We start from the raw sequence: 57,312 nt of genomic DNA on the forward strand, positions 1-57,312 counted from the left end.
CAAAGCCAAGATCAGCCCAGGTCTTGGGCTTGTCGACAAGGGCACCATACTTCTGCTTGGGTGCATACTGCCCAGCTACGTCTGCGTCAGCGACAAGTCGGAGCAACTGCGATGCGCGTGTATGCAGCGATGCTGTGCGGACATCGCGCCACAAACGCTCCAGCGGTGCCGTCTTGAAGAGCGCACGTGTCCCGACCATGTCGAAGACCTTGGTGATCACGTGGATGGCCGTCTCGCGGGCAGTGTGATGGGCGCGCAACGAGGCGAGCGCTGCTTCCCCGAAGCGCTCCTGCTCCCAGAGCGAATTGGCGATCAGGCAGGAGCCCCGGGAAGCCTGGACTTCCCCTGAGAGCTCGCCGAGGGTCATCATCAGCCCTTCCTCGTTCTGCAGGAAGGGCCTTGCCCTCAGCACCTCGAGCACATAGTCGAGCGCACCCTGTGCCGCGCCGAGCAGATGAAAGGCTTGTGACAATTCTAGCGTATACGGGTCCTTCTGAACGAAATCCCCCGGCTCGCCGAGAACATTGTCCCAAGGGATGAAGACGTTGTCCAGTTTGGCGCTCCAGCTCACAGAGCTGCGCAATCCGATGATGTCATCCCAGCCGTGGCGGGAAAACGTGAGGCCGGGGCTGTCTTTGGTGACGATAGAAAGCGTTAGCCCGTCCGTCGCCGCATTGGCGCCTGGCGCGATGCTCCAATAGAGCAAGTAATCGGCTACGGGCGCATTGGAGCAGAAGTGCTTCGAGGCATTGGCGAGGAAGCCACCCTTTACAGGCGCCATCTCGGCCTGGAAGATCAGCTTGCGCGATGCGTCCTTGGCAGCGGTCTGCTCCTGATGGTTCACCTCGCTGCCGAGCGAACCCATGATGGCGCCCTTGTTGACGACATCGCCGAGGATACGGCGCTTCTGCTCTTCGCTACCGAGGCGCGCAACGGCGCCGCACTGATGATAGTGAATGATGAGGTCCCATCCCGTCGCAGCACAGGCGCGCGAGACCTGTTCGGTCACGAGATAGGCTGTCAGATGAGCGTTGCCGGTGGCTGGCCCCTCGCCGCCATACTGCTTGGGCACGGCCAGGTTCAGAAGCCCTGCCTTGCGCAGCAACGCGAATGTCTCGGCAGGAAAGGCGGCCGCTTCATCGTCACGACGCGAAGCCTTCGCGATATCCGGCGCGAGAGAACTGGCGACGTCGACCCAGCGCTTTTGCTCTGCGGTAAGGGTGAAAGCCATGACACATCCTTTTCGATAGCGGCCGGGCGAGCGCGCATTGCCGAGGCGCTGTTATATGGCTCGCCGGTTTACTGCATGCAGAATGCAGCACTTTTGGCTTAAGTCAAATCGGAATTGAATGGATTTTGTGCGAAGCCGGTCGATGGAGCGCCCAAGGAACGGGCGCTCCGCGCGATGTTGAAAGTCATCAGTCTGGTATTGCGTCGCTTTTTCAAGGTCCCTGTTCCGTGCCGGCGCTGGAAGATTGTGCAATGCGATCGAGAATGCGGACGTAGGCCTCCTGCCCGCGCCGAAAGTTATCGAGCCGCAAGAACTCGTTTGGAGCGTGAAAATTTTCGTCCGGCAGGCCAAATCCAAAGATCACGGTGTAGGCGCCGAGTTCCCTCCGAAAAAGATCGAGGATCGGGATCGAGCCGCCGGAGCGCGTGTAATATGGTTCGCGACCGTAGAGCTCGAGAAGGACATCACGCGCCGCCCTGTTGGCGGGATGATCCATTGGGATGAGGTAGGGCCGCGCCGCGTTGGGCAAAATTGTGACAGTAATATCAAGTCCGTCAGGCTGCTGGCGTTCGAGATGCCGCTTGACAGCCATAGCGACAGTTTCCGGCTCCTGGTCCGGCACCAGGCGACAGGTAATGACGGCACGCGCGGAGGCAGGAATGATCGTCTTGATGCCCGGCCCCGTGTAACCACCGGAGATCCCGTTAATTTCGAAGGTCGGCCGCGCGCCGATACGCTCGCGCGCGGTGAAGCCGGGCTCGCCTGCCAGAGCCTCCACGCCGATCGCGCGACGATAACCGACTTCATCAAAGGGGATTGCCGCTAGCTGCTCCTTCTCAGATGCGCTGATTGTTCGAACATCGTCATAAAAACCGGGGATAGTCACACGACCCGACGCATCACGCGTGCTTGCGAGCAAGTTGACGAGGCCCTGAAGCGGATTGGCGACGGCACCCCCATAGAGACCGGCATGGAGGTCCGTCGCCGGGCCCGTTGCCACAACCTCGAGTGCGCAGATGCCACGCAAACCCACGCGAAGATCCGCCTCAGTCGCGCTCCACTGCCACCCATCGGCACTAATCGCCATGTCGCAGGCAAGACGACTTCGGTGGAACGCCACGAATTCAGGTAAATCGGGGCTTAGAATTTCCTCCTGCCCCTCGAACAACACCTTAACGTTCACCGGTAAACACCGGCCGGTTTTCAACAAGGCCTGGAGCGCCAGGATTGGCGCCAACATATTGCCCTTGTCGTCAGAAGCACCGCGCGCATAGATCCGCCCGTCACGAATGGTTGGCGAAAAGGGCGGATCAGTCCAAGCTTCGATGGGATCCACCGGCTGCACATCGAAGTGACCGTAGATCAGCACCGTGGGCTGGCCAGGCGCCCCAAGCCAGTCCCCGTAGACCATCGGATACTGTCCAGCGCGCAGCACATCCACATGGTCAAGGCCAGCCGCCCGGAGGCGGGAGGCGAGCCACTCTGCGGCGTGATCGACATCCGGCAAGTGGGCCGGATCGGCGGAAATGCTTGGAATACGCAGGAAGTGCTTAAGCTCCTCGACAAAAGCTGCCTGGTGCTCATCGAGGTAATGCCGCCAATCCGTCATGTGATGCTCCTCAGGCTGCGTTCTCGAGTTGACGCTGCAGCACCAGACTGTCGCGCAACACCCAACTTTCCTGGATCTGCCCATCGGCAACCCGGTAGATCCCGATGCCCGGCACGGTCACGGCACGACCGGTCGGGGCGCGGCCCTGAAACTCGCCTTGGTGGGTAGCAAGCATTGTATAGCGAACGACCACCTTATCGCCGTCGACAAGGATGTCATCTAGTGTGAACCGCACGTCCGGAAACGCTCCGACGAGCGAATCGTAATTCTTGCGGATGCCCGCCGGGCCAGCGAGCACGCCCCGCGCCCCCGCGTGGTTGAGATACCCCGGCGCGAACAGGCTATCGATGGCCTCCGGCTGACGCTTGTCCCAGACCAGGTCGTAGTACTTGAGAATGACGGAGCGAGGTGTCTGGGTCTCGTTCATGATGATCTCCGAAAGAAAGTGATGATGACAGTTGCGGACGCTTGACAACGGAGCGGCCTCGGCTCCACAGTAAGCCCTCTGCATGCAGCATGCCATAGCCAATCGACCGTAGCAGTTATTGGCGCAGCTGCATAACCGCGACGAAAGTTTTCCCATGACCGAAACGTTTTCGAAGCGCCGCGACCAGGCCCGTCACGCCATGCGGTCCGCTGGTTTCGATCTGCTTCTTCTTGGACCGGGGCCGGGGTTCCGCTATTTCACAGGACTGAACGCGATCGCCACGGAGCGGTTCGTTTCCCTGGCGATCGGAAGCGATGGTCACGACCGCATCTTCACACCTCGTCTGCAGGAGCCCCTTTACGCCGGCATTCCCGATGTGAACACGGTAGTTTGGGACGAGGCGGACAATCCTCTCGCGCAGGTTGCCCATGTGGCGCGAGAAGCCTCCGTCAAGACGATCGCAGTCAATCCCGAGTTCTGGAGCGGGTTCCTCATCACACTGAAGGCTCTTATGCCAGACGTCGCGCTGCATTCAGGCGGCTCCATCATCGACGATCAGCGCTGCATCAAGCACGCTGGGGAGATCGCCGCACTTGAATCGGCGGCCGCGCATATCGATGCGGTGTGGGCGCGATTCTGCGAAGCGACGCCATCCATGGTTGGGCGCACCGAGCTTGAGCTCCGGGCCGATATCGACCGATTGATGCGGCAGGAGGGTTTCAGTGAAGTCAGCTGGGTTGACGTGGGGGCCGGCGCCAATGGCGCCTCGCCGCTGCATCACGGCAGCGATCACATGATCCGCGCCGGCGAGCCGGTGGTCTTCGATTTCGCGGGTTGTTACAATGGCTACTACGGTGACATCTGCCGCGTTGCCATCTCAGGCGAGCCGAGCCCGGATTTTCAGAAGATCTATGAGGTCGTCCAAGAAGCGCAGGAAGCGGCTTTCCAGGCGGTGCGTCCAGGCGTTCGGGCCGAGGAAATCGATGCGATCGCACGGCGCATCATCACCGAGGAAGGCTTCGGGCCGTATTTCACGCATCGATTGGGCCACGGGATCGGACTTGCCGCTCATGAAGAGCCCTATATCGTCGCGGGTAACTCAACGCCACTCGTCGCGGGAATGGTTTTCTCCAACGAGCCCGGTATCTACATTCCCGGACACTGGGGCGTCCGCATCGAAGATATCGTTGTCGTCACAGCCGGCGGTGCACGGCGCCTGACCCATTCTCCCCGCCACCTCGTTCGTCTCGATTGAGCCATCGGAAATATCTCATGTCCACAACCAAGGTCTTCGCCTTTCCGCTGGAGGAATATGCCGCGCGCGTCTCGCTGCTGCGGGCACGGATGGCGGATGTTGGCGCCGATGTCCTGATCATCGATGAATTTGAGCACCTCGCCTATTTCACAGGACATATCCCCACAGCGGCCATGTATCAGTGCTGCTTGATGCCGCGGAGTGGGGAACCCGTAATGATCGTGCGCTCCCTCGACGGGCCAATGCTTGAAGAAATGAGCTGGACCAGCGATCATGTTCTTTTCAACGATGGTGAAGATCCGGTCCAGATCGTCATTGGTGAGTTGAAGCGTCGCGGCTACGGCAAGAGCCGTATTGCCGTCGAGACTGACTCGCATATTCTCCTCCCCAAGCGTCTGGATGCGTTTAAAGCTGCCTTAAACGAGGCAATTTTCGTCGATTTCAGCGGACATATGTGGGAACAACGACTGCGGAAATCGCCGCGTGAGATCGACTATCTTCGACGCTGCGCGAAGATCTGTGACCTTGCGACCCTCGCCGGTGCCGAGGCGTCGCGCGCCGGCGTGCCCGAGCGCGAGGTCGCGGCCGCGATAACGAGCGCTGCATTGAAGGCAGGAGCGGACAACACACGGCTCCTTTTGATGCAGTCTGGGCCGCGTTCCAGCACCCTGCATGGCGGATTAGGCAATCGCATCCTCGCCAACGGCGATATCGTTCACATCGAGATGGTTCCGCATCTGCGGGGTTATACTGCACGCTCCATGCGCCCGGTCTCCGTCGGGGCGCCCAGCGCGCGGCAGCAAGAGGCTGCGCAAGCACTCATCAGCCTGCAAGACGCCCAATTTCAAGCCATGCAGCCGGGTGCGCATGCCGGCGAGGTCGACGCCATCTTGCGGGACGGCGTATTAAAAGCAGGATTGCGCGAGAGCTATACCAATATCACGGGCTACACACTCGGGCTCGTAACCATTCCTCGCACCAGTGATTTCACCCGAGTCTTCTTGCCTAATTCCGAATGGATTCTTGAAGAAGGCATGGTCTTCCACATGTACACTTGGGCGGAAGGGATGGCCTTCAGCGAAACAATGCTGGTAGCCGCTGACGGCGCGGAACGATTGACCCGGATGGAGCGGAAACTTCTCGTTTCCTGCTGACCGAGCCGCGAAGGCGGCCAATGAGCCATGCAGCTGAGGGTGTGGAGCAAAGATATGACCGTCGTTTCTTTCCCCCCGGTCGACAGCGCTAGCTTCCGTCGCGCCCTTGGGCAATATGCAACGGGCGTTGCTGTCATCACGGGCCGCGATGGAAATGGTGAACGGTTTGGTCTAACGGTCAGTTCATTCAATTCGGTGTCGCTCGACCCACCGCTCGTCCTCTTCAGCATCGATCGCGCGGCGCGCAGCCTCCCCTCGCTCTTGGCGTCGGAGGGCTATGCTGTCAACATCCTGTGTCGGCACCAGGACCATCTGTCGAACCGATTTGCGAGATACGGCGCGGACAAATGGGTGTCTGTCGAGCACGCCCTTGGCCACGCACAGGCGCCTCTGTTGCCAGATACGCTTGCGCATTTCGAATGCGCGCATTACGCGCATTACGATGGCGGAGACCATGTTATCTGCGTAGGACGCGTTTTGTCCTTTGCCTGGAACGAAGCAGAACGTCCCCTGATCTTCTTTCGCGGCGCGTATCGCGATCTTCATCTCGACGCCTCATAATCCGCGCCGGGAAAGCATTTCTCCCCGCCCGTGATATAGGCAGCCTCGCCGCCCGTGCGGAATCAAGCCGGCTCCTACGATGCGAACCACGACAGCATGGTTGCATTGCATGCTTGACCCGCCTGTGGACAATCCGCGCACCTGCCAAACGCAAATGAGACAACCGTTTCCCTCCAGGCCGTTAGCAATCAATTTGGCCTGAAATAGATGTCATTTTGCCACGGATTAGACATTTTCGGTGAAGTCGGCTATACAGCGGCAACATCGAGAGGATCAACGATGGGCCTCGTGATGATCTGCAGATCACTATGAGAGGGAATGCACCAATGGACCGCACTCCATTCTGTGTCTCTTCCGATCATTGCAAACATATATTTTCGTAATATTTTCTTGCGATGACAAAATCTGTATCGGGATGCGATGAACTTCATCAGACGCCCCTTATTTCATGGTGCCGATAACCGAATTCCACCGCAACCATGCACAATGACTTGGCATTATTGAGAGACCATAACAAGGAAGGAGACGATCCAGAGCAATGACTCGGGATAACAACGGAAAAATCGTAGAATTTTCAAATTTTTCGCGAATGCACATTGCGGTCATTGGCGGAGGTGCCTGGGGAACGGCACTCGCTATCACTGCTGCCCGCGCAGGTCGGCCAGTTTCACTGTGGATCCGGGAAGCTGATGTTGCCGCATCCACCGCCGATAGCCGGGAGAATAAGGTTTTTCTTCCTGGCCATTCGTTACCTGACTCGATCTGCGTCACGGCGGACTTGGCAGCAGCGGCTAGCGGCGCCAGCATCGCGCTTCTTGCCGTTCCCTCACAGCATCTGCGTGCCGCCGCCACGCGCTTGCGTGGTGTTCTGCCTCTTCAGGCGACGGTCGTAATCTGCTCGAAAGGCGTTGAGCAAGGCTCCGGCGCGCTATTGTCCGCCGTTGTCGAGCAAGAGCTTCCAAACCATCCTCTCGCCGTGCTTTCCGGACCAACATTCGCCTCCGAAGTCGCGGCCGGCATGCCGACCGCCGTGACAATCGCATCCCGTGATGCAGCCCTCGATCCCCCGCGTTCTCAGGCGGTTCGGGTGGCGCGGGCCCTCGGCACCAGCACCTTTCGCCCCTATGTGTCGGATGACGTCATCGGAGCCGAGGTCAGCGGCGCAGTCAAAAATGTCCTCGCCATTGCTTGCGGGATGGCAGCTGGACTTGGCTTTGGCGCTAATACACGAGCAGCGCTGATCAGCAGGGGACTGCACGAGATCCAGAGCCTCTGCGCGGCTCTCGGTGGCCGCCGCGAAACTGTCGCCGGGCTGTCAGGTGTCGGCGATCTCACCTTGAGGTGCTCAAGCGAGCAATCCCGCAACATGCGTTTCGGCCTGGCGCTCGCTACAGGCCGTTCGGCCGCCGATGTCTTCGAAGGCCGCCCCGTGGTTGTGGAAGGCGCCGACAACGCCGTCTCCGTCACGAATCTGGCGCGCAAGCTCGCCGTCGAAATGCCGATCTGCACGGCCGTTCGCGCCATCGTCGTTGATGGTCGTCCGATTCCCGCCATGATGGATGCATTGCTGCGGCGTCCGTTCAAGGGAGAGGTAGCGGATCTCGGTCTATCTATTCCTCAGCATCCGAGCAGGGCGATAGTCAAGCATATGGCCGGGGCCTGACGAATGCGGAGTTCAGACAGACGTCATCTCGTTTTGGCAACGGACCTTGACGGAACGTTTCTGGGTGGTCCTGCCGCAAGTCGTGAGCTGCTCTACGAATGGATCGAGAGCAACAGGTCGGACGTGACGCTCATCTTCGTTACAGGTCGAGATTTGCCTTTCGTGCGCGCACTTGTGCGTGACACACCCGTCCCGCAGCCGGATTTCGTTATCGGCGATGTCGGCACGACCATCGCAGGCGGCCCAACGATCGAACCGATCGATGAATTGGAACGGCCCATCGCCGATCTCTGGGGAAATAGCGGCGCGCGCGTCAGATCGCTCCTCGCTGAGGAGCCTGGCCTGCAGCTTCAGGACACAGCCTTTCGTTACAGGGTCAGCTACTTCTACGATCCGCAGACCCTTTCGCCTGATGCCGCCAAGATTGTGGGCGAGGCGGGCTTCGATTGTCTCTTGTCCGCTGACACTTTCTTCGATGTGCTGCCTCGTGGGGTTTCCAAGGGGCCGACACTCGTTCGCCTCATCAAGCATCTGCGGCTTGATCCAAGAGACGTGTTGGTGGCTGGTGACACGCTGAATGACCTGTCGCTTTTCGAGAGCGGTTTCGCCGGGGTAGCCGTCGGCAATTCCGAACCGGCCCTGCGCGCTCGCATCGCCGATCTCGCTACGGTCTTTTTCAGCAAGGAGGCGGGTGCCGCTGGCATTCTTGATGCGATAGCGCGCCGGACACGCAGCACGGGGGGCGCACCATGAAAAAATCCAATCTCGTCATCGTTTATCACCGTCAACCCTATAACGAGGTGTTTGAGAACGGCAAAACGATCTACCGGGAACATGCCAGTCCGAACGGCATCGTGCCTACCCTGAAGAGTTTCTTCAGCGCAGTCGACTATGCCTCCTGGATAGCCTGGAAGCAGATCGATCCATCGCGGAAGAAGATCTTCGACCGTGTGGTCGAAATCTCCGATTCTTATGGCACTTATACGGTCTCGCGCCTGCCGTTGACGGCGCAGCAGGTCAAGAGCTTCTATCACGTCACCTCGAAGGAAGCGCTGTGGCCCATCCTTCATTCGTTCCCGGAGAAGTATAATTACGACCCGGTGGACTGGGCGACCTTCCGTGAAGTGAACCAATTGTTCGCCGAGGCGGCAGTCACCGAAGCGGCCGAAGGTGCGACCGTCTGGGTGCATGACTACAATCTCTGGCTCGTTCCGCTCTATGTGCGGCAGATGCGCCCGGACCTGCGGATCGCTTTCTTTCACCACACGCCGTTTCCGGCGCCCAGCATGTTCAACATCCTGCCGTGGCGTGAAGAGATCGTCGACAGTCTGCTCGCCTGTGATCTCGTCGGCTTTCACATACCGCGCTATGCGGCGAGTTTTGTCGCGACGGCACGAAGTCTCAAGGATGTCGAGATTCTTGAGGAGACACCTGTTGAGGAGAGCCTCACCCCGCGCGGCGTGGCCCTGTCCGAACCGGTGGTGCCGACCCGCCTGCGCCATGGCGATCGGGAGATCCGGATCGACGCCTTCCCCGTCGGAGCCAACGCCTCCTATATTCGCGAACTCTGTCGGCGTGAGGTCACGCGACAACGCGAGGCGGCCATACGCAACGACCTGGACGGCAAGCGCTTCATCATCTCCATTGGACGCACCGATTACACCAAAGGGACGCGGGATATGCTGCTTGCCTTTGAGCGCCTGCTGGAGCGCCGGCCGGAACTCCAGGGCAGCCTGCAGCTCCTTGTCACCTCCGTCTCATCCAACCCGGGAATGAGTGTTTATCGCAATGTGCAACGCGAGATCGAGCAGATTGCCGGCCGCATCAACGGTCGCTTCGCAACGCTCTCCTGGCAGCCGCTCCTGTTGTTCACGCGTGCCCTGCCTTTCGAGGAACTCGTCGCTTATTATCGGTGCGCAGATGTTTGCTGGATTACGCCGCTGCGCGATGGTCTTAACCTCGTCGCGAAGGAATATGTCGCGGCGAGGCGCGGCATGGGCGGCGCTCTCGTGCTGTCAGAGTTTACCGGCGCGGCGGTCGAACTCTCGAGCGCCGTTCTCACCAATCCCTATTCAACGCGCGCCATGGACGCGGCCATTGATGCCGCGCTCGATATGCCGAAGGACGAGCAGTTGCTGCGGATGGATGCGATGTGGAAGAGCGTCGAGAAATATGACTCGGCCCATTGGGCGAGACACATTGTGAGCCGTTTCGAATTGCCCTGTCGGGCCAACGACACCCGCTGTGTTGCAGCGGAGTAGCGATGCGGCCCCGTTGTCTGCCTCGGTATCTCTTACGTCCATCACATCGGAGTCCGGCACCACGTGCGGGAAACCGTTTCATCGATCAAGCATTTAAGTTGCAGTGGGGAGGTCCGCTGCAATGGCCGGCCCTCGCAGGCCGGCCGCATCACGATGGTTTTCCCGCCTGACGGGACATATTAAAAAGGAGGATGAGCCATGGAGTGGAAACGGCTTCCCTTATGCTTTGCCCTGTTCGCCGGCCTCACCTTTGGCACCGCCGCACGTAGCCAAGCCGCCGATATAGCAATTTCTTGCGGCGCGGTCGGTCAAGAGCTCGAACTCTGCCGCGCCGGCGCGGAGGCCTGGGCAAAGGCAACCGGCAATACGGTCAAGGTAGTTTCGTCGCCGAATTCCGCGACGGAGCGCCTCGCGCTCTATCAGCAGCTTCTGGCCGGCGGCGCTTCCGATATCGATGTATTCCAGCTGGATGTGGTTTGGCCGGGCATCCTGGCAACCCATTTCATCGACCTCAAGCCTTACAGCAAGGGCCAGGAAGCCGAGCATTTCAAGACGATCATCGACAATAACACCGTGGACGGCAAGCTGATCGCGATGCCGCTCTTCACCGATGCAGGCGTCCTCTACTACCGCAAGGATCTTCTCGACAAGCACGGCGTCAAGGTCCCGGAGACATGGGAAGAGATGACCAAGGCGGCGGAGGCAGTCCAGAAGGCGGAGCGCGATGCTGGCAACACTTCTCTCTGGGGTTTCGTGTTCCAGGGGCGTGCCTATGAAGGGCTAACAGTCAATGCCCTTGAGTGGATCGACAGTTTTGGCGGCGGCACGATCGTCGACGCGGAAGGGGGCGTCACGGTCAATAATCCGAAGGCTGAGGCAGCGCTCGCGCTCGCTCAGCAATGGGTCAAGAAGATCGCCCCGGAGGGCGTCCTCAACTATGCGGAGGAGGAAGCGCGCGGCGTTTTCCAGTCAGGCAACGCGGTGTTCATGCGCAACTGGCCCTATGCCTGGGCTCTTGCCAATGGCGAGGATAGTCCGGTGCGCGGCAAGGTTGGTGTGACCGCGCTTCCCCGTGGGAATGATGGCGGCAAGCACACGGGCGTGCTGGGGGGCTGGAACCTGGCAGTCTCGCGCTATTCAAAGCACCCAAAGGAAGCCGCCGATCTTGCTATGTTCCTGACGGGAAAGGACGAGCAGAAGCGGCGAGCGGTGGTGGCTTCGTATAACCCGACGATGCCCGCGCTCTACGAAGACGAGGACGTCGTGAGAGCCAATCCGTTCTTCAAGACCCTTTACTCGACTTTCACGAATGCGGTGGCGCGGCCGTCGCGGGTCACGGGACAGAATTACAACCGCGTTTCCTACGCCTTTTGGGGTGCCGTGCACGAAGTGCTTGCGGGTAAGACTGAGGCGGGACCGGCATTGGCACGGCTGGAAAGCGAGTTGAAGCGCATGAGCCGACGCGGCTGGTAACGATGGCTGACGAGCAGGCAAACCCCTCTTGGCCCGGGGGGATCAGTGGGGCGCCTGCCCCGGTTGTGAAATCATCAGCGCCGCCAGCAGACCCCGACCGCGCTCGTGTGCGGAACGCGTGGGTGTTTCTAGCACCTACGCTGATCGCGCTCGCCATAGTGGCAGGTTGGCCGCTCGCGCGCACCATCTGGTTCAGCTTCACAGACGCGCGACTTGACGACCTCACCCGGTATGGCTTCGTCGGGCTCGACAACTATCTCGCCTACGACGACGGTGAATGGTACGGCGTTCTCGCCGAGGCTGATTGGTGGAACGCCGTCTCGGTCACCTTGTGGTTTACGGTCGTTTCCGTGAGCCTCGAGGTGGTGTTTGGGCTAGCAGTGGCCCTGGCTTTGAACGTACGCTTTCCACTGCGTGGCGTTGTGCGTGCCGCCATTCTCGTTCCCTGGGCAATCCCGACCGTCGTTTCCGCCAAAATGTGGGCCTGGATGCTGAACGACCAGTTCGGCGTCATCAACTATGTGCTCATGGGTCTCGGCATCATCGGCACGCCGATCGCCTGGACGGCGAGCGCCGATACTGCCCTCTGGGCCGTGCTCACCGTCGATGTGTGGAAGTCGACGCCCTTCATGGCGCTGCTGTTTCTCGCCGCCCTGCAAATGCTGCCGCAGGATTGCTACGAGGCGGCCAAGGTCGATGGCATCGGCCCGGTCAGGGCACTCTGGTACATTACGCTACCGCTGTTACGCCCAGCCATTATTACCGCAGTCATTTTCCGCGCGCTCGATGCCTTGCGCATCTTCGATCTGATCTATGTGCTGACCTCGAACGCCCGCAGCACCATGTCGATGTCGATCTACGCGCGCCAGCAGCTCGTCGATTTCCAAGATGTCGGCTATGGCTCGGCGGCCTCGACGCTGCTCTTCCTGATCATTGCCATGATCACCATTTCGGTCATTGCGCTCGGCCGGCTCGACTTCGACAAAGGAGCCACGCGGTGATACCAGCAGCATATAGGAATTATGTCGTGACGCAGCTTCTGGCGAAGATCGCCTTTATGCTCATCGTCGCAGCCATACTGATCGTGGCGTTGTTTCCCTTCTACTATGCTTTTGTCTCGTCGTTTCGCACCGGCACGGAGCTTTTCATTCCTCGACTTTGGCCGGAGCGCTTCGACCTCACGAACTATGCTCAGATCTTTACGCAGCAGGCCTTTGGATTGAACATCCTCAATTCTATGCTGGTGGCGCTCGTCGTCGTGGCGCTGTCCCTCTTTCTCGGCATGACGGCTGCCTATGCCCTGGCGCGGATTCGCTTCCGGGGCCGCGGCCCGATGCTGTTCCTCATTCTCGCCGTCTCGATGTTTCCGCAGATCGCCGTTCTCTCGGGCATGTTCGAGCTGGTGCGCGCGCTCGGTCTCTATGACCGGCTGCCCGGCCTCATGCTCGCCAATCTCGTGCTGACGCTGCCGTTCACGGTCTGGATTCTGACAACCTTCATGCGCGAACTGCCAAAGGAGCTGGAAGAAGCAGCGATCGCCGACGGTGCAACGCCCTGGCAGACGGCGCGCCTCGTTTTCCTGCCGCTCATGCTGCCGGCCATGGTGCCGACGGGCCTGCTTGCCTTCATCCTCGCCTGGAACGAGTTCCTGTTCGCGTTTACCCTGACGCTATCGTCGGAAAGCCGGACGGTGCCCGTTGCAATCGCTCTGCTGAGCGGCGGGAGCCGGCAGGAGCTACCGTGGGGACCTATCATGGCAGCGTCCGTGGTCGTAACGCTGCCGTTGATCATCCTCGTGTTGATTTTCCAACGCAAGATCGTGGCTGGCCTCACCGCCGGCGCCGTCAAGGGCTAGCCACGTCATGCTGGAACGAAGCCGCTGGGACATCCGCAAGAGACGGATTGCCCTGGGAGATCACAGCGGCAGCGACTTCAGCTGGGCGACTGCCGTCATGACGCCGCGCAGCTCGGCCAACCCCTTGAGGCGCCCTACAGCCGAATAGCCGGGGAAGCTGCCCTTTCCGACATCATCGAGCAGTTCGTGGCCGTGGTCCGGGCGGAAAGGCAATCGCCAATGCTGTCTCCCCTCCTCGCGGCGACGTTTTTGCTCGATGAGCAACGCTTCGATGACGCTGACCATATCGGTATCTCCGCCAAGATGGTCTGCCTCCATGAACGACCCGTCCGGCTCCTTGGCAACGTTGCGCAGATGCGCGAAATGGATGCGGCTGGCGAACTGCCGTGCCATCGCTGTGACATCGTTGTGCACGCCGGCACCGAGCGAGCCTGTGCAAAAGGTGATGCCATTGACCTCGGAGTCGACAGCCTTTGTGATGAAGGCAAGGTCCTCGGCGTTGGAGACGATCCGCGGCAGGCCCATCAAGGGGCGCGGCGGATCATCCGGGTGAATAGCCATGCGGATGCCGAGCTCCTCAGCGAGCGGGATAACCTCGCGCAGAAAGCGCGCGAGATTGGCCCGGAGACTATCCCCGTCAATGCCTTTGTAACGGTCCAGCATCTTGCGGAGCGCGGGAATGTCGTAGCGGTCGAAGGCACCGGGCAGACCTGCCATGATGCTTGCGAGCAGCGTTGCCTTGTCCCCCTCGCTCGCGTTGGCGAACCAACTGCGCGCGCGGGTCAGCACATGCTCGGGATGGTCCGCCTCAGCGCCGGGGCGCTCCAGCATGAAACAGTCGAAAGCCGCATATTCATGAGCGTTGAAGCGCAGCGCCCGCCCGCCGCCCGGCAGGGCATGGGCGAGCTCTGTCCGTGTCCAATCCACGACCGGCATGAAATTGTAGCATATTGTTCTGACCCCACAGGCCGCGAGATTGAGCATCGAATGGCGATAGTTGTCGAACAATGATGTGAGATCCCCCTCCCCGAGCTTGATACGCTCGTGAATGGGCAGGCTCTCGACAACATTCCAGTGCAAACCTAGGGACGCGTCAGACCCGATTTCCGCCTGGCGTGCCTCGATAGCCGCGACGCTCCACACCTCGCCATAGGGGATTTGGTGCAGCGCTGTGACGACCCCTGTCGCGCCCGCCTGGCGGATAGCATGCAATGGGACGAGATCCCCAGGACCGAACCAACGCCAGCTTTGTTCCATCTGTCTTCCGTCCTGTGTTCCGTTGCGCAACTCAAGAGGGGTACCTCTCCCGGAGAGCGCTTAGCAAGCCCTGACACACCCGTCATTCTGTCGGCAATATGCCTCAGCGACGCGGCGAGGATGGAGAGCGTTGGCTGGCTGTAGAAGGGCATGCCGCCGCGGCTACGGTCGTGGCAATTCGCTTCTGAACCGCAGCCCAACGTGTCGATCGGCTGCAGGTCCGAACGCACTCATTGAAGCCTCTACAAACTTTTCGTCATGCATGAGTTTTTGGAGGTACCACTCGAGCGATGCAGTCGAATTTGGCCCGGTGTGCGAAGCACATGTCAGGAAACGCCGCAGTTGCATCCGACCGCCTTTACCTCTCGTTAACGTTTAAGGGCGTTTCCTCGTAGCGATTGGGTTTCGCGCCGAGAGAGATTCTCGGTCCGAGGAGGGGAATGGAATGCAACCGTCCGCCCCTCGACACTGAAAGGACGACCGACAGCTTCTGGAGGACGCAATGAGCGACTGGCATTTCGCTACCCCTGTTCGCCTGACATTCGGACCCTCGCAACAGCGCATGATTACGAATGCCTGGGAAGCCGTAGAGGTACTGCTGAGGGATTGGCCGGGACGCCGCGATCACAGATATAAGCTCGCTCTCGTTGCATGTCAGGACGCTCTGGAGGGTTTCCGTTCTGGCCGTCTTGCACGCAAAGCTCTGGTGCGGGCAGCCAAAATGGCGGGCTTTGGCGTGTCCTCGCGGTAGTCGACCTCCGCCCTTGTTCGACCGATCCAAGAGGCCCAGCAAGTGCCTAAGCCATATTCGGCAGCATGGACTTGGTCACCTCGTGGCGCAGCGGATCACCGGCAAGGAAACGCAACGCCTCGTCGACAGCGGTCGCACCCTGCCGCAGATAGGTCTCATGGGTGTGACCCGCCGCATGGGGAGCAAGGACAGCATTGGGGAGAGTTCGCAAGGGACTGTCGTCGGCCAGGGGCTCCTTGTCATAGACGTCGAGCACCGCGGTGAAGCGCCCTTTCCGCAGCTCGGTGATCAGCGCATCCTCGTCAATCAAGGCCCCGCGCGCCGTGTTGATGAAGAGCGCCCCGTCCTTCACCCATGCGAGTTCAGCGGCGCCGATCATGTGGCGTGTTTCTGGAAGTGACGGCACGTGTAGGGAAACAATGTCGCTCGCAGCCAGGAGCTGGTCGAGGCTTGTAAGCTCTACGCCGAGTTCTGCGGCACGAGCGCTATCGAGAAAGGGATCGTGCATGAGGATTCGTGCATTAAACGCCTTGAATTGCCTCACCATCATGCGACCGATGTAGCCTGCCCCAACGAGGCCAACGGTCTGTTCGCCGAGCAAACGACCGAGAAGTCGCGAGCGCAAGGCAAACCATGGCTCCCTGGCACGCATGCCCTCGGCCAGCTCAACCGGATGGCGCAAGAAATTGAAGACATGCGCCATGACGAATTCGGCGACGGCCTCGCCGATATGAAGCGCCGAATGCGTGACACGGATCCTGTCGGTCTCGATAGCGGTGAAGGGCACGAGCTGCCGAATGCTGCCGGCGGCATGGGCCACGAGTTTCAGGTTCTGGCTCCGCGCCAGAACTGTTTCATCCAGCCTGGGCGTACCCCAACCCGTAATGGCGATCGTCGCGCCTTCCAGAAGCCGCGGCAGCGCTTCAGCCGACAGTTCGTCCTCAGCGGGGGCAGTGACAACGACCTGTGTTGACAGCCGCTCCTCGGCTGCGCGTGGAATGAGTTGTCTGCGCATTTGCGGCGTCAGCAAAATGGCGACAACTGGCCTTGTGTGCTCGGACATGGCCCCTCCTCCCTGGTGCGATTGCACGGATCCCGTCAGCCTTCGCTGCGGGCGTCTGTTGTTGCAGCTGGACTAAAAGCCGACACCGCCATTGATCTGCGTAATTTCCCCCGTGATATAGGATGCCCGATCCGATGCCAGGAACAGCACAGCATCAGCAACATCCTGTGGCACGCCTTCGCGCCGCAGGGGCGTCCGCTCGACAGCCGCCGCACGCCCCTGAGGAGTGTTGAATGTGTCATGGAAGCGCGTGCCGATGAGTCCAGGCGCGACCCCATTCACACGGATACCGCTGGGACCGACCTCCTTGGCCAGCGCCCGCACGAAGGTTGCAACGGCCGCCTTGCTTGACGCGTAATGGGATGCGCCTGGCCCGCCGCCATCGAAGGCCGCTAGCGATGACATCATGATGATCGCACCGCGACCGCGTGGCTCCATGGATTTGAGCACGGCCTGCACCACCAGAAAGGTGCTGAAGACATTGACGGAATAAGCCTCCTGCCACAGATCGAGGCTGGACTCGACACAGCGTGCCCGCCGCAGCAGTCCCCCCGCATTGGCGAACAGCACGTCGACAGGCCCTAGCTCCTGTTCGGCTTTTGCAACAACTGCGGCAACCTCATCGGGCTTGCTCATGTCGGCCTGATAGCCGCACGCGACCTGCCCGCGTGCAGCGCATTCCGCTTCGATCGCCTGAGCCTCAATTTCACTGGTGACATAGGTGAACGCGACTTTGGCGCCCGCTTGCGCAAAGGCCCTAGTCGTGGCGCCACCAATTCCCGAAGCACCACCGGTGATCAGAACAACCTTTCCGGAGAAGTCCATGTGTTTGTTCCCTGTCTATGTGGCGACGCACCTCCGCAGTGAGATGCCACGCGCAACTTCATGCTCAACCAGCACCGGGGACGTCTCGGAGACCTTGAACACGGTGAGTCTCAGCGCTGGCTTGGTCCGATATGCAGTTCCGCGACATGCGCTCGGGGTGGCAGGCGCATGATGAACAGGCATGCCGCGGCGACATCCTCCGGCCGTAGGGCGGAGGCGCGCGCCTCCGGTGTGACGGGGGTGGGCCGACGATCAAGAAGCGGGGTGTCTGTCATGCCCGGCAAGATCGCGCTTGCGCGAATGCCGTTCTGCCATTCCTCTTCCATCAGGGCATGCGTCAACGATAGCACGCCGGCTTTCGTGGCTTGATACGCTGCTCCGGACTTGTCGGGTTTGCGCGCAGCCGTGGAGGCGATGTGAATGATCAATCCATTCTTGCGGACGCGCATCTTCGGCAGGAATACCTTCGATAGATTGAACGCCGCGGTGAGATTGCTGTCGATCATCTGTGCCCAGCTATCGGACGTCAGCTGATCGAAGGCGCGCTCGGGAATGTTCGTGCCTACCGAGTTGACCAACGTATCGACCATTGAAAGATCCACGCCGGACACTACCTGCGCCAGCGCAGCCGCGTCCGACGCATCAGCGGCAAGCGTTGCGGCCGCCTTGCAGTTTGGTGCCGCGTCGCGGACCAAGGCCGCGGTCATGTCGAGCGCGGCTTTGTTCCGCCCAAGAAGAATGAGCGCGGCCCCCGCCCGAGCGCAGGCGATCGCGGTCGCGCGTCCCATGCCGCTGCTCGCTCCCGCGATGAAGATCGTACGGCTCTCCAAGTCCCGGCTCATGCCCGCCCCTCCCTGAGCTCGCCAGCCGATTGTTCGCGGCGAGCCGTGATGCGTGCCCGCGCGGTCGACCCGCGAACGATCAATTGCGGCGGCACGTTGATAAAAGCTTCGTCCGCAGAAATCTCATCACCCTCGACGCGTCGGATCAACAATCCGACAATCTGTTCAGCCATCGCCAACACCGGCTGGCGAATAGTCGTAAGGGGGGGATAAACAATCTCCGCCATCGCAATATCGTCAAAGCCAACGATGGAGATGTCGTCCGGCACACGATAGCCGAGATCACGAGCCCCAGCATATGCACCAAGCGCATACATATCGTTACCGCAGATCACCGCCGTTGGCGGCAATTCGCGACTGAGAAGCTCCCTGATGCCAATCCGGCCGAGCTCGGAGCCTTCCATATCGCCAAAGCCGATGACGCCGCCGCCCTGCCAACGCAGCTCGTCCGGAAGCTCCAGCCCAGCGCGCGCCAGCGCGGCACGCACGCCGCTGACGCGATCGATGCGGCTGTTGGTCTTGATTGGGCCAGTTACGACACCGATCCGCTTGTGTCCAAGCCCCATCAGATGCTGCGCGGCAAGCATGCCGCTCAGCTCCTGGTCGACACTTATGCCGCAGGTGACACACTTCTGATCGTCGCCGCCGATGCGTTGATCAAAGGCAGCTATCTTTAGCCCCCGTCCGACGAGATCGCGTAGGTGGTCGAAATTGAGCGGGGAGGACCCCAGAATGACGCCGGTAACGCCTGAGCCAAGCAGCGCCTCCGCATAACGGGCTTCAACCTCGCGATCGCGCTCCGCGTTACAGATCAGCAAACGGTAGCCATGGTTGCGCGCCGCGCGCTCGACATGGTGTGCGACCGCGCCCCAGAAAGGATTGGCTGCGGACGGAATGATGAGCCCGAGGGACATATTCAGTCCAGACTTGAGCTGACGCGCCGCGCTGTTGGGCGTATACTTAAGCCCCTCAATGGCATCCAGAACACGCTGGCGCGTTTCGGGGCGCATCTTGTTACCCCGCCCATTGATAACATTCGACACGGTGCTGGCCGACACTCCCGCGACCTTTGCCACATCATGAATTCCCGGCATTTCCCCACCGCACTGAACACCCGTATCTGTTTACTGCAACGATTTACCGATACGGTCGATCCAACAACTTGTCAAATGCCATAACCACTAAAAAAGTCGAGCCAGCTCGGTCAAGAAACGAGGAAATCGGCAGGTTGACGCCCCGCTCATTTTGGTGTTTCGTTGCACTAAGACGACCGGCTACAGGTCCGTATAACGGGGAGGAAACCCATGTCGGTGGAAATGAACCGGCGCGCCCTGCTGCGCCAAGGTGCGAGCCTGATTGGCGCAGCCGCCGCCTCCAGCTTACCGCTTGCTTCCAGTTTCTCTCAGGAAAAAGTCCGCGTACGCTTCGCCGGCTATGTTGAATCCCAGGAGCAGCTGACCCAAACCCTGGCGGCACTCAAACTTTATACGCAAAAGAATCCCAACGTCGAAATCATCCCGGAGTTTACCAGTTTCGGTGCATTCACGGACAAGATTGCCACGGAAACAGCGGGTGGAAATTCACCTGATATGTTTAGCGTCAACGTTGATCTTTTAGCTGAATACGCGCGACGTGGAGTAACCACGCCGCTCGACAGCTATATACCAAATCCGATAAATTTGTCCGATTACCTCCAGAGTGCCGTCAATGCCGCGAAGTTCGACGGCAAGCAGTACGCCATCCCGAACGACGCTATTGGCCCTGCCATCATAACCAACGCGTCTGCCTTCGAAAAAGCTGGGGTCAAGATTCCAGCGGACATGTGGACCTGGGAGGAACTGGCCGAGACAGCAAGTGCTTTGAACAAGGCCCTTGGACCGCGGTTCTGGGGCGTCGAAGACGCGGGCGGGAATTATATTCCCTGCGATATCTTTCTGCGTTCGCGCGGAAAATCAATGTTCACGCAGGATCACCGCCTAGGTTTCGAGCTTGAGGACATGGAGGCTTGGTACGCCTATTGGCAGAAGCTGCGCGATACGCGGGCGACTCCACCCGGCGACGTACAGGCCCTCGCAGGCAATGACGACCCCAGCACCTCGGGTGTCGTCGCCGGCCGGGCAGCAATGAATATTACGCTGACTGACAGTTTTGCCGGCTTCCAGGCCCTTACGCAGGATAACCTTATTCTCCATATGATGCCCAACGGCTTCCGTGGCGGAGAGATGAAGCAGAGGCATTACTGCTACGCCGGCAACTCCACGACTGTCTCCGCTAAATCCGCAAACCAGAAGCAGGTCATTGATATTATCCGCTTCATGCATTTGGACCCCGACGGCGCAAAGACCTACTATGTCGGCAGCGGCATGATCCCCTGTTCAAAAGCCGCTCGTGACGCCTTTGCGGCGACCGGTTCGGAGGCCGATCGCAAGATCATCGCTTATCTGGACGTCCTGCAGAAGGAGCCGGCCGCGCCCCGCTATCCTGGCGTTCCCGGCATGACGGGCATGCTGACGCGCGCCAATGAGGGCGTCGCCTTCGGCAAGCTCACGCCAAAACAGGCAGCGGAGCAATTCGTCAGAGAGGTCAGCGCGCGACTGAAAAAATAGCTGCACAGCCGTCGCGCCTCTTTGCCCTGGCAGCTTCAGGCTTCTAGTCAAACGCCTTGGAAGTTCGAGCCGAATACCGCAAGGGCCGTCTAACGGCCCTTGCATCGATCCCCACATGGATGAGTAGCCATGAGCTTGATCGTGCAGGAGAAACTCCCTGCCACCGCAATAACGGCACATCCCGTCCACCGCGGGCGCGCAAAAGTCGGCATGGACGCCAACAACAATGTTGCAGCCTTTGTTTTTTTATCCCCATGGCTGCTGGGCATGATCTGTCTTACGCTCGGACCAATCCTGGCGTCGTTCTATCTCTCTTTGACAAGCTATGACATGTTTTCCGCGCCGAAATGGATCGGCTTCGACAACTATATCAAAATGGCTTTTGAGGACGGGCGATACTATCAATCGCTTAAAGTCACTTTCTCCTACGTTCTCCTGTCCGTCCCGCTCAAGCTAGCCTTCGCTCTCGGAATTGCGATGCTCCTCAACCGCGGCCTGCGCGGGCTGGGCTTCTACCGCTCTGTTTTCTATCTTCCTTCCCTGCTCGGCGGCAGCGTGGCCGTCGCCATCATGTGGCGGCAGGTCTTTTCCTACGACGGCATCATCAACCAGATCTTGATGAAATTCGGCATTGATGGCCCCAGCTGGATCACCAGCACGGACTATGCGCTTTATACATTGGTCGCGCTCGCCGTCTGGCAGTTCGGATCACCGATGGTGATTTTCCTCGCTGGCCTAAAGCAAATTCCGCAAGATATTTACGACGCGGCGGAAGTCGACGGCGCCGGCCCGGTCCGCAAGTTCATGAGCATTACGATTCCTATGCTGACTCCTATCATTTTCTTCAACTTCGTTATGCAGATCATTGGCGCGTTCCAGGCCTTCACCCCGGCTTATATCATCAGCGGTGGCAAAGGGGGGCCAGCCGACGCGACGCTATTTTACACCCTCTATCTCTACGAGCAGGCTTTTACCAATTTTCAGATGGGCTATGCCTCGGCCATGGCCTGGGTGCTGGTCGGCATCATCGGAACTGCCACCGCCGCATCCTTTCTGTCGGCGCGCTACTGGGTGCATTATGGCGACGAACGTTGAGGCAAGGGAGACGATGGATGACCGATGCCACCGCGATATCGGGCGCAAGCCGGCACAGCCTTATAAACTGGCGGGGACTGGCCATTCACGCGGGCCTTATCGCGGCCGCCCTCGTGATGATCTATCCGCTACTCTGGCTAGCGAGCAGCTCTGTAAAGCCGTCCAACCTCATCTTCTCTGATCTCAGCTTATGGCCCACCCGGTTTAGGCTTCAGAACTACGTCGACGGCTGGCGCGGCGCGGCACTGCCCTTCAGCACATTCTTTCTCAATTCATTTATAATTGCTGGCCTTGCTGTGGTGGGTAATGTCTTCGCCTGCAGCATGGTCGCCTATGCGTTCGCGCGCCTCAATTTCGCATTCAAAAAAACGTTGTTCGCGTTGATGATGCTAACCATCATGATCCCGCTCCACGCCACGCTCATTCCGCAGTATGCGCTCTTTTACAGCCTGGGGTGGGTCAATACCTTTCTTCCTCTCGTCGCGCCCAAATTTCTCGCCGTTGACGCTTTCTTTATTTTTCTCATGGTGCAGTTCATTCGTGGGATTCCGCGAGAACTCGACGAAGCGGCGACCGTCGATGGCGCCGGACCAATACGTATTTACTGGTCGATTATCCTGCCGTTACTCACACCGGCCTTGGTCACAACAGCGGTTTTTTCCTTCATCTGGACCTACGAGGATTTTCTGTCGCCGCTGGTCTATCTCACGTCGATGGATAAGTATACCGTTCCGCAGGGATTGAATCTCCTGATGTCGTCCAAGGGGGCGTCTTCGTGGGGACCGCTACTTGCCATGTCTCTGCTGTCCCTCGTGCCGCTCTTCGTCGTTTTCTTCATCTTCCAGCGGCGGTTGATTGAGGGTATCGCGGCGACGGGACTGAAGGGTTAGGGAGATCATCTATGTGCGCGGTGCCCATTACGGTCTTCACCAAACCCTGGCTTTCCGAGAGTTTGCCTGAACTCGCCGACAAGCTCGCGGCCATCGGCCTTGATGGCGTTGAGCTCGCGGTGCGTCCGGGCTACCAGGTAACCCCCGAGACTGCAGCCGCCGGCCTGCAGGACGCGTCGAGGATATTCGCAGCGCGTGGCCTGACGATTGCAAGCATTGCGAGCGCCGCGGATGTGGCGATGATTGCAGCTTGCGGCGACGCGGGCATACCACTGATCCGCGTGATGGCGCCGATCGACATGCAGATTGGCTATCGCCAAGCTCTGGAGAACCATCAGCGAAGCTTTGACGCGCTTTTGCCAGCGCTTGACAGGCACAATGTTACCATCGGCGTCCAAAATCACTACGGCTTCTTCATCGGGAGCAGTACCGGGCTCCTTCATCTGCTTGGACGATATGAGCCTCGCCATGTCTGTGCAGTCCTCGATATGGCCCATTGCGCGCTGGATGGCGAGCCTGTCTCTCTGGCGGTCGACATCATCAAGGATCATCTTTACGGTCTGGTAAACTTCAAAAGTGCCTACCGGACCCGCGTCAATGGTCCGGAGGACGAGGCTTTATTCAAGGTCAGATGGACCACGCATCGCCACGGCGCCTATTCCTGGGGCGAATTTGCCGATTGTCTGCACCGAATTGGCTTCCGGGGAACCTTATGTCTGCCCGCGGAATACTCGAATCCCGACGGCGGCCCCCAGCGCATGGGCGATGATGTCCTTCCGTTCCTCAGGAAAGACCTCGCCCATCTGCGTGAACTCACCGCCCATTGGTAGCTCATCTCTCCACGCGTATGCACCGCTTCCCTGAGCCCGACGGCAGAGCAAGCCTTGCGTGAAACGGCCGAGCCCTTCAGCGCATCTGGAACAGCCCGGCCGCGCCCATGCCTCCCCCCACGCACATTGTCACCACTCCCCATCGCGCTCCGCGCCGCCGTCCCTCGACCAGGAGATGCCCAGCAAGGCGCACGCCCGACATCCCGTAAGGATGCCCGATGGCGATCGCTCCGCCATCGACATTAAGCCGTTCCGAGGGCAAGCCAAGAACACGCGCGCAATGCACGACTTGGCTTGCAAAGGCCTCGTTCAACTCCCACAAGTCGATATCATCGACGCTCAAACCGAACCGTTTAAGGAGCTTTGGTACAGCGAGTACCGGCCCGATGCCCATTTCGTCCGGTGCGCATCCGATGGTCGCGAACCCCCGAAAAATTCCGAGCGGCTCAAGCCCGCGCGTCTCCGCCTCGCGCTCCGACATCATCGTCACGGCCGCCGAACCATCGGAGAGCTGGCTCGCATTCCCAGCCGTAACCGTGAATCCCCGCCCACGGACAGGCGCAAGACCAGCCAATCCTTCGGCCGTCGTGTCGGGACGGTTCCCCTCATCCCGCACAAGTGAAGCCGCTCGGCTCAAAGGAGAAAGGGCATCATCCCCCGCCTGCAGGGGGGCTATTTCGGCGTCGAAACGACCGGCAACTTGCGCGGCGCTCGTCCGGCGCTGGCTTTCCAGCGCATAGGCATCCTGGTCCTCTCGCGAAACTCGATAACGCCGCGCAACGACCTCTGCTGTATCGATCATCGGCATGTAGATGTCAGCTAGATGCGCTGCAAGCCATTCTTCTTGCCGAAGGTTGGGGAACTGAGGATCGAGCTGAAGAGAGATGGTTTCAGTACCAGCCGCAACGGCCACGCTGATGTCGCCCGCCATGATCCGATGAGCGACGGTCGTGATAGCCTGCAGTCCTGACGCGCAAGCGCGCGTGACGTTGGCAGCAGAAATCGAAGTTGGAAGCCCGGCCCGCAAAGCCGCCAGCCGCGCCATGTTGCCGATGGCCGGCCCTGCGGAAACCGCCGAGCCATTGACGACCTCCTCGACAACGGCCGGCTCAATGCGAACACGCGAGAGAGACTGGGCAACAGCATGCCCGCATAGCGTTGCGGGATGGAGCCCGGACAGGGCGCCACGTCCGGCCTTGCCGATGGGCGTACGCGCGAACGATACAATGACTGCCGTTTCCGCGGTCATCCCTCACTCCATGGTTGCTGGTGTTGCGCCTCGCGCAGCATCGAACGTTGACGGTTCCCGAGATTGCCGTTCGATCGCTCAGAAGACGTTCGTGACATTCCTGTCGTTTTCCGAGGCAGGGATCTAGCGTCCCTGGAAACGAGGAGCGCGCCGCTCACGAAACGCCGCAATAGCTTCTCGATGGTCATCCGTCTGGCCGGATAGCGTCTCTGCCACGAGCCCTGCATCGAGGATGGCAGAGGCGAGCTGCTTCAACCCAATATTGATCGTCGACTTGGTCGACCGAATTGCCAGCGTTGCACCACGGGTTAACCGCTCGGTCCATTCCTCGACCTTGGCTTCGAGCTCTGCAGGCGGTACCGCAAAATTGATGAGGCCCATGCCGCACGCATCCTGAGCCGTTATCAGGTCACCTGTCATGAGATACTGCTTGGCTCGTACGTATCCGATGAGTTGGGGCCAAATGACAGCCCCACCATCGCCAGCAACGAGGCCCACCTTGACGTGTGGATCACCGATCCGTGCTGTGTCCGCAGCGATGATGATGTCGCAGAACAAGGCGATGGTGGCACCGAGACCCACGGCGTCGCCATTCATGCGGCAAATGATAGGCTTATCACAGTCGAGCAGACCATTGATGATCTGCTTAGCTTCGCGCACTGAGCGCGCGAAGCGCGCCGGATCTTCATGACAAGCACTGAGATAGTCGAGATCGCCACCGGCGCTGAAGGCGTTGCCGGCGCCGGTCAATACGATCACATCCGATTGAGCATCTGAAGCCAGGTCCTGAAACAGACATGATAGATCGTGATGCAGCTCTCCGCCCACCGCGTTCAGTTTTTCCGGTCGGTTGAGCGTGACACGCAGGACGCGTCCCTTCCTCTCAAAGAGGATCTGCTTGTAGTCGTGCTTGAACACTTCGCGGGGATCCTCTTCGCTTACGTATCAGACTGGCGGAGCGCATGTGAGATTATCGCAGCTGGAACTTCTGCACCTTCCCCATCGAGTTGCGGGGCAACGCCTCGATGACCTCGACAAAGCGCGGCACTTTGTAGTTTGCCATCGTTTTCCGGCACCAGGCCGTAAAATCTCCTGTGTCAAACGTGCTCGCATCGCGCGGCACGACGAAAGCCTTGCCAACCTCCCCCATACGGTCATCCGCGACGCCTATCACCGCCACCTCCCTTAGGCCGGGATACGCGAGCATGAGCTTTTCAATCTCTGCCGGGTAACAGTTAAAGCCTCCCACAATGAACATATCTTTCAGTCGATCAGCGATCCGGAGATAGCCCGCTTCGTCGAGCGAACCAATATCCCCGGTCTTCAGCCAGCCATCGACAGTAAAGGCCTTGTGAGTCTCCTCGGCATCCTCGAAGTAGCCGGACATGACATTGTGACCCCGCACTTGAATCTCGCCGGCTTCGCCTATTGGAAGGGGCCTGTCGAGCTCATCGGCACAGCGGATCTCGACGCCATCAATGGCGCGGCCGGCCGTCGTCGCGATAAGTTCTACCGGATCATCCTGCCGGCTCATCGCGACGAGAGCGGAGGATTCCGTCAGTCCATAAGCGTTGACCACAATGTCAACACCGACATCCTGCTGGAGTGCCTTGATCAATTGCGGAGAAACCATGTTGGCCCCTGTCGCGACGCTGCGCAGACTTGAAATGTCACGCCCCGCCGTCTTGTTCAGGTCGAGTAATGATGAGAATATCGTCGGCGGCCCTCCCATGACCGTGATCTTTTCTGCCTCGATCATCTCGAGCGCCTTGGGCGCGTCAAAGGTTTGTACAGGGTACATTGTCGCCCCTTTGAGAATGGACGCGACAACCCCGGCCTTGAACCCGAACGAGTGGAACATCGGAGCGATGATGAGGTACCGATCTCCTGCAGTAAGGCCTGTTCCGTCAGCCCATAAACTGTAAACCCGGACGATCTGGCGGTGTCGCAACATGACACCCTTGGGAAAGCCGGTTGTTCCGGACGTGAAAATGATCTCTGCGACATCATCCGGGGCCACGGCACGCGCGGCGACCCGAGCCGCTGACTTCGCGCTCGCGTCAACCGCGGCCAATGCGCTATCCCATTCGCCTCCACCCTTGAAATCAGTTTGGAGCCGCACGGCAAGTTCGGGCAGCTCCTGCCCATCGAGCATTGCCAAATAGTCGACCCCAAGGAAGCTTTGCGGAGCGAGCACCGCCCGCGCGCCCGCCTTTCGGAGCATATAGGCGGCTTCCTGTGCCTTAAGCCGTGTGCTAATGGGCACGATGACCGCGCCGATCAGCGTGATGCCCAACGCCGCCTCGATCCATTCCGCCGAATTGGGAAGCCATACGGCAACCCGGTCGCCTTTGCCGATCCCACGGCGCTGCAGCACTGCCGCGGCCGGGAGCGCACGATCGAGAAGCGCTATGTAGCTGATAATTCTCGAATCTGCGACAATCGCAGCTGCTGGGCCGTGAGCGTCAGCTGCAGCGAACAGCACCTCGGGAATAGTTTGCTGGCCGGGAGACATGGACATCTCTCCCCCTCCTATGGGACCCACAACGTTCCTCCTCAATTTTTGTACACTTGTTAGAATAATACTGTCAACGGCCTCACGTCGGTGTAGTCCCCCACTCGCAGAATCTCTTATACAGGCCCATTTTCCACCCGCACTTGAAATTTCGCGATAGAGCCCCTTGTCAATCCACCTCCCCATCAATTAACTAACTAATGTTAGAAAATATTCCTTTGCCCTGCAGAGGAGGAGTCGGTGCATGGCTAAGGTCATAGACGAAGTCCTCGATCGTGCTGTCGCAAGGATCGTCCTGCACGATCCAGAGTGCCGGAACGCACTGGATGGGCAGACGCGTGCGGACCTCGCACAAGCCCTGCAGCGCTTGAACGCCATTCCCCGCGTGCGGGCTATCGTAATCGGCGCCGACCGGGGCAACTTCTCGGTCGGCGGTGATCTCTCGCACGTGGCTGAACACGTCGCCGGGCAAAGTGCACACCGCACCATGCTAGCAGTGACTGAACTCGCGCTGCAGCTTCACAACAGCCCCAAACCTTTAGTGGCAGCTGTAAGTGGCTATTGTCTCGGAGCTGGCGCCGGCTTAGCCCTGCTGTGCGACGAGATCGTGATGGCTCGAAGCGCGACCATCGGATTCCCCTTCCTGAAACTTGGGGTTCTGCCGGATTGCGGCATCACCTTTAGCCTACCCCGCCGCATCGGTGGTGTGGCGGCACGGCGAGCGCTGATCGACGCGCGAAACTTTCAGGCCGATGATGCTCTAGCCAGCGGTCTTGTTGACGCGGTGGCGGACGACGGCGCCCTTTGGAATGTGGCGCTGGCCCGGGCAAGAACGTTGGCCGAGATGCCCGCTCATGCCCTCCTGCAACTCCGCAGGATGCTGCGCGCTGATCCTGCGACACTACCGGCCGCGCTCGATCTCGAAGCCCTCAACCAGTCGATCTGCTTCGGCTCGGAAGACCTCGCCGAGGGATTGGCGGCTTTTCGAGAAAAACGCCGGCCCGACTTCCTCAAGGCAGACGGCCTGCATCCATGACGCAGTCAGCCTGTGGCGCGCAGCAGGGGGGCGCCGAGATTTCAGTTCTCGCCGGGCTGAGGGTGCTGGATTTCAGCCGTTACATCGCTGGGCCCTATTGTGCCTCCATACTCGGAGACCTCGGCGCGGAAGTCATCCGGATCGAGCCGGTCGGCGGCGGTGAGGATCGCAAACTGGTGCCCGTGACCCCGCGCGGGGATGGCGCACTCTTTCTCCAGCTCAACCGCAACAAGAAATCGGTGGCTCTCGACACTGCTTCCGAGCAGGGCCGGAAAATCATGGAGGCCTTGATACGGACGGCCGATGTCGTTGTCACCAACATGCCGGTCAACGCTCTGGCGCGCTACGGGCTTGATTACCCCACATTGCGCGCCTTGAAGCGGAATATCATCGCGACCAACCTGTCCGCTTTCGGCATCAGGGGGCCGCTGTCCATGAAGACCGGCTTTGATGCTGTCGCGCAAGGGATGAGCGGCGCTGCGTTTCTGGGAGGACAGAGCGAACATCCTTCCCGGTCCGCCAGCTCGTATGTCGACTACGGCACAGGCCTCGCCGGCGCCGTAGGCACCCTTGCCGCACTTATTCATCGCTCCCAAACAGGTGAAGGGCAGAACGTTCAGGCCTCGCTTTTGGCAACGGCCATGACTTTCATCAATGCGGCTCATATCGAAGCTGCGGCTACGGGTGTTGACAGGAAGCCCTTCGGCAACCGTAGCCCGTTCTCGGCACCGTCCGATCTCTTCCCAACACAAGATGGCTCGGTTGCCGTGCAGGTGGTGGGCAACGCCATGTTCAGGCGATGGTCACGGCTCGTTGGCAGGCCCGAGTTGCCGTCGGACCCGCGCTTCGCTTCCGACTCCTCGCGTGGACGCAACAGCGAGCCACTCTCGCAGATCATGAGCGACTGGACCGCCATGCGGACAAGCTCAGCCGCCATTGCTGCGCTTGAGGAGGCTGGCATTCCTGCGGGCCCGGTTCTCTCGCCACGCCAAGCGATCACCGACCCTCAAATCGCCGCGAGCGGCGCGCTTGGCGCCGCCGCTATAACAGGCGCGTTCGGGACACTGCCGGTCGCCAATCTCCTCGTTCAGCTGGACGGCCTTGCGCCGAGCTTGCGTGCACCGGCGCCTGGACCGGGCGAACACACCATCGAGATCTTGCAGGAAATCGGCGTTTCTGCCGACCGGATCGCCGCCCTGATGCAAGAGGGTTTCGCCAGTGCTCCAGAAGGCGCACCCGCATAGTCATAGGCCGTGGTTCGACGTGGCGACCAGCGTCACGCGCCCTCAGCCCACACGCGGCCTTCGCTCGCCAACCGGGCTAGAAGAGCCGCCGGCTTAAAGTGCTCGTGTCCTGTCGCCTCATAGTAAGCCGTCAGGCGGTTCACAATATGCGGCAGGCCCACGTTGACGGCCCAATGCATCGGACCGCCACGTGCCGCGGGGAAGCCGTAGCCGTTCACCCAGATGACATCAATGTCTGACGCGCTGCGCGCGATGCCTTCCTCGATCACCAGGGCGCCTGTATTGACCAAAGGGTAGTGCGTGCGTTCGATGATCTCCCCGGCCGGCACCAGTCGCTGGCTCACACCAGCCGCATCTGCCATGCGGCGGATCAGGGCCTCAACATCGGGGTCCGGCGCGCCGCGCCGTGCACCGTCGGGATAAAGATGAAAGCCGCGACCACTCTTCTGGCCAAAGCGTTGAGCTTCGCACAGCGCATCAGCGATAGGCGCTGTCTTACCGTGAGCCTTTCGGTTACGCCAGCCAATGTCGAGCCCAGCAAGATCGGTCATCTCGAACGGTCCCATGGGCCAGCCGAAGTCGCGAAATGCCTGATCGATCTGTGCTGGCATAGCGCCCTCGAGCATCAGACTTTCCAGCTCCGCAGCGCGCGCAGCGAGCATGCGGTTTCCGACGAAGCCGTAGCCCACCCCCACGACAACCGGCAGTTTGCCTATACGTTTCGCGACGGCCATGGCGCTGGCGACGACATCAGGCGAGGTTTCGGCCCCGCGGACGACCTCAAGCAATTTCATGACGTTGGCGGGTGAAAAGAAATGCAGGCCAATAACATCGCGGGGCCGGCCACTAGAGGCGGCGATCTCGTCCACGTTTAGCCAGGACGTATTTGTCGCCAGAACCGCGCCGGCAGGCATGATATTCCCGAGTGCCGCAAAAATACTTTTCTTCAGCGCCATGTCTTCGAAGACGGCCTCAATAATCAGCTCGCATCCGACGAGCGCCTCAAGACCAACAGCACCGGTTATTCTGGCGAGCCGCGCAGCGGCCTGCGATTGGCCGAGCGATCCGCGACGCAGGGAACCCGCGTAGCTATCGGTAATAGCCGCGAGCCCCCGCTGCAACGCCTCATCTCCCTCCTCGGCGAGCACAACTGAAAAGCCAGCATTGAGGAATGCCATGGCAATGCCGCGCCCCATCGTGCCGGCACCGATCACACCCACCTTCCGGACCTCACGGACCGCTCCTGCGCAGTCGTATTTTCCTGCCTTCCGCTCGGCGAAGAAGAGATGCCGTAGCGCCTGAGATTCCGCCGAAGCGACCAACTGGAGGAAAAACTCCCGCTCTGCCGCGAGCCCCTCATCAATCGGCATGATCAAGGCGTTCCTGATGGAAACCGCGGCCAACTCGGGAGCACGCATCCCCCGCTTCTTGGCGAGAGCGGCCTGGCAAGCGATATCAAAGCTGGCGACATCCCGCATCGCTTCCGCGATTGCCTCCTCGCGATCGCGCACGGCTACATGACGACCGCCAAGTTCGACGCGGGCTCGAGCAAGGGCGATCGCGTCGTGCACAACATTGCCTTCCGAGACCGCATCCACGAGTCCAACATCCGCCGCCTCGCGCGCATCGAGAACACGTCCACCAACGATCATATCGAGCGCCTTGAGTGGCCCCACCAATCGCGGCAGACGCTGTGTGCCTCCCGCACCAGGAATGATCCCCAGCCGAACCTCCGGCAAGCCCAGTTTCGCGGCGGCATCGGCGACACGATAATGGCAGGCCATTGCCACCTCGAGCCCCCCGCCGAGAGCGCTGCCATGGATTGCGGCGACCGTGGGCCTCTCAATACTTTCCAAAAGAGCGATGATGTCAGCCACTGTCGGCGTTTGAGGAGGCTTTCCCAGTTCCGCGATATCTGCACCAGCTATGAAGGTTCCAGCGCCTGTAAGAACGATGGCTCTGACATCCTGGGCGCCGGAGAGATCCGTCAGAGCAGCAAACAGATTTCTGCGCAGCCCGAACGAAAGAGCGTTAACCGGCGGATTATCGAGGGTAACGACGGCAATACCGTCATGGACGGCGACAGACGCATGGATTGACATGGAGGTCTCCGCATAGGCGCGAGCGCGATTACTCTTCCGTATGTGCTGTCACGTTAGTATGATCTCGGAAGAAGAAGTACTTTCTCGGCGACGAAATTAAGAATCATCTGCGGGCTGATCGGCGCGATCCTTGGTATAAGGCTTTCACGTAGATAACGTTCAACGTGATATTCTGCCGAATACCCCATTCCGCCGAGTGTCATGACCGCGGTCTGGCAGCTCTCGTAAGCTGCTTCGGCTGCTAGGTACTTGCCTGTATTGGCCTCGGCGCCGCAATCCTCACCGGCGTCATAGAGGCGCGCCGCTTCCAGGACCATCAGCCATGCGGCTTCCAAGTTCATCCAGCAACGCGCCAAGGGATGTTGGATGCCTTGGTTCTGTCCAATCGGCCGATCGAAGACAACGCGCTCGCGTGCGTAGGCAGAAGCCCGTCGAAGCGCCGCATGCCCGAGCCCAACTGCCTCGGCGGCGATAAGGATACGCTCCGGGTTCATACCATGCAGGATTTGTTTGAAGCCGGCCCCCTCTATCCCAATCAGGTCACATGCCGGAACCTCGACGCGGTCCAGAAAGAGCATGTTGGAGTCAACGGCATGACGACCGTGCTTATGAATGGCACGCACCTCGATTTTGGCGCGATCGAGATCCGTGTAGAAGAGGCTGAGGCCGCGTGTACTGCCCTTCTCTGCCTCACTCGTGCGGGCCAAAATCAACATCTTGTCCGCGGTCTGAGCCGTTGAGATCCAGATTTTCTGGCCGCTGAGCAGATATCGCTCGCCCTCCCGCACCGCGCGAGTCTTGATGCGGGTCGTGTTGAGCCCGACGTCAGGTTCTGTAACGGCGAAGCATGCCTTTTCCTTCCCTTGGATAAGCGGCGGCAGAAAACGCTCCTTCTGTTCATCTGTTCCGAATACGACGACGGGCTGGAGCCCAAAGATGTTCATATGCACCGACGATGCCCCAGACATGCCAGCGCCAGATTGGGCTATCGTGCGCATCATAATGGCGGCCTCGCTGATACCGAGACCTGCGCCGCCATAAGCCGTGGGCATGGCTATGCCCAGCCAGCCGCCACTGGCGATAGCCTGGTAGAAGTCGTGAGGAAAGGCTCCCTCTTGGTCCTTGGACAGCCAGTAGCTGTCGTCAAAATCACCGCAGATCCGCCCAACAGCATCCTCGATCTCACGATGTTGATCGCTCTTGCTGAATGCCATCGTTTCTCTCCTCAAACTCCGTCTATGGTGAGCAACAAGGCTTCAGAGCGAGAGACTGCCTCGCAACAGCTCAGAAGCGACAGTGCGCCGTTGCATTTCGCCGGTTCCATCGGGAATTCGCATGATCCGAGCAAATCGATACCCGGCCTCGAGCCGCAATTCATTCGTCAGCCCCATGGCCCCGTGCACCTGAATGGCGCGATCCATGCAGCGCGAAAGCATTTCCGTTGCGGAGCATTTGACCATTGCTACCTCGCCACGCGCCGGCAAGCCGGCATCGACGCGTGCGGCGCAGGTCAGCAGCATGCTTTTGCTGGCGAAGATATCCATGGCCATATCCGCCAGGTGAAACTGAACAGCCTGATGCGCGGCGATTGGCCGGCCAAAGGTTCGTCGCGTGCGCGCGTAGTCGGTTGCCGCGGCGAGCGCCCATTCGGCATATCCGACGCAGGTGGCCGACATACCTAGGCGGCCGGCGTTGATGCCCTGCATCGCCACCGCGAGGCCCTCGCCAACCGCGCCTACGCGATGACTGTCGGGTATGCGCAAGCCCTCGATGGCCACAATGCCCGTATCGCCGCCCGCATGCCCCATCAAAGGTACAACGCTGGTGACGCTGAATCCGGGACAATTGGTATTAACGAAGAATGCGGTGATCCCCCCTTTGCGGGCTTCGGCGGCCTCCGGATCTGTCACCGCGAAAACAACCGCATGGTCTGCGTAAGGGCTGTTGGTGATCCACTGCTTGGTACCGGTAATCACCCAATGATCGCCCTCCCGCACGGCGCGCGTACGCATTGCCTGCGGATCCGACCCCGCGTCCGGCTCACTCAATGCAAAACACAATGTACGCTCGCCACTCGCAATGGCCGGAAGATAGGCCTCTCGCAATTCCGGCTGCATGTAGCGGAGCACGGGAGACAGACCGTTGGTAAACGGCGATGGCACCACGACGTGGTGGATAAGATGGCGCTCCGGTCCGTAGCGGCGTGCGATATTCAGCTGCACCCACGCTGCGACCACGGCGCCCAGCCCGCCGCCGCCCAGTTCCTCGCTACCGAGCATGGTGTAGAAACCCGCCTCTGCAGCCTTCATGCGCACGTGCTTGCGCAAGGCGAGCACGCAATCGGCATAACGTCCATCAGCATCAAAAATCGTACGTTCGTTAGAAAGCTGTGCGGCGTTTTGTTTCTCGAGAGGAATGACCACCTGATCGACGAACCTCAACAGCGCGTCGCAGATCTCAGTAGCCTCTCGTGGCATCTCGAAATCAGTCATGTCCCCTCCCCGGGGGCGGCGCGCTCTATGGCGCGTCTATTTCCTAACATCTGTTAGAATATAATGCGAGCCGAAAAGGCACGCAAAATTCTGCGCCGGTCCAACTGTGTGGAATATCAAGGAACGCCAATACGAGGACGCTGTGTCTCGTACCGACGCGCTCAGGCCCTGTCAGATCGCTCCCGAAACAGGCCTTCGGCAATAAGCGTCGTAAACTGCGTCGCCACTTCGCTGATCGGCATCCCGTTTGGGCGATACCACTCAAGCGCCGAATTGAGGGCGCCGAGCATGAAGGTGCGCGCGAGCTTCAGATCCACGTCGCTGCGCAATTCATCCGCCGCATGGGCAGCTTCCAGGAGTTTCACCCAGAACTCTCCATACGCATCACGCCGTAGCACATGCTTACGGCGAACCTCTGGCGGCACCTGCCCCAGAACGCGGCGGGAGGCAAGCGCATAGTCGCCAAACTCAAGGATGCTGTGGAGATGCGCGGAGATCGCAGCGCGAATCCGGTCGGCATAGGTTGAGCTCGGCGGGAGGTCGGCAATGGCGGTGTAAACGGCCGTTGACACGCCGTGCACGCCCATGCCGAGAACGGCTTCGATCAGGAGCTCTTTTGAGGGGTAGTAATAATAGAGGCTGCCGGCTTGCAGATCGGCCTCCTTGGCGATAGCGCGCATGGTGGTGCCGGCATAGCCGCGTTCACTGAAAATGCGTGCGGCGGCTGCCAAGACGCGCTCCCGCGAGATCTCGGCCTTGGTAAGCCCGTCCGTGGCATCCCTGTCCCGCCGGCGCGAAGGCCCCCGCGTGGCTGAACTCTTCCCCTTAACGTCTGTCACCATACCGCCTAGCCCTGCCACATGAGCGTGGCTGTCCCCGTTCGCCCGCCATCGCCGCAGCGAAAGCACAAAACTCAAGCTTTGAGCAAGTCGCTCGCGATAATCAACCGCCGGATCTCTTGCGACCCTGCCGCAATCTCCATCACTTTCGTGGTCCGGTACAGGCGATTCACCTCCGTATCCCGCATATATCCGGATCCGCCATGGATCTGCACGGCCTCGTCCATGACAAATTTTCCCGCCTCCGCTGCCTGGAAGAGAGCGGCTGCGGCAAGCCTGTGGACGCGCCCCCGACCCAGATCCGTCTCCGGAGTGGACCCGCAGATGTCAAGGACACGGTAGACAAACGTGCGAGCACTTTCCAAGGCGATATACATCTCGGCCAATTTGGCCTGTATCATTTGAAAGGAACCGATCGGCTTCCCGAACTGCACGCGCAGTTTCGCGTGGTCAATGGCCAGATCAAGCGCACGACGCGCAGGTCCAATGCAGAGCATCGCCGACATGACCCGCTCCAGGTCCAGCCCGCTGTGCATGATGATATGGCCGTCATTTTCTCGGCCGACCCTGTTGGCAACCGGAACCTTGCAATCCTCGAACAGTAATTCCCCGGTTGGACTGCCGCGGAACCCCATCTTATCGAGCTTCTGGGCCACGCCAAAGCCGGGCGTGTCCTTCTCCACGATCAACGCGGAAATGCCCTTGGACGGGCCCAATGTAGGATCGGTTCGCGCGTAAGTTAGCACGATATCGGCAATCGGCCCGTTGGTTATAAACATCTTTGAGCCGTTAACGACATAGTGGTCTCCGGCGCGCCGGGCACTCGTCTTCATCGAGCCGAGGGCGTCGGAACCGGCGCCCGGCTCCGTCATACCGAGAGCGCCAATGATGTCCCCCTTGCAGAGGCCGGGCAGAAAACGCCGCCGCTGCTCTTCATTGCCATTGCGATAGAGATTGTCGATGACAAGATTGTCGGCATTGAGCCAACTGAATGCGAATGCCGGGTTCCAATAGGCCATGACTTCGCAGATGAGGCCCGAGGAAAGGTAATCGAGCCCCTGCCCCCCGTAATCCTCAGGAACCGTGGTTCCGAGGTAGCCCATCCCCGCCACGTCCCGAAAGATATCGCCGGGCCACCACTCCTCGTCGTCCATCCGCTGTTGCAATGGAAAGAGTGTTGCTCGAAAATAGTCGCTCGCATGCTCGCATAGCTGGACCTGCTCGTCCGTCAAGCCGAATTGCTGCCCGAGACGGAACTCGTCGAACCCGCCCGCCATTCGTCACATCTCCCCTTATCCGCTGATGAACTGTCCGCCATCGGCGGCCAGGGTGCGGCCGGTCACATAACTCGCCGCCGGCGACGCAAGAAAGGCGACGACCTGCGCCACCTCTGCCGCCGTGCCCATTCTGGACAAGGCGGACTGTGCTATGATCCGCTCTGCCGTCTCTCGTCCCCAATGACGGATGGCATCATGCCCCTGTTCGGTATCGGTCAATCCTGCAGCGACGGCATTCGCCCGGATGCCATGTCGCCCCTCCTCGCGGGCAATCACTCTGATCATGGCCTCGACGCCGGCCTTCGCAGCCGCGCTCTGGCCTGAGAACGGCGAAGCGGCCCGCGCCGAAATGGACGTAATCGCGACGATATTCCCGCTACGTTGATTATGCATGATCTTGAGCACGGGACTGACGACATTAAAAAAGCCGTTCAGGTCGTTGTCGAGATAGGCACGCCAATCATCCGACTGCATGTCGCGTATGGGCGCCCACTGTGTCCTCGCTCCGGCGCTATGCACCAGGAGGTCCAAGCGCGGATCGCCGGTGAGCCGGCCGATCAGCGTTGCGACCAGATCTGCATCACGGATGTCGGCCTTGAGCAGCTGAGCCTTCGCTCCAAGCTGCACAATGTCCCGCGCCACGGCGTCGGCCGCCGCCTCGTCCTGGCGATACATCACCGCCACCGTTTGGAAACTGGGCGCCAACGCCAGACACACGGCCCTACCGATACCGCGCGTGCCGCCTACGACAAGGGCCGTTCCATCGCGCCGTGCCCCTTGCTCCCTCACTCCTTCTGCGGATCGCGTATGGGTCATGAAACGGGTCCCCTGGCGTCGTCGGAAATCGCGCGTCCGAGTACCCGCACCTCATCGGCCTTGGTGTTGATAACATCCGCGAACTCTGGCGCCACCATGGTAACCACTGGCCTCCGCGATGAGAACTTCCAGCTCCCTTCCGTTCTCCGAAACGTATCGTGATATGTCACCAGAATGACGGGCGCTTGCAAGCGCGGCGTTTCGGACGACGGCAGCGCATAGAACAACGTGACATAACAGATACCACTCGCGGTACTCTCGTCGTGGAGCTCTATAAGGCTGTTGGTGAGCAGGTGCCGCACGATGGGATACGGAGACTTGCTCCGAAGGTAGGTGCAGATTTCGTCTTTTCCGCTGAAGGTCGTCTTTAGATGATGCCAGACTGCATCTTCAGTGAACATCAACTCGATCTCGCTGTAACGGCAGCTGTCGATCTTGATGTGGAACTCGATACACAGGCGCTGGCAGGCCTGCTCGGCGAGCAAACGCTGGAGATCATCCATAGGTGAGTTCTCCCTCACGACGTAAACCCCACGGTCGGATCTTCCGGCGACGCGTTCAGCGCCGTCTCGCTCGCCAGACCCTTGTCAAAGACGAAGCCGGGATAACCTCGCGCGGCCACCCTGTCACAGTGCCGGACATAGCGATCAAAGCCTCCCACATAGGGCACGTAATAGCGACTCTGATCGTCCTCGTTGACGTGAACCATGTAGTTCTTCGTGTTAAAGCGAAGAAGCGGGCGAGCCAGATCGTTCACATGTTCCCGCCAGGCCTGCTGCGCCTCTTGCGTCGCGGTCACCGTACGATGGCCATGACGAGCCATGTACGTCATGAGATCTGCCACCCAGTCCACATGATGCTCATTGGCGATGAACAAATTGGCCAGGACCGCGGGACTACCAGGGCCTGTCAGAACAAACAGGTTGGGGAAATCCGCCACTGCTATGCCAAGGTACGCTTGGGGCCCTCGCGTCCAGCTGTCAGCGAGCCGCGCGCCTTCATCGTTGCGGATGTCGATCTGGTTCAATTGGCCACTGAACGCCTCGAAGCCGAGCGCGAAAACGAGAAGGTCGATCTCGTAGTCTCGCTTTGTTGTGCGAAGCCCGTTCTCGTAGAGACATACGGCGGGCTCATCGGCCAGATCAACCAGCGTAACGTTGGATCGATTGTAAGTTTCATAATAGTCAATGTCGACGCAAAGCCGGCGGGTACCGATCGGATAGGAAGTTGGCATGAGTTTCGCCGCGACAGTCGGATCCTTGACGGCCTCTCTGACCTTATTCCTGACGAAGGAGGAAACAATCTCATTTGCTTCAGGATCCACGTTCTGGTCGCAAAAGACGCTGGTCATGGAATGGCCGCCTGTTTGCCAGGCTCGCTCAAGTTCCGCCAGTTGCTCGGCTTCTCGCAGACTTTTCGCCGCGCGTCCGTCCCGCATATGGGACCCGATTTTCATATGTGTGCCGACCGGCGTTGATAGTAGATACGCCCGCGCCGCAGGAACATCCTCACGAATACGAGCGATCAACGCATCATCGACTGGGCTGTTTTGTGCCGGAACGGAATAATTGGCAGTACGCTGGAAAACTATCAGGTGGTCCGCCACGCGCGCAATAGCAGGAACACATTGGATGCCGGAAGACCCGGTGCCGACGAGCCCCACACGGCGCCCTTTGAGACGCACCTCGCGAGGCCATTGAGAGCTCTGAACCCACTCGCCTTTGAAATCATCGAGACCCGGGAAGTCCGGCTTTCGCGCGGCAGATAGGTTGCCGGTCGCCATCACCAGAAAACGACATGTCAGCCGGACGTCGTTAGCGGCTGTCAAGTGCCAGCTATTCGAATGCCAATGCGCCGAGACCAGGCGGGTCCCGAATTCTATCTTGTTGCGGAGATCAAACCGATCTGCAACGTGATTAAGATATCGTAATATTTCCGGCTGACTGGCATAGCGTTCGGTCCAATTCCACTCCTGGAACAGCTCGGGCGAAAAATAATAGCAATAGTCGATGCTTTCGACATCGACGCGAGCGCCGGGATACTGATTGTGATACCATACACCACCCACTTCCGGTGCCATTTCCAGGCCGCGGACCGAAAATCCTAACTGCGCTAGCTTATGGATCGCATAAAGCCCCCCTATTCCCGCCCCGACTACAACGACATCAAAATCCGGCTCACTGCGGTGCGCGCCGTCGATGGCGGGCTTACTCTCCATTTCGATCTCCAGCTAATAGGTCGAACCATTTAGGAGCGGGACCCACCCGGCCTGGCTTGAGCTGTCGCTCGCAGACAGCGGCGCTGCACTCCGCATCGCGTCGGAGCGATCAGTACGATGCGCTCCCATATTTCTAATGATAGTTCGAAAAATTGCAAGCACAATCCAGGTGCATGCGTCCGCCCATTCCCGTGGAGGTTCGCATCATCACGATCATGGGCCAAGTCACCTTGACGAAATATTCTAACAACTGTACAAAAATGCATCGACCAGCGAACACGTCATCAGGCGTCGGCCGACCAATAATAACGGATCCACGGGAGGGGTAATATGGCTGTCCAAGCGGTAAAAGCATATCCTGGACGTGACGCCGCGCGGCACATCCCAATGTCTGGCTTCCGGAACCTGGTGAAAGCCGGCACGGTTGTGGCATCCGTCCTTGCGGCGATCGCCACAATCGGCGGAGCGTCAGCAGAAGACGTCATCAAACTAGGGCTTCTTCCTTCGACAACCGGCCCCGGTGCTGCAAACGGCGCCGCAATGACTGCGGGCGTCGAGCTCGCAGTCGCAGAGATCAACAAGGCCGGCGGTGTCATCGGACGGCAGATCAAGATCATTCGTGGCGACACACAGTCCAATCCGACGACAGCGGCCGGCGAAGCACGTCGATTGATCGACCGCGAAGGCGTTCAGATCTTGATCGGTCCAGCCATCAGTCAGGAGGCGGTCCCCGCCGTTGAAGTCGCGACCGCCGGCAAGATCGTGCAAGTCACCAACGCCGGCACAACGGCGCTGACACCCAAGGTCGGCCCCTATCATTTCTCCTTCAACACCGATATAGCGTCAGCCGCGAAGATCATCGTTGATACCCTGAAGGATATGGGTATTCAGCGCGTTGGGCTTCTCGCCGATGATGGCGGCCAGTCCCGATCCGGTGTCGCCGCCATCAAGGCCAATGCAGCTGCAGCAGGCTTACAGATCACCGGCGAGCAGGAATACCACTTCCGCGCTGATGATCTCTCACCCCAAATTCTATCACTCCGCGGGGCCAAGCCCGAGGCGGTCATCTTCTTCACGAGTTCTGTTGAGGATGGTGCAAAAATGCTGAAAACGCTCGGGGAGATTGGTTGGCAGCCGAAGGTATTCGGTGCAACTGCCATCTCCGTTTTCGCGCCAGCCATCGTCCGTTCGACCGGTCCAGACGCCTTCGCGAATGTCTACAGCGTGGCCTATCGCGGCATGACTTACTGCAGCGGCGACGCCGAGGGCGCTAACAAATATGCACAGTTTGCCAAGGCTCTCGCAGAGTTTATGCCCAGGTCCGATAAGTTATCCGTCAGCTTGGCCAGCGAATACTATGACGCGGTGAAGCTTCTTGCGGCCGGAATCGCAGCTACGGGAGGCACCGACGGTGTTGCACTGGCGCGCTGGGTGGAAACCAAGGGCTGGGAGGTTCCTCTCATTCACGGCTCCATCTCCCCGAGCAGCGAGAGCCACTTCCTTTTCGGAGACAAGGAACTCGCGATGGTAGAGCGCCCGCATGACGTACGTGTTGACGGACTGATGAAACGCCGCGGCTGCTAGCACCGCGTTCTTGGTCGCCGGGTCGGTCCGTGACGCGGGAGATGTCACAATGGATGAGATTTTCTTCATCGCCATTCGCGGCTTTGGCCTCGGCGCAGCCTTCGCTGCGATCGCCCTTAGTCTCAACGTCATCTACCGTGCCACTCATATTCTCAATTTCGCGCAGGGTGGAATGTTTGTGCTCGGTGGGCTGCTGGGCGTCCAGTTCTCCGAGGGCGGATATGGCACAGTTCACTGGATCATCGGGCTTTTAGTCAGTGGAGCCGCCATGGGTGTGCTGATGGCAATCCAAGGCGCCGTAACCCTTTGGCCGCTTCGACACTCCGCAGAGCAGCAATCCTGGCTCATCACGACCTTATCCGTGTCCATCATTATCAGCGCACTGCTTTTGTTGACGTTGGGGCCATGGTCATCCGAGTTCGCAGGGAGGGTCCCCTCCTTTGGCCTATTTGGCATGCTCACGCCCATGCCTTATCTTGTACTGCCAATACTTGCAGCTATCTGCTTTATCGGCCTTGCAATCTTCTACCGCCAATCGCTCACCGGCCTCGCGCTGAGTGCTATGTCTCAGGATCTTGAGGCTGCGGCAGCGGCGGGCCTGCGTGTACGTCGCCTGCAGGTCCTGTCATTTGCAATCGGTGGCATCGTGGTCGGCACGGCGGGCTATGCCGCTGCACCAATCATATCGATCGCTCCAGAGGCCGGTATCCGCTACGTCATTTCCGGCTTTGTAGTCGCGGTCGTCGGCGGTATCGGAAATATGACGGGCGCTTTGATTAGCGGGCCTGTTATCGGCGTCATTGCGGTGTTGGCAACATATCAGCTCGGCGGCCAGTTCCAGGGACTTGTGACAACTATCATTCTCACGCTGATACTCCTCCTCCGGCCGGGCGGCCTTTTCGGCGCGCATAGCGCGCGTCGCGTTTGATGAGATCTGCAGGAGCGGAAGGCAGTTTCGCGACATGTTCATGACACGCACAATCGAGAACGGTCAGCTTGCCTGCGTGCTTACCTGTGCTGTCCTGACCGGGGTTGTCCCGGATCTGGTCGGCAGCTCCTACTGGAGCTATAGTTTTCAATACGTAAACGTCCTCGTTGCGTTGGCTATAGTACAGAATTTTCTCCTGTACGATGCCAATCAGACTTCGTTTGGGCAAGGTGCGATCTTCGGGGTTGGTGCCTATGCCGCGGCCATGGCGATGACCAGCTATGGCCTGTATTGGCCCGCCGCGCTGCTATGTGCGGCCCTCGCTGGCTGCTTCGTCAGTATCATCTATGCAGTACCGGCGCTCCGGGTGCAGGGCTATTATCTAGGGTTCGTGACGCTCAGTGTCGCGATGGTCTTTCCCGAGATGCTTATGACGTTTGACGAATTTACAAATGGCGTCAACGGGATTTCGACCCCCGCGGGCACATGGAAGCAGCCTCTGCTGTTTAGCCTCACGCCCCTGTCACTGCTGTGCGCGGCCGTGGCTTGCGGCGCTGCTATCGCGCACGTCGCCTTGCGACGTTCGGCACTCGGGCGGAAGATTCGAGTCGCCGGCGCAAGCCCGGAGGCAGCCCAGACTCTCGGCATCCGTCCCGGTCTCGTGCGGAGCGCCGTGTTTTGCAGCACGGGCGCAACCATGGGCGCGATCGGTGCATTGTATCCGCCGATCGTCGGCTTCGTGAGCCCCGCCGCATTCCACCTTGAGCTGTCCATTCTTCTATTTCTTGCCGTTATTGTCGGTGGGCGCGGACAAATTCTCGGGCCGCTTGCCGGTATATATATGCTTTACCTCGTGCCGAACGTCCTGTTGGTCGATCTCGTGGATTATCGGCTGCTAGCCTATGGCGTCATCGCGCTGCTGGTAATGCTGATGTTGCCTGATGGTCTTGTCGGCACGTTGGAGAGGCATCTCCGCACTTCTTCGCCAATCAACGGCTTGCGCTTCAGCATGGCGGACCTTCCCGTTTCTGGCGGCGATCCGGGTGCGAAGGGCCCGGCGATTTCCGTTGCGGCAGCCTGCAAATCGTTCGGCTCTGTTAAGGCGCTTGATGACGTGTGCCTCGACGTTGAGCGTGGCTGTATCGTGGGTCTAGTCGGAGCCAATGGTTCGGGTAAGACATCTCTGATCAATGCGATCACCGGTTTCAGCCAACTCGATAAAGGTAGCATCATCGTCCGCGATAGCGACATTTCCGCCAAGTCGCCAGCTGCCATAGCCAAGCTCGGTGTCATACGGACATTTCAGACACCGCGAATTTTCGGCTCGCTTACAGCGTGGGAGAACATTGCGATTGGCAGCGAAACGGTTGCAGCCGGAAAGCCTGCTCACGATATGCTGCCGGATCTGCATAGCCAACTGCGGAGCTTGCACACGGATGCCATACCGCATGGTCAGCGACGATCCATCGAGGTGCTACGCGCTTTCCTGACCAATGCAGACATCTTACTGTTGGATGAGCCAGCGGCGGGCCTCTCGAAGGAAGAACGCTCACAGCTGGCGATCTTGCTGCGACGGTTACGAGACGAAGCTCGGCGCACGATCGTCATCGTGGAGCACGACCTTGATCTCGTCTGGCGCGTTGCTGACAAGATTGTCGCGATGGAGAACGGCCGTGTAGTCGCTCATGGCTCTCCCGGAGAAATGAGACAGCACAAGGATATAAAGAAGCTGTTCGTGAGTGTTGAACATGCTTGAAGTCCAAGACCTCTCCGCGGGATATGGCACCGTCCCCGTACTCCGTGATGTCAATCTCGCGGTCAGAGCGGGAGAGATACTTCTTGTGGCAGGCGAGAATGGTGCCGGAAAGTCGACACTTTTACGCACGATCGGCGGCTTCATTCATCCAAGCCATGGGCGCATCCGGCTAGCGGGCGAGACTGTAGCGGGCCTCCAGCCCGATCACTTGGCGAGGATGGGTCTTCGGCTCGTCCTCGATGGACATCGCATTTTTCCGGAGATCAGCGTGTGGGATAATCTGCGTCTGGGTGCTGCAGCCCGCCCTGACAAGCGGGATTTCGCACGTACCGCCGATGAGGTTCTGGACGTTTTTCCGATCCTCCGCGAGCGGATGCGACAACCCGCTCGCAACCTGTCAGGCGGACAGCAGCAGATGCTGGCACTTGCCCAAGCCTTCGTAGCGCAACCGAAAGTCCTTCTGTGTGATGAGCCCTCTCTCGGTCTTGCGCAGGCGCTACTGCCGTCAATCCTGACATTTCTGCGAGATTGGGCGCGCCGGGGCACCGCTGTCGTCCTCGTTGAGCAACATGTCGAGATCAGCAGTGTCTATGCTGATACCGCGCTCATCTTGGATCGCGGCGAAGTGAAATTGTCCTGCGCAGCAAAGGACCTGCCGGCGTTGCTCTTCCGGACGTGAGCGCCGGTTGGAATGACTGAGAGCGAGAAAGCCGTTTCAACTGCGCGCAATCCATCTCTCCAGATGATGAAGACGCGACGAGTTACCTCGGGAACGTTCGGTCCAGGGAAACTTGATCTTATAGGACGTGAAACGGGAGCGCCCCACCTGCATGGTATCGCTGTGTTGTGGTCCGAACGAATACCTGTTGTCTGCGCGGCAAATCCTACAGTAGAGCGCAGAGGGCGCTCATTCCCTGGGGTCGGACCGTTCGAAGCGTGGTCGAACCACTGCGTCGCGATTAAAGGGGTACTGCGCGATGATATGGTCGGTGAGTTCGAGGCCAAGCCCTGGTGCAGTCGGTGGCAGCAGAAAGCCGTCAACGACCTGCAGCGGCTCCACAAGCAGAGCGTGGCGCAGCGGATTCTCGATTGTCGGAAACTCCACCATGAAGCAGTTCGCCGTGGCGAAGGCCGCATGGTAGTTTGAGGTCAACGCGGGTCCGGATCCCCAGGCATGAGGCACGACACGCACGCCCGCGGCATTGGCCGCGGTGGCGATCCTGCAGAACTCTGCCATGCCCCCGCAATGGGCAGCGTCCGGCTGCGCAACGTCGAGCGCTGCTCGATCAAAGAAATGCTTGAATTCATGCAGGGTCGTCGAACTCTCACCGCCCGAGATGGGCATTCTCGCTTTGGCACGGACCTTCGCATAGCCATCGTAGTCGTAAGCGGCGCAAGGCTCCTCAAGCCAGGTCAGGTCTGCATCGGCGACCGCTTCAGCTACGACGATCGCTTCGGCGGCGCTCCAGGGACGCGGATTATGCCCCTGCACCATATCCATCATCAAATACCGCGTCTCGCCCAATGTCTCGCGGGCAAGCATGGCGCGGGCGCCATCGTAGCGAGGGCCATAACCGCCGCGTATCTTTACCGCCGTGAAGCCCTTTTCCACGTAGCCTTGGAGCTCCCGGCGAAACTCCTCGGCGGTACCGTCGAGGCCGCCGGACGCATAAATGCGGAGGCGATCATGCACCCTGCCACCCAGCAGCTTGTACGCCGGCAGATCAAGAGCTTTGCCGTTGATATCCCATAGCGCCATCTCGATGGCACTGAGCACGCTCACCGCGAAACCAGCCCTCCCCCAGAACAAGCCCCCCATGTAAAGACGGTTCCACACCCCACCCACATCGCTGGCATCGAGCCCGATGGCCATAGTCTCGTAATGCTCAACGATCGCTTTCGCCGCTTCTGGCGCAAACAGCCCACCATAGGTCTCACCAAGACCCGTGATGCCCGCATCCGTATGCACGCGGACCAGGCAGGCGCAGAACATCGGAATATGGCCCCCTGACCAGGCGACAGGTCCACTGTCGAGCGGCGCGGTCAGCAGGATCGGCTCGATCCGGGTGATCTTCATCAGTGCCTCCATATCGGCGTTCACAAGGTGGATGAGAGGAAACGACGCAGTTCTTCGGTACGCGGGCGTGCAAACAGGTCCTTGGCGGGTGCGATCTCGTGAATGCGGCCGTTGTGCATGAAGGCCACGACATGGGCGACGCTCCGCGCAAAGTTCATCTCGTGGGTCACGAGCACCATTGTCATGCCGGAGCGAGCGAGACCTTCCATGGTGAGGAGCACCTCACCCGTGAGCTCGGGGTCAAGCGCCGAGGTCACTTCGTCGAACAGCATGACCTGCGGTTCCATCGCGAGGGAGCGTGCGATGGCAACCCGTTGCTGTTGACCGCCGGAGAGTTGGTCAGGATAGGCGTGGAACTTCTCGGACAGGCCAACAATCGCCAGCACCTCGCGCGCCCGCGCTTCTGCGCGCTCAGGCGACCACCGCAACACGAGCCGGGGCGCCAGCATGATGTTGCGGCCGACACTCAGATGCGGAAAAAGATTGTAGGCTTGAAAGACGATGCCAACATCCTGCCGCAGGCGTCGCAACGCGGCAGGCGCCTGATTGAGGGAATGCCCGCCGATAGTGATCTGGCCCGCGTCGACACGCTCCAAGCCGTTCATGCAACGCAGTAGAGTGCTTTTTCCCGAACCGCTCCGCCCGATCAAGGCCAGCATCTGGCCGCGCTCCAAGTGTAGATCGATGTTCTGCAGCACCTGAAAACTGCCGAAGCTCTTCGAAACGCCGCTAACCTCGAGTGCTGACATTGAGCTTTCTCTCAAATCGACGGCTGAGCAAGGTCAGCGGGAAGCACAGCAGAAAATAGATGATAGCTGCGCAAAGAAAGACCTTGAACGGCTGAAAGGTCGCGTTGTTGATGGCGGTCGCGGCCCGCATCAGCTCAGTCATCCCCACGACACTGGCAAGTGAAGAGTTCTTGATGAGTTTGACCAGAAAGCCGACTGTCGGCGGAGTGGCGATACGCAGAGCTTGCGGCAAGATGACATAGCGGCGGATTTGCCAAGGGGTCAGCGCCAATGCATCCGCTGCTTCCCATTGTTGCCGAGGCACGGACAGGATGCAGCCTCGCCAAATCTCGGCGAGGAAAGCCGATGCATAGCAAATGAGCCCCACCGCAGCCGCTACAAAGGGTGGGAGACGAAAGCCGAACAAGCCGAGTCCGTAGTAGATGAGAAACAATTGCACAAGGAGCGGCGTGTTCTGAAAGGCTCTGATCCAGACGAGCGCCAGGCCGTTGCCCAACCACGAACTGCCGGTGCGCGCGAGGGCTAGCCACAGTCCAAGCGCACCGCCAATCACAAAGGCCACGACCGTGAGATAGATCGTCCACTGCGTTGCGATCAGCAAATACCACACATCATTGATACCGAAGCTACGCATGCGCAGCACCCGCGATTGTAGCGGGCCGCTTCTGCCGGCCAATAAAGCGCATGGCGATTGCGTCGAGTATCCACTTCAGCACAAGTGCTAGGGCGAAATAGATAAGCCAAATCAGCACATATGTCTCAAACGTCCGGTAGGTTTCCGACTGAATTAAATTCGCGGTCCCCGTCAATTCCTCGACAGAGATCACTGAGACGACGCTGGTCCCTAGCATCAAAAGAATGAATTCACTTGACAGTGCGGGATAGACGTTGCTGAGTGCCGGTGGCAGTACGATATATCGGATCACCTGCCATCGCGTCAGGCCAAGGGAATCCGCGGCTTCAATCTGGCTGCGATGGACCGACTGCAAACCGGCCCTTATGATCTCCGTTGCGTAGGCGCCGATATTGATCGAAAGCGCAGCGAGGCCGGCGAGGTAGGGTGACGGTAGCCACCGCAGACCAAAAGTCTTGCCAATTTCCGGGATGCCGAAAAAAATCAGAAACAATTGCACGAGGAACGGCGTATTCCGGAAGATCTCGACATAAGTGGCAACCGCTAGCCGCGCCTGGCGTGGCCCGTAAGTACGGACGATCGCGCAACCCAGCCCTAGCGCGAGGCCAATTAGGCCCGTCAGCACGGTCAGCTGCAGTGTGAGCAGAAAGCCGTCGATCAGCAGCTCGGCGCGGGCAAACACCGCCCCGAACTGGAATTGATAGGTCACGTCTTTGCCCCCGCACCCAAATCGGGCCCATCATCGAGGCGGCGCGATCTCCAAATGAGAGAAGCCACCCCGTTGGCCCGAGATCATTGTCCGATCCGCTCAGTAGGACGGCAACTCCGGCATATCGATCTTCAGCCATTTGTTATGCATAGCCTGTAGGAATCCGTCGGTCTTATGATAGAAGATCCATGTGTTGATCCAGTGCCTTAGATCATAGTCCGCATGACGGGTGCCGATCGTGGGGTAGGTCATCGCCCCCTCGAACTTGATCTCAAGGTTGAGATCAGGGTTTTTTTCGATAATGGACTTGGCAACGGTAATTCCCAACGCAGTCGCCTCGACCTGTCCGGACGCGAGTGCCTGAAAAGTCGTCGCATCATCTTCGAAGCGTCGAATATTGTTTCCACCAACAAGCTGCGTCACGTACTGATCTTGGAAGCTTCCGCGCGGTACACCGATCTTGATATCCTTCATGTCCTTCCAACTCTTGATCTCCTTCGCCTTTGGGCCGACGACCACATGTGGCACTGCCGTGTAGGGCGCGGTCAGGCTGACCACCGCCGCCCGTTGCGGGGTCAGGGTCAGCGTAGCGATAGTGATGTCGGCCTGATTGGTGACAAGCGCCGGAATTCGGTTCGCGCCCGTGACGACAACGAACTCCGGCTCGACGCCGAGATCCTTTGCAATCTGACGCCCGACTTCGATATCAAGACCGTCGAGCTTGTTGTTGGAATCCAGCAAAGAATAGGGCGTGACATCGTTCTGTACAGCGATGACAATCTTCTTCTTCGACAGAATGCGGTCGAGAGCCCCGCCGTCCGCCTTTGTTGTCGACACGCCCGCTACGAATGCCAGAGGGACAAGCAAGGCTGAGAGCAATCTTAGCACTGTGTGTTCCTTCCATGTTCGATTTTCTTGGCCTGTTCCGGACCATCCCGCGCGGCATGCGCGAGCGAGGTACGGCGGTGAATCACCCGGGATAGCCGCCGTGCCACCAGTGCTCGAGCGGATTGGAGTAGAGAATGTGGTCGATGGTTTGCTGGCTGACGCGGGGCATCGGCGTGCCTTCGACCAAACGGTTGACTGTTTGCAGCGCCTCGATTGACTCCTCGACCGTAGCAAAGGGAAAATCCGTGCCCCAAAAAATCTTGTTACGCTCGGTGATCCGGTATTCCTGCGCAGCGATCAGACCATTCCAAAACTGCCAGGGTCGATAGAAGATCGCCGAAATCTCTGTGTAGACGTTCTCATTCTTGCGGCAGATGACGATGCACTCCTCAGCCCAAGGGTGTGCGAGATGCGCCATGATCATCTTGAGGTCTGGATATCGCCGGGCAATTTCGTCGACGTCTGTCGGCTTGCCATATTGGATGGGTGTGCCGGCCGCGAAGGTAGTGCCCATATGCATGGTCAGTGGAAGGTTCCGCTTCACGCAATATTCATAGACCGGAACCATGCGCGGATCGAGCAAGGACACCCCGTTGTAAATCGGCCCGAACTTAACCCCTTTGAGATGGAGATCCTCGACCGCATGCACCAGGAGATCCATGGCATCGCGACGACGCGGATCGACAGCCGCGAAGCCGATAAACTTGTCGGGATATTTCGCGACAGCGCGCGCCGTAACCTCGTCATTGCCGTCGATACCTGCGCTGTCATGATATCGAAGGCTGAAAATGATCGCCTTGTCGACACCGCGCATTGCCGTGTGGACGGTTTCCATATCCGCGACGGTGCCGATAGTCCCATGGCGGGCCATCGCCGTGCCGCTGACATAATGCGGCAATACATGCTCATCATCCCAGATATTCACATGGCAATCGACGATCACGCTCTGCCTCCCACTTTTGATAATTGTTTCAGCCAAGGGTCCTGACGACTTTCTCTGTGATCGCGATCGTGCGGTCGATATCATCGTCGGTATGGGCAAGCGAAATGCTGGACTGCTTGGTTGCTGCGGGAAAATGAAATATCCCAGCCTCGATCATCGCACGGCGGTATCGGACATCTCGCTCATTGTCGTTGTGAAGCGCGATGTCACGCCAGTTTTGCGGTGCATGGTCCATGAAGTACAGAGCGAAAGCCGAGCCTTGTCGCACGAAGGTGACGGGATAATTTCGCTGAGTAAACACCGCTTGGATACCCGCCTGCATTCTCGCGCCAAGCCGATCCAGTTCCCCGTAAATTTCTGCCTCCCGCGCCTTGAGACGCAAGAGACTGGCGCGTGCCGCTGCCACATTGACCGGATGACCGTTGTAGGTTCCTGCGACCACGACACGCCGGCTTGGGTCAGGATCGTTACAGAGCGCCATGATTTCGCGCCGCCCACCGACCACGCCGAGCGGATATCCGTTTGCAACCGCCTTGCCGAAGGTGCAGAGATCCGGGCGAACCCCCGCTATGGCCTGATAGCCACCAAGCGCATGGCGAAAACCAGTCTTCACTTCGTCGAAGATCAGAACCGTTCCATAGCGGTCGCAGAGCGCGCGCAAGCCCTCCAGATATCCGGGCAAGGGCTTGACCACGCCGATGTTCTGCAGAACCGGCTCCAGGATGAGCGCTGCCACGTCGCCGCGCGCGAGGACTTTCTCCGCTGCCGAAAGATCGTTGTATTCAATCACCCGGACCGTCGCGTCGATTACCTTCGGGATCCCGGCGGTAGTCACACGCAGTGGATACTCCTCACCCTCCCGATGATCCGCCACTATATCCTTGTGATCCATAAGGTTATACGAGACATAATCCGACCAGCCGTTATAGCCGCCTTGCATCACGACCACGGCCCCCCGGCCGGTCGCTGCACGAGCAAGCCGCAGCGCGTAGGAAACAGCTTCGGACCCTGTGCTGGTCAACTGGATTTGCTCAAGTCCAGGCACTGCCTCAACAAGCATTTCCGCTATTTCAGCTTCCCATGGCATAGTACCTGCACCGATCAGCGAAGCACCACTGCCGATGGCCGCGATCACGGCGTCATCAATTTCGCGGTCCGCATGTCCGAACAAGTAGGGCGCAAAGCCTGCGTGGTAGTCGATATAAGCGTTTCCGTCGGCGTCCCAGAGATAGGCGCCCTTGGCGCGCACGAAGAGCTTCGCCGGGTTGATTGCGCGATTGATGGACATTGTGCCGCCGGCAATATACTGGCGCCGTCTGGCCACGGCTTCCGCCACAGTCTCAGTCATCTAACATTCCTGATTGTCCGTGAACCTCGCAAGAATGCGGGTCAAGGGTGTTACGTTACAGTACTGGGACAAAAATCATGCAACGCTGCCCATCATGGCAACGGATCAACTGCTTTTGATTCTATAAACTTAGCTGGCCGTTCTGAGGGCCGCCTCTGAGGGTCGCTTTGCTATCCGCTCTGGTTAGCGTCAGCATAAGCGAGGATTTAACGTTAAGTCAACGGCAAACCCGTTTCCGGCTCAGATGAGATGGCCGGCCTGGATTGCGCATGGTAATCGCCCAAAACGCCTAGGTTTTTTACCGCGTTGCGAATGAAAACAAAATCCCAAGCCGTGTTTCGCTTGCTCTCGTTGGAGGATCAATTTAACGTAACATCACTTTGTCCGGCAGCGAGCTGCCGGATGCGAAGCCGGATAGCCATGGCCTCTCGTGACAGCGTGAGCAAGTACCCAGTCGATAAAGCCCCGCCTGCGGAGAGGTCGCTCCGCCGTCGCTCCACCTTGAAGGACGTCGCGCGCTTGGCAGGCGTGTCGCCGATGACCGTCTCGAATGTCGTCAATGGCACGCTCCGCGGTTACAATGAGGAGACACGGGACCGCGTGCTTGACGCCATCGAGCGGGCAAACTACCGGCCGGACATCGCGGCGCGTTCTTTACGAACTGATCGACGCATGGCCGTCGGTATGCTGGTGGTGCAAACCGGGCGTCGTTTTCTAGCCGATCCATATATTACAAGCCTGTTGGACGGGCTCTGCGCGGGCCTCAATCAGCGCGGCTACTCCCTGGTTCTTCAAGGCCTTCATGTGGACGATCTGGCAACCGCGTCTCTTGTCCAGCAGTTGCAGACAGACGGCCTCTGCGTGCTCATGTCCGGTAGTTTCATGGCCAACACGGCGTTCAGAGCGACTCTGAAGGCCATGCGCCAGCCGATCGTGATGTTCCAGCAACCTCAACCCGATCCCGAGGGGGATATCTGCTCTTTGCGGCAGGATGATTTCGACGGCGGCCGGGTTGTGTGCGAACACCTGGTGCAACGAGGGGCCCGGCATGTTGTCGCGGTCGTGCCGGAGCTCGACTGGCCGGCCATGTCGGCGCGCGTCGCCGGCGTGCGATCCTTCATCGATACATCAGGCGCCCGCACAAAGATCACGGTGCTGACGTCGACGGACGAATCGGCCGCGGCCACGCAAGGTGCAATCGAGGGATTCATGGCTTCAAATGCGCGTTTCGATGCCGTCTTCGCCGGTAATGACCAGATGGCCATCGCCGCACATCGCCTATTCACGCGCCGCCAAATCCGCATTCCGGAAGATGTGATGCTGGCCGGCTTCAACGGCCTGGATTTCATCGACTATTTCGGTACTCGCCTGACGACCGTGCGATCGCCCGCCTTCGAACTCGGCCAACTTGGTGCGTATCACATGGTAAAACGTATCGAGACAGGCGGCTTCGACAGCCGGGCAATCACCTTGCCGACCGAGCTCATGATTGGCACCACGACTTGACGACTGCGGGAGGACCAGGCCGCATCAGTCGACAGGTTCTGACCCGACGCTTAACAATAGAGGATTTTCTTTTCCCCGGGTGCTGGCTTGGTTGACGCCGCGATCCGATCGTTTTGCTGCCATTTCCCGCGCTTTCTTCGACCGCAACCGTCCCGCGTCACCGGCGTTGTCTCCGGTCGTTATGAACGCTGCGATAGCGCTGAATCATGCGCCGACACACGCTGGCTCCGCTGGGTGATCGGCCGCAGGCGAGCGACGCGAGTGCAAGTTCCACGCGGGAAATAAGGCTCGGTCGTGTCCTTCGATAAGAAGCCGCCGCGCCAGGACCGGCGCTGCGGCTCCTTATCATCGCGTTCGCTCGCAAGCCCGGCCGAGGTCAGTGACTGATCATCCACGGGCGAGCCGACGGGAAAGACTTGGCGGCCTGTCCCACGCTTCCCCCCTCACCGGCACCGCTTGCTTTTCCGCCCCAGCCCTTGAGCGCGAGGGATTTTCCGGAGCAGCATCCGCATCCCGCGCCATGCCCGGACGACCGTCGCGGTTCATGTGCGCTGCGTTCGTTGGCGGCATGGGCAAGGTGTGACGACCGGTTCGCCATGCCGATCGCGGGCGCGGTCAGCAGGACCCGCGGTGCCTCCTCGCCGCAATCCGGACAACAGCAGGGTGCGGCGAAGTCCGCCATCGGCCTGAGCGCCGTGAACGGTCCGCAAGCCTCGCATTCATAGTCATACACAGGCATGGGCGCCTCACAGATCCGGTGCGAGCGGCATATCGACGGAGCCGTCCAGGAATTTCTGCGGCCCAGATGCGCTCGGATTGATGTCGAAGTCGAAGATCTGCGTCGGCAACCACAAGGTTGCGCAAGCATTCGGAATATCGACGACGCCGGAGATGTGGCCCTGGACAGGAGCCGTTCCGAGGATCGAATAGGCCTGCGCGCCGGAATATCCGAATTTCTTCAGGTATTCGATGGCGTTGAGACAGGCCTGCCGATAGGCGACATGGACATCGAGATAGTGCTGGCCACCCTGCTCGTCGACGGAAATGCCCTCGAAGATGAGGTAGTCATTGTAGTTCGGCGTGATCGGCGACGGCTTGAAGATCGGGTTCTTGATCCCGTATTTCGCCATTCCGCCCTTGATGAGGTCCACCTTCACATGCACCCATCCCGCCATCTCGATGGCGCCGCAGAAGGTGATCTCGCCATCACCCTGGCTGAAGTGCAGGTCGCCCATGGAAAGGCCGGCGCCCGGCACATAGACCGGGAAAAAGATCTTCGAGCCGCGCGACAGGTCCTTGATGTCGCAATTGCCACCGTGCTCGCGCGGCGGCACCGTGCGCGCGCCCTCGGCCGCGGCCTTGTCCTTCGCCTCGCCCTTCAGCCGCCCCATATGGGCCGTCGGCCCGAAGGGCGGGTTGGCAAGCGGCGGCACGCGCTCGGGATTTGTCTTGATGAAGCCGACCTCGCGCTCGTTCCAGGTGGCGAGCAGTTTGGGGTCGGGCAGGCAACCGATGAGGCCGGGATGGATGAGGCCGGCATAGCGCACGCCCGGCACGTGCCGCGACTTGGTGAAAAGCCCCTCGAAGTCCCAGATCGATTTCTGCGCCTCAGGGAAATGATCGGTCAGGAAGCCGCCGCCGTTCTTCTTGGAGAAGAACCCGTTGAAGCCCCACTGGCTTTCCGGCAAGGCGCCGACGTCGAGAAGATCGACGACGAGAAGGTCGCCGGGTTCCGCGCCCTCGACACCGATCGGCCCGGACAGGAAATGCACGATCGACAGGTCAATATCGCGCACGTCGGACGCATCGTCGTTGTTCTTGATGAAACCGCCGGTCCAATCATAGGTCTCGACGATGAAGTCATCGCCGGGCTTTACCATCGCCACCATCGGGATATCCGGATGCCAACGGTTATGAACCTTGTCATTCTCATAGGCCGACTGGTTGAGATCGATCTTGATGATTGTATCGGGCATGGACGGGCTCCCTGGAAGTCTGTCTGAGGTTGCTCAAACGGAAAGAAAACTTGAGATCGTGGCTTCGTCGACGGCGTCGCGATCCTCCTCGTGGACGATCTCGCCGTTCTCGATCACGAGGATGCGGTCCGCGATATCGAGAGCAAAGGACAGCACCTGCTCGGATACGATAATGGACAAGCCGCGCTCGTCGCGGATCCGTTTGAGGGTGCGGGCCATGTCGCGGATGATCGATGGCTGGATGCCTTCCGTCGGCTCGTCGAGCAGGAGAACTTTGGGCTTACTTGCCAGCGCGCGGGCGATCGCGAGCTGCTGCTGCTGGCCGCCGGAGAGATTTCCACCGCGCCTGTCCTTCATCTCGAGCAGCACGGGAAAGAGTTCGTAGATGCTCTCGGGCACCTCTGACTCCCCGGTCGTGGTCAGGCCGGTCTCGATGTTCTCCTTGACCGTCATCGTCGAAAAGATCATCCGCCCTTGCGGCACATAGGCGATGCCCCTGGCCACGCGCTCATAGCTCTTGAGCCCGGTGATCGCGTCGGAACCGACGGTCACCTGGCCGCTTTTCGTCGGCACGACGCCCATCAGCGCCTTCATGAGCGTCGTCTTGCCCATGCCGTTGCGCCCCATGATGGCGACGATCTCGCCGGGCGCGACATGGAAGTCGAGGCCATGGAGAACCTCGCTCTGGCCATAGGCGACATGCAGGTCCTGAACTGTCAGCATGGCAAGCCCTCAATGTCCGAGATAGACCTCGACGACACGCGGATCATGTTTCACGCGCTCCATCGAGCCCTCCGAGAGAACCTTGCCCTGGTGCAGCACCGTCACGCGATGGGCGATGTCCTCGACGAACTTCATGTCGTGCTCGATGACGATCACCGAGCGGTTCTTGATGATCTTGTGCAGGAGCTCTGCGGTCTTCTTGCGCTCGCTCACACTCATGCCGGCAACCGGCTCGTCGAGCATCATGAGGTCCGGATCCTGGATGAGCAGCATCCCGATCTCCAGCCACTGCTTCTGTCCGTGGCTGAGAAACTCGGCGCGCTCATCGAGGTGGTCGGCGAGAAAGATGGTTTCGGCGATGTCCTCGACCCGCGCGCGCACCTCCGCGTCGCGCCTGAACGTCAGCGCACCGAAGACGGAGCGCCCGCGCGGAAAGGAAATCTCCAGGTTCTCGAAGACCGTCAGATCATCGTAGATCGAAGGGTTCTGGAACTTCCGGCCGACGCCGGCGAGCACGATATTGCTTTCCGACATCTTCGTCAGTTCCAGGTCACGAAACTTGATGGAGCCAGATGTCGCCCTGGTACGCCCGCAGATGAGATCGAGAACCGTCGTCTTGCCGGCCCCATTTGGACCGATGATGACGCGGATCTCGTTCTCGTCCACATAGAACGAGACGTCGTTCACCGCCTTGAAACCGTCGAATGATACCGTCAGAGCCTCGACGGCGAGGACGAACTGCTTTTGCGGATCTTTCGGGGGAATGATCATGTTCACCTCACTCCGCGGGAGCGCCTTGCAGCGGCTGCTCGGTTTCTGCCGGGCGGCGCCGTGTGAGACGCGCGACCAGCGGGGCGACATAGCTGTGGTAGATGCCGGCGAGCCCGTTCGGGAACACCATGACGACGGCGATGAACAGCGCGCCGAGCCCGAAGAGCCAGAGTTCGGGGAAGCTCTCGGAGAAGGCCGTCTTGGCGACATTCACAAGAAGCGTGCCGTAGACGGCCCCGAAGAGCGACAGCCGGCCGCCGACCGCGGTGTAGATGACCATTTCAATCGACGGCACGATGCCGACGAAGGACGGCGACATGAACCCCACCTGCAGCGTGAACATCGCGCCGCCGATCGCCGCGAAAGCAGCCGCCAGGCAAAAGGCGAAGATCTTGAAGTTGGCGACGGAATAGCCGGAGAACCGGACCCGGTCCTCCTTGTCGCGCATGGCGACCAGCACGCGGCCGAGCTTGGAGCGCTTTACATATTGGGCGAGCAGGATGCAGGCGATCAGAAGGCCGCCATTGACGAAATAGAGGATCTGCTTGGCGCTGTCTGTGCGGATGTCCCAGCCTTGCAGGGTCCTGAGATCCGTGATGCCGTTGATGCCGCCGGTGTACCCCTGCCGGCCAACGATCAGGATGGTGAGGATCGCCGCGATCGCCTGGGTGATGATGGCGAAGTACACGCCGCCGACACGTCGCTTGAACATGGCGGCGCCAATAAAGAAGGCAAAAAGCGTTGGCACCGCGATGATGAGGATCAGCGTCAAAGTCAGGCTCTTGAACGGCAGCCAGAAGAATGGAAGTTCCGTCAGCTGGTTCCAGTCCATGAAGTCCGGGATGCCGGGCGTGGATTGGATCTTGGTGTTCTCGACGCTCGACGCCTCGAGCTTGAGATACATCGCCATGCAGTAGCCGCCGAGGCCGAAGAAGATGCCCTGGCCAAGGCTGAGAATGCCCCCGAAGCCCCAGCACAGCACGAGCCCCAGCGCCACGAAGGCATAGGTGAGATATTTGCCGACGAGGTTCAGGCGGAACGCATCGAGCGTCGCGGGGAGGACCACCAGGATCAGGGCGGCGACGATGAGGATCGAGACGACTTCCAGCGGCTTCATGAAGGCCGTGTCGTCGGCGGATTTGGAGCGAATGACCATGTCTCAGCGCCTGACCTTGAGGACGAACAGGCCCTGCGGCCGCAGCATGAGAATGCCGACCACCGCGAGCAATGTGAGAACCTTGGCGATGGAGCCGGACAGGAAGAACTCCATGATCGACTGCGCCT

General features: G+C 59.7%; 53 protein-coding genes (2 of these 53 cut by a window edge). 21 read left to right on the top strand and 32 right to left on the bottom strand.

Annotated elements, in window-relative coordinates; genetic code table 11:
• The 3 genes from KIO76_RS28315 to KIO76_RS28325 form a co-directional block, all read right to left on the bottom strand.
• Window positions 1-1,231 carry the 5' portion of an acyl-CoA dehydrogenase family protein gene (locus tag KIO76_RS28315; protein WP_213326895.1) on the bottom strand. Its footprint begins 29 nt before the window's first position, so only the first 1,231 of its 1,260 coding nucleotides appear in the window; it begins with the start codon at window positions 1,229-1,231; its stop codon lies off the left edge, out of view.
• Window positions 1,232-1,442: 211 nt separating this feature from the next.
• The gene (locus KIO76_RS28320; RefSeq protein WP_213326896.1) at window positions 1,443-2,840 is read right to left on the bottom strand and encodes a dipeptidase; all 1,398 of its coding nucleotides are present in this window, start codon (window positions 2,838-2,840) and stop codon (window positions 1,443-1,445) included.
• 10 nt (window positions 2,841-2,850) lie between these two features.
• Window positions 2,851-3,267, bottom strand: a complete 417-nt coding sequence (locus tag KIO76_RS28325; RefSeq protein WP_213326897.1) for an ester cyclase — start codon at window positions 3,265-3,267, stop codon at window positions 2,851-2,853.
• A gap of 154 nt (window positions 3,268-3,421) precedes the next feature.
• Here KIO76_RS28325 and KIO76_RS28330 point away from each other — a divergent pair, with 154 nt between their 5' ends.
• The 9 genes from KIO76_RS28330 (at window position 3,422) to KIO76_RS28370 (ending at window position 13,489) form a co-directional block, all read left to right on the top strand.
• On the top strand, window positions 3,422-4,522 hold the full coding sequence (locus KIO76_RS28330) for a M24 family metallopeptidase (protein WP_213326898.1): 1,101 nt from the start codon (window positions 3,422-3,424) through the stop codon (window positions 4,520-4,522).
• Between the two features lie 17 nt (window positions 4,523-4,539).
• Window positions 4,540-5,676 carry a M24 family metallopeptidase gene (locus KIO76_RS28335; RefSeq protein ID WP_213326899.1) on the top strand — a complete coding sequence of 379 codons (1,137 nt, stop codon included), beginning with the start codon at window positions 4,540-4,542 and terminating at the stop codon, window positions 5,674-5,676.
• A 54-nt stretch (window positions 5,677-5,730) separates the two neighbouring features.
• On the top strand, window positions 5,731-6,237 hold the full coding sequence (locus KIO76_RS28340; protein ID WP_213326900.1) for a flavin reductase family protein: 507 nt from the start codon (window positions 5,731-5,733) through the stop codon (window positions 6,235-6,237).
• 589 nt (window positions 6,238-6,826) lie between these two features.
• Window positions 6,827-7,900: an NAD(P)H-dependent glycerol-3-phosphate dehydrogenase gene (locus tag KIO76_RS28345; RefSeq protein WP_213326901.1), complete on the top strand. Its 1,074-nt coding sequence runs from the start codon at window positions 6,827-6,829 to the stop codon at window positions 7,898-7,900.
• 3 nt (window positions 7,901-7,903) lie between these two features.
• Window positions 7,904-8,653 (top strand): HAD family hydrolase, encoded by a 750-nt coding sequence (locus KIO76_RS28350; RefSeq protein WP_213326902.1) that lies wholly within the window; start codon window positions 7,904-7,906, stop codon window positions 8,651-8,653.
• Entirely contained in the window at window positions 8,650-10,161 is a 1,512-nt protein-coding gene (ggpS, locus tag KIO76_RS28355; RefSeq protein ID WP_213326903.1) for a glucosylglycerol-phosphate synthase, read from the top strand. Before KIO76_RS28350 ends, ggpS begins: the two co-directional genes overlap by 4 nt.
• A gap of 198 nt (window positions 10,162-10,359) precedes the next feature.
• Window positions 10,360-11,634 carry an ABC transporter substrate-binding protein gene (locus tag KIO76_RS28360; protein ID WP_213326904.1) on the top strand — a complete coding sequence of 425 codons (1,275 nt, stop codon included), beginning with the start codon at window positions 10,360-10,362 and terminating at the stop codon, window positions 11,632-11,634.
• A 2-nt stretch (window positions 11,635-11,636) separates the two neighbouring features.
• Complete coding sequence (locus KIO76_RS28365) at window positions 11,637-12,635, top strand: carbohydrate ABC transporter permease (RefSeq protein ID WP_213326905.1); 999 nt, start codon at window positions 11,637-11,639, stop codon at window positions 12,633-12,635.
• Window positions 12,636-12,661: 26 nt separating this feature from the next.
• The gene (locus KIO76_RS28370; RefSeq protein WP_213326906.1) at window positions 12,662-13,489 is read left to right on the top strand and encodes a carbohydrate ABC transporter permease; all 828 of its coding nucleotides are present in this window, start codon (window positions 12,662-12,664) and stop codon (window positions 13,487-13,489) included.
• 60 nt (window positions 13,490-13,549) lie between these two features.
• Here the strand turns inward: KIO76_RS28370 and uxuA are convergent, their stop codons facing one another.
• Window positions 13,550-14,746: a mannonate dehydratase gene (uxuA, locus tag KIO76_RS28375; protein WP_213326907.1), complete on the bottom strand. Its 1,197-nt coding sequence runs from the start codon at window positions 14,744-14,746 to the stop codon at window positions 13,550-13,552.
• 502 nt (window positions 14,747-15,248) lie between these two features.
• On the opposite strand from uxuA, the gene KIO76_RS28380 reads away from it, so the two are divergent.
• Window positions 15,249-15,497 carry a DUF982 domain-containing protein gene (locus KIO76_RS28380; RefSeq protein WP_213326908.1) on the top strand — a complete coding sequence of 83 codons (249 nt, stop codon included), beginning with the start codon at window positions 15,249-15,251 and terminating at the stop codon, window positions 15,495-15,497.
• Window positions 15,498-15,543: 46 nt separating this feature from the next.
• On the opposite strand, the gene KIO76_RS28385 is transcribed toward KIO76_RS28380, so the two are convergent.
• The 4 genes from KIO76_RS28385 to KIO76_RS28400 all read right to left on the bottom strand — a co-directional run bounded on the left by KIO76_RS28385 (window position 15,544) and on the right by KIO76_RS28400 (window position 19,303).
• A complete protein-coding gene (locus tag KIO76_RS28385; protein WP_213326909.1) occupies window positions 15,544-16,560 on the bottom strand; it encodes a hydroxyacid dehydrogenase in 1,017 nt (338 codons plus the stop codon).
• Window positions 16,561-16,632: 72 nt separating this feature from the next.
• On the bottom strand, window positions 16,633-17,385 hold the full coding sequence (locus tag KIO76_RS28390; protein WP_213326910.1) for an SDR family NAD(P)-dependent oxidoreductase: 753 nt from the start codon (window positions 17,383-17,385) through the stop codon (window positions 16,633-16,635).
• A gap of 110 nt (window positions 17,386-17,495) precedes the next feature.
• On the bottom strand, window positions 17,496-18,227 hold the full coding sequence (locus tag KIO76_RS28395) for an SDR family oxidoreductase (RefSeq protein WP_213326911.1): 732 nt from the start codon (window positions 18,225-18,227) through the stop codon (window positions 17,496-17,498).
• Window positions 18,224-19,303, bottom strand: a complete 1,080-nt coding sequence (locus KIO76_RS28400; RefSeq protein WP_213326912.1) for a LacI family DNA-binding transcriptional regulator — start codon at window positions 19,301-19,303, stop codon at window positions 18,224-18,226. Before KIO76_RS28400 ends, KIO76_RS28395 begins: the two co-directional genes overlap by 4 nt.
• Before the next feature lie 228 nt (window positions 19,304-19,531).
• Between KIO76_RS28400 and KIO76_RS28405 the strand changes: the two genes are divergently transcribed.
• The 4 genes from KIO76_RS28405 to KIO76_RS28420 all read left to right on the top strand — a co-directional run bounded on the left by KIO76_RS28405 (window position 19,532) and on the right by KIO76_RS28420 (window position 23,648).
• The gene (locus KIO76_RS28405) at window positions 19,532-20,833 is read left to right on the top strand and encodes an ABC transporter substrate-binding protein (protein ID WP_213326913.1); all 1,302 of its coding nucleotides are present in this window, start codon (window positions 19,532-19,534) and stop codon (window positions 20,831-20,833) included.
• A 210-nt stretch (window positions 20,834-21,043) separates the two neighbouring features.
• The gene (locus KIO76_RS28410) at window positions 21,044-21,928 is read left to right on the top strand and encodes a carbohydrate ABC transporter permease (protein WP_249730219.1); all 885 of its coding nucleotides are present in this window, start codon (window positions 21,044-21,046) and stop codon (window positions 21,926-21,928) included.
• Between the two features lie 17 nt (window positions 21,929-21,945).
• The gene (locus KIO76_RS28415; protein WP_213326915.1) at window positions 21,946-22,818 is read left to right on the top strand and encodes a carbohydrate ABC transporter permease; all 873 of its coding nucleotides are present in this window, start codon (window positions 21,946-21,948) and stop codon (window positions 22,816-22,818) included.
• 11 nt (window positions 22,819-22,829) lie between these two features.
• On the top strand, window positions 22,830-23,648 hold the full coding sequence (locus KIO76_RS28420; protein WP_213326916.1) for a sugar phosphate isomerase/epimerase family protein: 819 nt from the start codon (window positions 22,830-22,832) through the stop codon (window positions 23,646-23,648).
• A gap of 76 nt (window positions 23,649-23,724) precedes the next feature.
• On the opposite strand, the gene KIO76_RS28425 is transcribed toward KIO76_RS28420, so the two are convergent.
• The 3 genes from KIO76_RS28425 to KIO76_RS28435 all read right to left on the bottom strand — a co-directional run bounded on the left by KIO76_RS28425 (window position 23,725) and on the right by KIO76_RS28435 (window position 27,418).
• Window positions 23,725-24,897, bottom strand: coding sequence for an acetyl-CoA C-acyltransferase (locus KIO76_RS28425; protein ID WP_213326917.1), 1,173 nt, complete (start codon window positions 24,895-24,897; stop codon window positions 23,725-23,727).
• A 123-nt stretch (window positions 24,898-25,020) separates the two neighbouring features.
• Window positions 25,021-25,815 carry an enoyl-CoA hydratase/isomerase family protein gene (locus KIO76_RS28430; protein WP_213326918.1) on the bottom strand — a complete coding sequence of 265 codons (795 nt, stop codon included), beginning with the start codon at window positions 25,813-25,815 and terminating at the stop codon, window positions 25,021-25,023.
• 52 nt (window positions 25,816-25,867) lie between these two features.
• A complete protein-coding gene (locus KIO76_RS28435) occupies window positions 25,868-27,418 on the bottom strand; it encodes an AMP-binding protein (protein WP_213326919.1) in 1,551 nt (516 codons plus the stop codon).
• A gap of 238 nt (window positions 27,419-27,656) precedes the next feature.
• Here KIO76_RS28435 and KIO76_RS28440 point away from each other — a divergent pair, with 238 nt between their 5' ends.
• Entirely contained in the window at window positions 27,657-28,448 is a 792-nt protein-coding gene (locus KIO76_RS28440) for an enoyl-CoA hydratase/isomerase family protein (RefSeq protein WP_213326920.1), read from the top strand.
• Window positions 28,445-29,692, top strand: coding sequence for a CaiB/BaiF CoA transferase family protein (locus KIO76_RS28445; protein ID WP_213326921.1), 1,248 nt, complete (start codon window positions 28,445-28,447; stop codon window positions 29,690-29,692). The genes KIO76_RS28440 and KIO76_RS28445 overlap by 4 nt, the downstream gene beginning before the upstream one ends.
• Window positions 29,693-29,724: 32 nt before the next feature.
• On the opposite strand, the gene KIO76_RS28450 is transcribed toward KIO76_RS28445, so the two are convergent.
• The 8 genes from KIO76_RS28450 to KIO76_RS28485 form a co-directional block, all read right to left on the bottom strand.
• Window positions 29,725-31,794 carry a 3-hydroxyacyl-CoA dehydrogenase NAD-binding domain-containing protein gene (locus KIO76_RS28450; RefSeq protein ID WP_213326922.1) on the bottom strand — a complete coding sequence of 690 codons (2,070 nt, stop codon included), beginning with the start codon at window positions 31,792-31,794 and terminating at the stop codon, window positions 29,725-29,727.
• Between the two features lie 53 nt (window positions 31,795-31,847).
• Complete coding sequence (locus KIO76_RS28455; protein WP_213326923.1) at window positions 31,848-33,008, bottom strand: acyl-CoA dehydrogenase family protein; 1,161 nt, start codon at window positions 33,006-33,008, stop codon at window positions 31,848-31,850.
• 42 nt (window positions 33,009-33,050) lie between these two features.
• Window positions 33,051-34,286 carry an acyl-CoA dehydrogenase family protein gene (locus tag KIO76_RS28460; RefSeq protein WP_249730070.1) on the bottom strand — a complete coding sequence of 412 codons (1,236 nt, stop codon included), beginning with the start codon at window positions 34,284-34,286 and terminating at the stop codon, window positions 33,051-33,053.
• A 161-nt stretch (window positions 34,287-34,447) separates the two neighbouring features.
• Window positions 34,448-35,128 carry a TetR/AcrR family transcriptional regulator gene (locus tag KIO76_RS28465; protein ID WP_213326924.1) on the bottom strand — a complete coding sequence of 227 codons (681 nt, stop codon included), beginning with the start codon at window positions 35,126-35,128 and terminating at the stop codon, window positions 34,448-34,450.
• A 71-nt stretch (window positions 35,129-35,199) separates the two neighbouring features.
• Window positions 35,200-36,402 (bottom strand): acyl-CoA dehydrogenase family protein, encoded by a 1,203-nt coding sequence (locus KIO76_RS28470; RefSeq protein WP_213326925.1) that lies wholly within the window; start codon window positions 36,400-36,402, stop codon window positions 35,200-35,202.
• A 15-nt stretch (window positions 36,403-36,417) separates the two neighbouring features.
• On the bottom strand, window positions 36,418-37,218 hold the full coding sequence (locus KIO76_RS28475; RefSeq protein ID WP_213326926.1) for an SDR family oxidoreductase: 801 nt from the start codon (window positions 37,216-37,218) through the stop codon (window positions 36,418-36,420).
• A complete protein-coding gene (locus tag KIO76_RS28480) occupies window positions 37,215-37,721 on the bottom strand; it encodes a nuclear transport factor 2 family protein (protein WP_213326927.1) in 507 nt (168 codons plus the stop codon). Before KIO76_RS28480 ends, KIO76_RS28475 begins: the two co-directional genes overlap by 4 nt.
• Before the next feature lie 14 nt (window positions 37,722-37,735).
• Complete coding sequence (locus tag KIO76_RS28485) at window positions 37,736-39,436, bottom strand: flavin-containing monooxygenase (protein WP_213326928.1); 1,701 nt, start codon at window positions 39,434-39,436, stop codon at window positions 37,736-37,738.
• Between the two features lie 387 nt (window positions 39,437-39,823).
• Here KIO76_RS28485 and KIO76_RS28490 point away from each other — a divergent pair, with 387 nt between their 5' ends.
• Genes KIO76_RS28490 through KIO76_RS28505 form a run of 4 tightly spaced genes read left to right on the top strand, consistent with a single transcriptional unit; the run spans window position 39,824 to window position 44,383 of the window.
• Window positions 39,824-41,020 carry an ABC transporter substrate-binding protein gene (locus tag KIO76_RS28490; RefSeq protein WP_213326929.1) on the top strand — a complete coding sequence of 399 codons (1,197 nt, stop codon included), beginning with the start codon at window positions 39,824-39,826 and terminating at the stop codon, window positions 41,018-41,020.
• A 49-nt stretch (window positions 41,021-41,069) separates the two neighbouring features.
• On the top strand, window positions 41,070-41,948 hold the full coding sequence (locus tag KIO76_RS28495) for a branched-chain amino acid ABC transporter permease (protein ID WP_213326930.1): 879 nt from the start codon (window positions 41,070-41,072) through the stop codon (window positions 41,946-41,948).
• A 40-nt stretch (window positions 41,949-41,988) separates the two neighbouring features.
• On the top strand, window positions 41,989-43,704 hold the full coding sequence (locus KIO76_RS28500) for a branched-chain amino acid ABC transporter ATP-binding protein/permease (RefSeq protein WP_213326931.1): 1,716 nt from the start codon (window positions 41,989-41,991) through the stop codon (window positions 43,702-43,704).
• Window positions 43,697-44,383, top strand: a complete 687-nt coding sequence (locus KIO76_RS28505) for an ABC transporter ATP-binding protein (protein WP_213326932.1) — start codon at window positions 43,697-43,699, stop codon at window positions 44,381-44,383. The genes KIO76_RS28500 and KIO76_RS28505 overlap by 8 nt, the downstream gene beginning before the upstream one ends.
• 228 nt (window positions 44,384-44,611) lie before the next feature.
• Here the strand turns inward: KIO76_RS28505 and KIO76_RS28510 are convergent, their stop codons facing one another.
• From KIO76_RS28510 to KIO76_RS28540, 7 genes are all read right to left on the bottom strand, one after another.
• Window positions 44,612-45,781 (bottom strand): mandelate racemase/muconate lactonizing enzyme family protein, encoded by a 1,170-nt coding sequence (locus tag KIO76_RS28510; RefSeq protein WP_213326933.1) that lies wholly within the window; start codon window positions 45,779-45,781, stop codon window positions 44,612-44,614.
• A gap of 20 nt (window positions 45,782-45,801) precedes the next feature.
• Window positions 45,802-46,530: an amino acid ABC transporter ATP-binding protein gene (locus KIO76_RS28515; RefSeq protein ID WP_213326934.1), complete on the bottom strand. Its 729-nt coding sequence runs from the start codon at window positions 46,528-46,530 to the stop codon at window positions 45,802-45,804.
• Window positions 46,511-47,170: an amino acid ABC transporter permease gene (locus tag KIO76_RS28520; RefSeq protein WP_213327157.1), complete on the bottom strand. Its 660-nt coding sequence runs from the start codon at window positions 47,168-47,170 to the stop codon at window positions 46,511-46,513. The genes KIO76_RS28515 and KIO76_RS28520 overlap by 20 nt, the downstream gene beginning before the upstream one ends.
• Window positions 47,157-47,873, bottom strand: a complete 717-nt coding sequence (locus KIO76_RS28525) for an amino acid ABC transporter permease (RefSeq protein ID WP_213326935.1) — start codon at window positions 47,871-47,873, stop codon at window positions 47,157-47,159. The genes KIO76_RS28520 and KIO76_RS28525 overlap by 14 nt, the downstream gene beginning before the upstream one ends.
• A 99-nt stretch (window positions 47,874-47,972) precedes the next feature.
• Window positions 47,973-48,761, bottom strand: a complete 789-nt coding sequence (locus KIO76_RS28530; protein ID WP_213326936.1) for a transporter substrate-binding domain-containing protein — start codon at window positions 48,759-48,761, stop codon at window positions 47,973-47,975.
• Window positions 48,762-48,843: 82 nt separating this feature from the next.
• Entirely contained in the window at window positions 48,844-49,704 is an 861-nt protein-coding gene (locus KIO76_RS28535) for an amidohydrolase family protein (RefSeq protein ID WP_213326937.1), read from the bottom strand.
• Window positions 49,705-49,732: 28 nt separating this feature from the next.
• Window positions 49,733-51,052 carry an aspartate aminotransferase family protein gene (locus tag KIO76_RS28540; protein WP_213326938.1) on the bottom strand — a complete coding sequence of 440 codons (1,320 nt, stop codon included), beginning with the start codon at window positions 51,050-51,052 and terminating at the stop codon, window positions 49,733-49,735.
• 420 nt (window positions 51,053-51,472) lie between these two features.
• Here KIO76_RS28540 and KIO76_RS28545 point away from each other — a divergent pair, with 420 nt between their 5' ends.
• A complete protein-coding gene (locus KIO76_RS28545) occupies window positions 51,473-52,558 on the top strand; it encodes a LacI family DNA-binding transcriptional regulator (RefSeq protein ID WP_283771531.1) in 1,086 nt (361 codons plus the stop codon).
• A gap of 376 nt (window positions 52,559-52,934) precedes the next feature.
• Here KIO76_RS28545 and KIO76_RS28550 read toward each other — a convergent pair whose 3' ends face one another.
• The 6 genes in view from KIO76_RS28550 to urtB are tightly spaced (at most 33 nt apart) and all read right to left on the bottom strand, a layout consistent with a single transcriptional unit that may run on beyond the window.
• Window positions 52,935-53,297: an FmdB family zinc ribbon protein gene (locus tag KIO76_RS28550; RefSeq protein WP_213326939.1), complete on the bottom strand. Its 363-nt coding sequence runs from the start codon at window positions 53,295-53,297 to the stop codon at window positions 52,935-52,937.
• 7 nt (window positions 53,298-53,304) lie between these two features.
• The gene (gene fmdA, locus KIO76_RS28555) at window positions 53,305-54,534 is read right to left on the bottom strand and encodes a formamidase (RefSeq protein ID WP_213326940.1); all 1,230 of its coding nucleotides are present in this window, start codon (window positions 54,532-54,534) and stop codon (window positions 53,305-53,307) included.
• A 33-nt stretch (window positions 54,535-54,567) separates the two neighbouring features.
• On the bottom strand, window positions 54,568-55,257 hold the full coding sequence (gene urtE, locus KIO76_RS28560; RefSeq protein WP_213326941.1) for an urea ABC transporter ATP-binding subunit UrtE: 690 nt from the start codon (window positions 55,255-55,257) through the stop codon (window positions 54,568-54,570).
• 9 nt (window positions 55,258-55,266) lie between these two features.
• A complete protein-coding gene (gene urtD / locus KIO76_RS28565; protein ID WP_213326942.1) occupies window positions 55,267-56,028 on the bottom strand; it encodes an urea ABC transporter ATP-binding protein UrtD in 762 nt (253 codons plus the stop codon).
• Window positions 56,029-56,035: 7 nt separating this feature from the next.
• Entirely contained in the window at window positions 56,036-57,184 is a 1,149-nt protein-coding gene (gene urtC / locus KIO76_RS28570) for an urea ABC transporter permease subunit UrtC (protein ID WP_213326943.1), read from the bottom strand.
• A gap of 3 nt (window positions 57,185-57,187) precedes the next feature.
• Window positions 57,188-57,312, bottom strand: partial view of an urea ABC transporter permease subunit UrtB gene (gene urtB / locus KIO76_RS28575; RefSeq protein WP_213326944.1) — the 3' portion only. The gene runs 802 nt beyond the window's last position; the window shows 125 of its 927 coding nt (coding positions 803-927); its start codon lies off the right edge, out of view — the gene reads right to left on this strand; it ends in the stop codon at window positions 57,188-57,190.

Origin of the sequence: Chelatococcus sp. YT9 (assembly GCF_018398315.1) — a bacterium.
In the GTDB taxonomy this organism is placed as follows: Bacteria; Pseudomonadota; Alphaproteobacteria; order Rhizobiales; family Beijerinckiaceae; genus Chelatococcus.

Bases quoted from the DNA above. Each gene is read 5' to 3' on its own strand.
- KIO76_RS28490 (WP_213326929.1), top strand. From the start codon at position 39,824: ATGTCTGGCTTCCGGAACCTGGTGAAAGCCGGCACGGTTGTGGCATCC.
- KIO76_RS28445 (WP_213326921.1), top strand. From the start codon at position 28,445: ATGACGCAGTCAGCCTGTGGCGCGCAGCAGGGGGGCGCCGAGATTTCA.
- KIO76_RS28425 (WP_213326917.1), bottom strand. From the start codon at position 24,897: ATGACCGCGGAAACGGCAGTCATTGTATCGTTCGCGCGTACGCCCATC.
- KIO76_RS28460 (WP_249730070.1), bottom strand. From the start codon at position 34,286: ATGACTGATTTCGAGATGCCACGAGAGGCTACTGAGATCTGCGACGCG.
- KIO76_RS28390 (WP_213326910.1), bottom strand. From the start codon at position 17,385: ATGGACTTCTCCGGAAAGGTTGTTCTGATCACCGGTGGTGCTTCGGGA.
- KIO76_RS28450 (WP_213326922.1), bottom strand. From the start codon at position 31,794: ATGTCAATCCATGCGTCTGTCGCCGTCCATGACGGTATTGCCGTCGTT.
- KIO76_RS28505 (WP_213326932.1), top strand. From the start codon at position 43,697: ATGCTTGAAGTCCAAGACCTCTCCGCGGGATATGGCACCGTCCCCGTA.
- KIO76_RS28485 (WP_213326928.1), bottom strand. From the start codon at position 39,436: ATGGAGAGTAAGCCCGCCATCGACGGCGCGCACCGCAGTGAGCCGGAT.
- KIO76_RS28420 (WP_213326916.1), top strand. From the start codon at position 22,830: ATGTGCGCGGTGCCCATTACGGTCTTCACCAAACCCTGGCTTTCCGAG.
- urtE (WP_213326941.1), bottom strand. From the start codon at position 55,257: ATGCTGACAGTTCAGGACCTGCATGTCGCCTATGGCCAGAGCGAGGTT.
- KIO76_RS28340 (WP_213326900.1), top strand. From the start codon at position 5,731: ATGACCGTCGTTTCTTTCCCCCCGGTCGACAGCGCTAGCTTCCGTCGC.
- KIO76_RS28405 (WP_213326913.1), top strand. From the start codon at position 19,532: ATGTCGGTGGAAATGAACCGGCGCGCCCTGCTGCGCCAAGGTGCGAGC.
- urtC (WP_213326943.1), bottom strand. From the start codon at position 57,184: ATGGTCATTCGCTCCAAATCCGCCGACGACACGGCCTTCATGAAGCCG.
- KIO76_RS28365 (WP_213326905.1), top strand. From the start codon at position 11,637: ATGGCTGACGAGCAGGCAAACCCCTCTTGGCCCGGGGGGATCAGTGGG.
- KIO76_RS28545 (WP_283771531.1), top strand. From the start codon at position 51,473: ATGGCCTCTCGTGACAGCGTGAGCAAGTACCCAGTCGATAAAGCCCCG.
- KIO76_RS28410 (WP_249730219.1), top strand. From the start codon at position 21,044: ATGGACGCCAACAACAATGTTGCAGCCTTTGTTTTTTTATCCCCATGG.
- KIO76_RS28500 (WP_213326931.1), top strand. From the start codon at position 41,989: ATGACACGCACAATCGAGAACGGTCAGCTTGCCTGCGTGCTTACCTGT.
- KIO76_RS28320 (WP_213326896.1), bottom strand. From the start codon at position 2,840: ATGACGGATTGGCGGCATTACCTCGATGAGCACCAGGCAGCTTTTGTC.
- KIO76_RS28395 (WP_213326911.1), bottom strand. From the start codon at position 18,227: ATGAGCCGGGACTTGGAGAGCCGTACGATCTTCATCGCGGGAGCGAGC.
- KIO76_RS28345 (WP_213326901.1), top strand. From the start codon at position 6,827: ATGCACATTGCGGTCATTGGCGGAGGTGCCTGGGGAACGGCACTCGCT.
- KIO76_RS28350 (WP_213326902.1), top strand. From the start codon at position 7,904: ATGCGGAGTTCAGACAGACGTCATCTCGTTTTGGCAACGGACCTTGAC.
- KIO76_RS28550 (WP_213326939.1), bottom strand. From the start codon at position 53,297: ATGCCTGTGTATGACTATGAATGCGAGGCTTGCGGACCGTTCACGGCG.
- KIO76_RS28465 (WP_213326924.1), bottom strand. From the start codon at position 35,128: ATGGTGACAGACGTTAAGGGGAAGAGTTCAGCCACGCGGGGGCCTTCG.
- KIO76_RS28475 (WP_213326926.1), bottom strand. From the start codon at position 37,218: ATGACCCATACGCGATCCGCAGAAGGAGTGAGGGAGCAAGGGGCACGG.
- KIO76_RS28455 (WP_213326923.1), bottom strand. From the start codon at position 33,008: ATGGCATTCAGCAAGAGCGATCAACATCGTGAGATCGAGGATGCTGTT.
- uxuA (WP_213326907.1), bottom strand. From the start codon at position 14,746: ATGGAACAAAGCTGGCGTTGGTTCGGTCCTGGGGATCTCGTCCCATTG.
- KIO76_RS28440 (WP_213326920.1), top strand. From the start codon at position 27,657: ATGGCTAAGGTCATAGACGAAGTCCTCGATCGTGCTGTCGCAAGGATC.
- KIO76_RS28385 (WP_213326909.1), bottom strand. From the start codon at position 16,560: ATGTCCGAGCACACAAGGCCAGTTGTCGCCATTTTGCTGACGCCGCAA.
- KIO76_RS28495 (WP_213326930.1), top strand. From the start codon at position 41,070: ATGGATGAGATTTTCTTCATCGCCATTCGCGGCTTTGGCCTCGGCGCA.
- KIO76_RS28415 (WP_213326915.1), top strand. From the start codon at position 21,946: ATGACCGATGCCACCGCGATATCGGGCGCAAGCCGGCACAGCCTTATA.
- KIO76_RS28540 (WP_213326938.1), bottom strand. From the start codon at position 51,052: ATGACTGAGACTGTGGCGGAAGCCGTGGCCAGACGGCGCCAGTATATT.
- KIO76_RS28510 (WP_213326933.1), bottom strand. From the start codon at position 45,781: ATGAAGATCACCCGGATCGAGCCGATCCTGCTGACCGCGCCGCTCGAC.
- fmdA (WP_213326940.1), bottom strand. From the start codon at position 54,534: ATGCCCGATACAATCATCAAGATCGATCTCAACCAGTCGGCCTATGAG.
- KIO76_RS28325 (WP_213326897.1), bottom strand. From the start codon at position 3,267: ATGAACGAGACCCAGACACCTCGCTCCGTCATTCTCAAGTACTACGAC.
- KIO76_RS28480 (WP_213326927.1), bottom strand. From the start codon at position 37,721: ATGGATGATCTCCAGCGTTTGCTCGCCGAGCAGGCCTGCCAGCGCCTG.
- KIO76_RS28380 (WP_213326908.1), top strand. From the start codon at position 15,249: ATGAGCGACTGGCATTTCGCTACCCCTGTTCGCCTGACATTCGGACCC.
- KIO76_RS28470 (WP_213326925.1), bottom strand. From the start codon at position 36,402: ATGGCGGGCGGGTTCGACGAGTTCCGTCTCGGGCAGCAATTCGGCTTG.
- KIO76_RS28330 (WP_213326898.1), top strand. From the start codon at position 3,422: ATGACCGAAACGTTTTCGAAGCGCCGCGACCAGGCCCGTCACGCCATG.
- ggpS (WP_213326903.1), top strand. From the start codon at position 8,650: ATGAAAAAATCCAATCTCGTCATCGTTTATCACCGTCAACCCTATAAC.
- KIO76_RS28515 (WP_213326934.1), bottom strand. From the start codon at position 46,530: ATGTCAGCACTCGAGGTTAGCGGCGTTTCGAAGAGCTTCGGCAGTTTT.
- KIO76_RS28360 (WP_213326904.1), top strand. From the start codon at position 10,360: ATGGAGTGGAAACGGCTTCCCTTATGCTTTGCCCTGTTCGCCGGCCTC.
- KIO76_RS28335 (WP_213326899.1), top strand. From the start codon at position 4,540: ATGTCCACAACCAAGGTCTTCGCCTTTCCGCTGGAGGAATATGCCGCG.
- KIO76_RS28435 (WP_213326919.1), bottom strand. From the start codon at position 27,418: ATGTCCATGTCTCCCGGCCAGCAAACTATTCCCGAGGTGCTGTTCGCT.
- urtD (WP_213326942.1), bottom strand. From the start codon at position 56,028: ATGATCATTCCCCCGAAAGATCCGCAAAAGCAGTTCGTCCTCGCCGTC.